The organism is Amycolatopsis sp. La24, assembly GCF_029087445.1.
Taxonomy (GTDB): Bacteria; Actinomycetota; Actinomycetes; order Mycobacteriales; family Pseudonocardiaceae; genus Amycolatopsis; species Amycolatopsis nivea.
Window position 1 is genome coordinate 1 of the sequence record NZ_JARACH010000065.1, and the last position, 55,404, is coordinate 55,404.

Below are 55,404 nucleotides of genomic sequence, written 5' to 3' on the forward strand. Positions count from 1 at the left end.
CCAGCCCCTCCCCCGCACCCCGATACGAAGCTCTCCTGCGGTCTGGGGTGGCTTGTCAAGGCATCTTTCCCGCCTTGACAAGCCACCCCAGACCGTCAGCACAATCAAGCTTCGGGGTGCCCCACGCAACCACGTGCGCAATGTCGCCGCCAGGCGACGAGCCGCCACGAACAGCCGACTACCCAAGATCAATACGAGGCCGAGTCCGCACAGTCCCGAACAACAACGCCTGCCCAGTAGCCGCCATATGATCTGAAATCACCTGCTGCGTCTTGACCGGATCCCCGGACTCAATAGCAGTGACGATCTCCAAATGCCGCCCAGCGCTCATATTCGACAGCGCCCGCTCAAGCCCCCGATACATGATGCACATCCGAATCGCCCCCTCGAGCAGCTTCCAGGACCGCACCAGCGCGTCATTGTCCGTAAGCTCCACAAGCAGCTCATGGAACGCCAGATCAGCCTCGATCTGCGCCTCCAGCGACACCCGCTCCGCACGAGCCATCGCATCGACCGCTTTCCGCAGCTTGGCGCAGTGCTCCTCCCGGTAGTAACTCGAGGCCAGCGTCTCCCCCGCGAGCGCCTCCAGCGCGGCGCGCACGGTGAAGGTGTTGATGATGTCCTTCTCGTTGATCGAGCGCACGGTGACGCGACCCCGCTCGCCGTACGAGACCAGGCCTTCCTGCTGCAGCTCGCGCAGTGCCTCGCGCAGGGTGCCCCGGCTGATCCCGAGCTGCTCGGACACCTGGACCTCGCCGAGGTGGCTGCCGGGCGGGAACTGGCCGGTGGTGATCGCCTCGCGCAGCGTGTCGACCGCCATCTGGCGCAGGTTGCGGCCGGGTTGGCTGGCCGAAGCCGGACGGCTCACCGCACGCCTCCTCTCTGACTCGGCGTCAGCACCGTTCGTAGTCGTCGAGCAACTGTACCTTCGCCGCGCTCGGCGACCGGTCGTCGAAGGCGTACCCGAGCCATTCGCGCACGAGCCGGCGGGCGAGTTCGAGACCGATCACGCGCTGGCCCAGGGCAAGCACCTGGCAGTTGTTGGACAGCACCGAGCGTTCCGCGGAGAACGAATCGTGCGCGGTGGCCGCGCGGATCCCGGGCACCTTGTTCGCCGAGAGCGCCATGCCGATCCCGGTCCCGCACACCAGCACCGCGCGGTCGACCGTGCCCGCCCGGATCGCCTCCCCCGCGGCGAGCCCGATCTCCGGGTACGGCCGGTGTTCGTCCTCGGCGCCGCGGTGCACGCCGAGGTCGAGCACCTCTGACACCCGCGGATCCGCGCGCAGGTCGCGGGCGAGTTGTTCCTTGTAGTCCAGGCCGGCGTCGTCGCAGCCGACCGCGATCCGGTAGGTCATCGGATTCCTTCCGCGAGAGTGCGCACGATCAGTGCGAGGGAAACGGCACCGGCGTCCGGGGTGCCGACACTGCGTTCGGCCAGCGGGCGCGCCCGGCCTTTCTTCGGGGTCAGCGCGGCGGTGTCCCGCGCCGCGGCTTCCGCGACCGCGGCCGCTTCCGCCCACGGCTTCCCCACCACCAGCGCGGTACGGAACGGTTCGAGCGCGTCGACCATCGTCTTGTCGCCCGGTTCGGCGCCGCCGAGTCGCACGACCCGGTCGGCGAACGCGTCGACCACGACCCGGACGTCGACGACCCCCGATTCCGCACCGATGGCCTCTCCTGCCGCGCGCAACCCGGCGCCCCACAGGACACCGGACGTGCCACCGGCCCGAGCGGCCCACTCGTCCCCGGCGGCCGCGAGGCAATCGCCCGCGCCCGCCCCGTCGTGCCAGGCGGACTCGGCGCCCGCGAGAGCAGCGTCGATGCCGCGGACCATGCCGCGTCCGTGGTCGCCGTCCCCTGCGACGGCATCGATGGCACCCAGCTCGGTTTCGGCTCCGTGCAAGGCTTTTCGGACCGCGCGCAGGCCGTCCAGCACCGCTTCGGCGAGCTTTCGCGACTCAGGCGAGGCAGCGGCGTAACGCGGCGCAGCGGGTTCGGCCACGACCTCGGCTGCCGGAGCGGCGGCCGGTTCGTGCCGGGTTTCGCCGCGACGGAAGGCGGGCGTGGCGGCGGGCGCGCGCCACCAGCGTTCCAGTTCCTCGTCCAGCCAGGTCACGGTGAGTGAAACGCCCGCCATGTCGAGGCTGGTGACCAGTTCGCCGACCTCCGGGAGCACCGGCGTGTGGCCGGATTCCCGCAGCAGCGCGGCGATCCGGGTCCACAGCACGAACAGTTCCTCGTGCTTGACCGAACCGAGGCCGTTGAGCACCACCGCGACGCGATCGCCCGCACCGCCGGGCTTTTCGGCGAGGATCCGGCCGACGAAGTCCTCGGCCAGGACGGCGGCGGACGGGAGCGGGAGGTCGCGCAGCCCGGGTTCGCCGTGAATGCCGAGGCCCAGCCCCATCTGCCCGTCCGGGACGGTGAACAGCGGGGTGTCCGAGCCGGGGAACGTGCAGCCGGAGAACGCGGTGCCGATCGTGCGGGTCGCCGCGTTGGCCTTGCGCCCGGCGCGCACGACCGCGTCGAGATCCAGGCCTTCTTCGGCGGCCGCGCCAAGGATTTTGAAGACCACGAAGTCGCCGGCGATGCCGCGCCGCTGCTCCGCTTGTTGCGGCGGGGCGCTGGCGATGTCGTCGGTGACCACGACGTGTTCCGCGCGGATCCCGCGTGCCCGCAGCGATTCCGCGGCGAGACCGAAGTTGAGCACGTCGCCCGCGTAGTTGCCGTAGCTGAACACCACTCCGGCGCCGGAATCCGCGGCTGCCGCCACCGAACAGGCGTCCTGCGCGGACGGCGAGGTGAAGAGGTTGCCGCTCACCGCGCCGTCGGCGAAACCCGGCCCGATCACGCCGTAGAACGCCGGGTAGTGCCCGGATCCGCCGCCCGGCAGCACCGCGACTTTCGGCCGGGCGGGCCGGTCCGCGCGCACCGCGCCGCCGGGCACCCGCCGCACCGCGCCTGCGTGCAGATCGCAGAACCCGGCGAGCGCGTCCTCGGCGAACGCCGCCGGATCGTCGTAGAGGTAGGTCATCGCGTGTGCTCCGTCCTCAAGGGAGGGTCAGTGGAGGAACGAGCCGCCGTTGACGTCGATCGTGGTGCCCTGCAGGTAGCCCGCGTCGTCGGTGGCGAGCCAGGCGATCACCCCGGCGACGTCGTCCGCGGTGGCCTGCCGGCCGAGCGGGACGCTGCGGGTGATCGCGGCTTCCAGTTCGGCGGTGGTCGATTCGGCGCGGATGTCGGTCTCGACCGCGCCGGGCGCGACCGCGTTCACCGTCACCCCGGCGTCGCCCAGTTCCCGCGCCAGCGCCTTGGTGAAGCCGAGGATCGCGGCTTTCGCCGTGCTGTACGGGGTCCGGCCGAACACGCCGCCGCCCTGCTGCGCCGACACCGAGGACATGTTCACGATCCGTCCCCAGCCCGCCTCGATCAGGTCGGGCAGGAACGCTTTCGTGACCAGGTAGGTGCCGGTCGCGTTGACCGCCAGCACCTTGTTCCACAGGTCGAGCGTCGTCTCCAGGAACGGCACCGGCGAGGTGATGCCCGCGATGTTGACGACCGCGCCGACGCCGGGCAGGCGGCCCGCGTCGACGTCGGCCCGCACGGCCGCGTACGCGGCGAGCACGGACGCTTCGTCGGCGACGTCGACGCCGTGCGAGAAAGCGGTCGCACCGGTCGCGGCGAGTTCGCCGGCCACTTCCTTGGCGGCGGGCTCGTCGAGGTCGAGCACGACGACCGCCCAGCCGTCCCTGGCGAAGCGGGCGGCGGTGGCGCGGCCGATCCCGCGGGGCGCGCCGGCTCCGGTGATCACGGCGGTGCGACGGGTTCCGGTCATGTCCGTTGTCTCCTTGGCGTCAGAAGGGAATCAGAGGGCGGCGAGATAGGCGGCGGCTTTGACCGCGGCGGCCGGACGTTCCTCGTCGGTGACGTCCCGCGTTTCGAGTTCGAGAGAGCTGTGGCCGCGGTAGCCCGTGGCGCGCAGCGCGGCGAAGGTCGCGGCGAAGTCCACGTCGCCGTTGCCGATGCTCAGGTTGATCTGGCCCGGCGTCGCGTCGCGGAGGTGGACGTGCGCGATCCGTCCGGCGAACCGGTGCGCGAACGCGGCCGGGTCGCCGCCGGACGCGACGATGTGGCTGGTGTCGAGGACCAGCCCGACCGCCGGGTCGAGCCGGTCGGCCAGCTGACCGGCGAGGTCGACCGTGTGGCAGAGCCGGTACAGATGCGGCGCTTCGCACCACAGCTCGAGGCCCCGGCTCGCGGCCAGCGCCGCCGCCCTGCCCAGCTGGTCGGCGACGAGGTCCAGATCCGCTTCCAGGCTCGTCACCGGCTCGTGCGACAACGCGCCGCACGGCAGCACGAGCGCCCGCGCCCCGCACGCGGCGGCCAGGTCGAGCAGCCGCCGCAGGTGGGCCGCCCGGTCCGCCGCCTCCGCCGGGGCGAGCGGGCGGTTCAGGTCGCCGACGTCGCCGTTGACCGAGCGCACCGCCAGCCCGGACGCACGCACCTGCCCGGCGACGATGCGCACCGCCGCGTCGGTGAGGTCGTACGGCACGTGGTCGCAGACCCCGGGCAGCGCGCCGAGGTCGATCTCGGCGAAGCCGCAGTCCGCGACAACCGCCAGCGCGGCGGGCAGAGGCAGGTGCCGGAAGCTGATCGTCGAGCAGCCCGGCGAGGGGAGGCGTTCCATGGTCGGCAATGTTAACAGAGAAGTGTCAACAGACAAGTCCACGTCGAATGATCAGCTCTCACAAGGGATTATCTCCGGTATTCACTGTTGACAGAGCAGCCAGCAGAGCGCACGATACGCTCCATTGTTGACAGCCAGGCAGCTCGATTACTGTCGAGACGGCCGCTGGAAGAGAGAGGCGATCGACATGCGCAGCGAAGCGCTCACCATGCGGGGCCCGGTGCACGGCACCGCGGACGCCCGCCGGGTGGCCTGGGGCTCCACCGCCGGGGCCGTGATCGAGAGCTACGACTTCATCGGGTTCGGCACCGCCGCGGCGCTCTACCTCGGCCACGCCTTCTTCCCCGGCGCGTCGCCGATCGCCGGCACGCTGTCGGCGTTCGCGACCCTCGGCGTCGGATTCATCGCACGGCCGCTCGGCGGGATCGTCGGCGGGCACCTCGGCGACCGGATCGGGCGCAAGCCGGTGCTGGTCGCGTCGCTCATCATCATGGGGCTGGCGACCTTCGCCATCGGCCTGCTGCCGACCTACGAGACGGCGGGCGTGCTCGCGCCGGTCCTGCTGGTGACCGTCCGGATCGTGCAGGGCCTCGCCTACGGCGCCGAGTGGAGCGGCGCGATCCTGATGACCTACGAGCACGCGCCGTGGCTGCGCAAGGGCAGGTTCACCGGGATCGTGCAGTCCGGGTTCCCGATCGGGCTGCTGCTGGCGAACCTGGTGTTCCTCGTGTCGGTGAACCTGCCCGGCGACTGGGCGTGGCGGGTACCGTTCCTGGCCAGCCTGGTGCTGGTGATCGTCGGGCTGGTGCTGCGGGCGAAGGTGCCGGAATCGCCGGTGTTCCAGGACGTGCGCGACAGCGGCGACCTGGTGAAGGCCCCGATCGCGGCGGTGCTGCGCGACGACTGGCGCAACGTGGTGCGCGGCATCGGCCTGCGGATCGCCGAGACGGCGGGCTACGCGGTGTCGATCACCTACCTGATCTCGTACCTGAAGTCGGAAAAGCTCGCCAGCAGCGGGGAAACGATCCTGGCGCTGTGCATCGCCTCGGCGATCGGCATCGCCGCGACCGTCGGCTGGGGCGCGCTCACCGACCGGGTCGGCCGCCGCTCGGTGTACGTCTGGGTGACGCTGTTCGCCGCGCTGTGGGCGATCCCGATGTTCCTGCTCGTCAACACCGGCACGCTGATCGCGATCGTGTGCACCGTCGTCGTCTCCTACGGCGTCTGCCAGAACGCGCTCGCCGGATCGCAGGGCGCGTGGTTCCCGGAGCTGTTCCAGGCGGGCACCCGCTCCTCGGGCGCCGCGCTGGCCTATCAGATCTCGGCGATGATCTCCGGTCTCACCCCGTTCGTCACGACGCTGCTGTTCCTCGGCATGGGCTGGCTCGGCCCGGCGCTGCTGTTCCTCGCGTTCTCGCTGCTCGGCCTCGTCTCGGCGCTGGTGACCCGGGAAACCTGGGGCCGCGCGGAGCGCGAGGCGGCCCGCGCGGCGGTCGCGAGCTCCGCGCCGGCCGCCCAGCCCGCCGCCTGAATCCCTGTCGCCGAAAGGAAAATCGCTGTGAGTCTCGACCTGATGACGCCGACTTCGTTCCGGCGACGGCTGGACGCCTGCGCGGAATCGGCGTACCGCATCCGGATGGGCGTCCTCGACGAGGGCGAAGCGCAGGGCGAGGGCTACGTCGGGCAGGCGCTCGGCGCGGCCGACCTTCTCGCCGTGCTCTACCGCGACGTCCTGCGCTTCGACCCGGCGGATCCGGAGTGGCCGGACCGCGACCGGTTCCTCCTGTCCGTCGGCCACTACGCCCTGCTGCTCTACTCCGCACTCGCCGAGGCCGGGGTGCTCCCCCGCGAAGAACTGGCGACCTACGCCGCGGACGGCTCGCGGCTGCCGATGTCGGCGATGGCCACCTACACGCCCGGCGCCGAGATCTCCGGCGGTTCGCTCGGCCACGGGCTGGGGCTCGCCGTCGGGATGTGCCTCGGGCTGCGCGCGCAAGGCCGGACCGGGCAACGGGTCTTCACGCTGTTCAGCGACGGCGAACTCAACGAAGGGTCGACGTGGGAGGCCGCGATGAGCGCGGCGAGCTGGCAGCTCGGCAACCTCGTCGCGTTCGTCGACATGAACGGGCTGCAAGCGGACGGACCGACCCGTGACGTCCTCGCCCTCGACCGCCAAGAAGACCGCTGGCGCGCCTTCGGCTGGCACGTGCAACGCGTCGACGGCAACGATCCCGAGGCGTTGCTGCGCGCGGTGGACGAGGCGACCGGCAACGCGTCGGCCGTCGGACAGCCGCACCTGGTCATCTGCGACACCGTGGTCGGCAAGGGCGTCCCGTTGCTCGAAGGCCGGGAAAAGCTCCACTTCATGAAGATCGCCGCCGAGGAATGGCCTGTGTGCAAAGAGCAGCTGACCGCCGGACACGAGAAGAGGACCCGCCGATGACCGTCGCCCAGCCGCAGCGCTCGGCCGCGATGATCGCCTCGATCGCCGACCCCGGGGTGCGCACGACGCGGGCCCCGTTCGGCGACGCGCTCGTCAAGGCGGCCGAGGCGGACCAGCGGATCGTCGGGCTCGCCGCGGATCTGGCGAAATACACCGACATGCACGTGTTCGCCCGCGCGTTCCCGGACCGGTTCTTCCAGATGGGCATGGCCGAGCAGGTGATGATGGCCGCCGCCGCGGGCATGGCCGAGGTCGGCCAGATCCCGTTCGCCGCCACCTATTCGGTGTTCGCCACCCGGCGCGCCTACGACTTCCTGTGCCTCGACATGGCCGAACCGGGGCTCAACGTCAACATCGTCGCGGCGTTGCCCGGCCTCACCACCGGCTACGGCCCGAGCCACCAGGCGACCGAGGACGTCGCGATCCTGCGCGGGATGCCCGGACTGACCATTGTGGACCCGTGCGACGCGGTGGACATCGAGCAGGCCGTGCCCCAGCTCGCCGCGGCACCCGGCCCGAGCTACACCCGGCTGCTGCGCGGCGCGGTCCCCCGGATCCTCGACGACTACGACTACTCCTTCGAACTCGGCAAAGCGAAACTGGTCCGGCCCGGCGACGACGCCGTTTTCGTCTCCTCCGGCCTGATGACCATGCGTGGCCTCCTCGCCGCCGAGCAGCTGGCGAAGCGGGGAATCGACGTGGCGGTCGTGCATTGCGCGACGCTCAAGCCGTTCGACGAGGAGACCGTGCTCGCCCAGATCGCGGGCGACCGTCCGGTGTTCACCCTCGAAAACCACAGCGTGATCGGCGGCCTGTTCGAAACCGTCGCCGCCGCCCTCGCCCGGCGCGGCATCGGCAAGAAGGTCGTGCCGATCGCCCTGCCGGACGAATTCCTGGCCGCCGGCGCGCTCCCGACGTTGCACGACCGCTACGGCATTTCGACGAACGCCGTGACCGACCGGGTCCGGGAGGAGCTGTCCGCGCGGGCCTGACCGAACTGGCGCGCGCCGGACGTCTTACGCCCGCCCGGATTCGTCCGGGCGGGCCAGCCGCTCGACCAGATCCAGCTCGAGCCGGACGTTGGCGAGAATCCCTTCCACCGTCGGGGATTCCGGTGCGCGGTCGTCGCTCCGGACGGTGCGCACGGCCATCTCCGCGAGCTGGTCGGCGGTTTCCTGGTCGTCGCCGCCTTCCTGGTGCCACCAGGCGATCCAGTTGAGCATGCCGATGACGCCGAGCGCCGCGGTGCGCGGGTTGACGTTGCGGAAGCTTCCGTCGGCGATGCCGCCGTCGATCACCTCGACGAGTTCCTTCAGCACGCGCCTTCGGCTCGCCCGGTAGGACTTCGCGAGGTGCTCGGGCAGATCGGATTCCGACCGGATCATCAGCCGGAACCGGTCCGGGTCCGCCATCTGGTGCAGCGCCAGCGTCTGTGCCATGCGCCGCAGCTTCGCCGACGGGCTCAGGTCCGCCAGCGCGTTGATCTCGCGGAGCAGCTGGGCGGGCTGGTCGGCGATCTCGCTGACCAGCTGGGCGAACAGGTCGTCCTTGCTCGCCACGTAGTGGTAGACCGCCTGGCGGGTCAGGCCGGTCGCGTCGGCGATGTCCTGCAGCGTCGTCCCGGCGACCCCGCGCTCGGCGAACAGCCGGGCGGCGTTCTCCTTGATCTCCCGTTCGACCAGTTCGCGCCGCACGCTGGGGCGGCCCCGGCGTTTGGGCGGCGGGTCGGCGGCAGGGGAAGTCATAGCGGCCAAGGCTAGTCCATCACCCGGTGAAGGCCACGAGATCGACACGCTCGCTGGCGAGCGCGCCCGCGGCGACGGCCCGGAACCCGGCGGGCACGTCCGCGACCAGGAGCGCGCCGGTCGCGCGGCGGATGCGCTCGCCGAGGTCCAGCCGGTCGAGGGTCGCCTCCCGGTCGCCGGGGCCGGTCAGCCAGTACGCGCTCGCGGGTGGCAGGCCCGCGATCAGTTCGGCCGCCTCGGGGCTCCACGGCCGGACCGAGATCTCGACCGGCAGCGTCCCGGCCGCGGTCCGCAGCGCCTCCGGAGCGGTGCGGCCGGGGAACCTCCGCCCGCCCGCGGTCAGTGGCCGGTCGAGGATCCACTCCGTGACCGAGGCCGGGCACGGGACCTCGTCGGTCCCGACCCCGCCGAACGCGGCGAGACCGGGGACGGCGACCTGCGGCGCGGACTCCGCGAACCGGTCGACGGGCACCTTCCCGGCCCGCGTCATGTACGCGACCATCAGCTGCTCCACCGGCATCGACAGGCGCTCCGGGAACGAGTCCCACCACGCCATCGAGCGTTCGGCGATGGACTGCAGGTGTTCGACGGCGGGCCGCCGCTCCGCCTCGTATGCGGCGAGCGCGTCGTCGAGGCCGTCGGCGACGAGCACGGCCCGGTCGAGCGCGATCGCGTCCTCCATGGCGAGTTTCGTCCCGGAACCGATCGAGTAATGGGCGGTGTGCGCGGCGTCTCCGAGCAGGACCACGTTGCGCGTGTGCCAGCGGCGGCACCGGATCGTGCGGAACCGGAGCCATTTGGTGCGATTGCCGATCAGCCGGTTTCCTTGCAGGGTCTCGGAAAACGCCTCCTGGAGGTAGCCGAGCGAGCGCTGGTCGCTGTCTCCGTTGGGCGTCTCGCGGGTCGAAACGTCGAATCCCGCCCGCCGCCACGTCTGCTCGTCGGTTTCGATCAGGAAGGTGCTGCGGTCGGCGGCGTACGGATAGGCGTGCGCGACGAAGGTGCCGTGCTCGGTAGTGACCGGGGTGAAGATCGCCCGCGGCAGCGCGAAGTCGGTGCCGCACCACAGATACAGGCCCTCGCCCTCGGCGATCTCCGGACCGAACTCCTCGGCCAGGTCGGTCCGGGTCGCGCTCGAAATCCCGTCGGCGGCGACGATCAGGTCGGCATCGAGCTCCGACACCGCCCGGCGCTCGCCGAAGCGCAGCTCCACTCCGGCGGCTTCGGCGTGCTTTTGCAGTACGGACAACAAGGTCGCGCGTCCGATGGCGAGCAGTTCGCCGTGCGCGAGACGCACCTCCGAGTCGCCGACGCGCATCGACATCTCGTGCCCGTGCGAGGCGGCGACGATGCTGTCGAGCGATTCCTCGTCGGCGAGCCGCAAATTCCGCTGCGTCCGCGATGCCAGCCCGACGCCGAATCCGAAGGTCTTGTCCGGCACGCCTTGTTCGTAAACCGTCACCTCGGCGCCGGGATGACTGCGTTTGAGCAGCCGGGCGGCGTACAGGCCGCCCGGCCCGCCGCCGAGGACGGCGATGGTGTCGAGCTTCATGCTCCGGCTCCTCGCGGGGTCGGTCCGGCCGGGAGCGGTGCCGCCGCTTCGGCCCGGAGACGCTTCTTGTCGATCTTCCCGACGTTGGTCTTCGGCAGTTCCGGCACCCAGACCAGGCGTTCGGGCCACTTGAACTTGGCCACGCCGAGCCCGTCCAGATGCCGCTGCACCTCGGGCATCGTCAGGGTCTGCCCGGTCGCGGACACCAGGAACGCGCAGGCCTTCTCCCCCAGCCGCGCGTCGGGCATCGCGACCACCGACGCGATCGCGACGTCCGGGTGCTTCATCAGCAGCACCTCGACCTCCTCGGCGTTGACCTTCTCGCCGCCGCGGTTGATCAGGTCCTTGATCCGGCCCTCGATCGACACATGCCGGCGGCCGTCGACGACGTGGACCGCGGCGAGGTCGCCGGTGCGGTAGAAGCCGTCCGAGGTGAACGCGATCGCGTTGTGCTCGGGCGCGTCGAAGTAGCCCGGGATCGTGTACGGACCGCGGCAGCACAACTCGCCGACCGCGCCGTCCGGCACTTCGGTCTCGGTGCCCGGTTCGAGGATCCGGACCTCGTCCGACGGCGCGATCGGCGTGCCGACGGTCGTCGTGCGCAGGGCTTCCGGATCGCCGGACCGGCTCGCCAGGAACATCCCCTCGGACATCCCGAACATCTGCCCCGCCCACCGCGTTTCGCCGTCGTCCACGCGCCGGAACACGTCCGGCGGGACCTTCGCCCCGGACAGCACCGTGCGCCGGACCGTGGGGAGAACCGCGTCGAACTCGGCTGATCGGAGCGCCTGGTAGTGGCCGTGCCCGATGAGGACGTCGGTCACGCCGTGCTCCGCCATCAGCGCGAACGCGGCGACGTGGTCGGGATTGGCCAGGATCAGCGTCGCGCCGACCGAGTGGGCGGCGTGCAGCGCGCAGGAGATGCCGGCGTTGTGGATGACCGGGATGAGGTGCGCGAGCCGGGTGTCGGCGTCCCATCCCAGCGCCTGGGCGTACAGGAGCGCGTTGTTCCAGTACTCGGCGTGGATCCGCGGGATCACCTTCGGCACTCCCGTTGTCCCGCCGGACAATTGGAACACCGCGACGTCCTGCGGATCGGTTTCCGCCTCGACGCTTTCGACGAACGCCCGTGCTCGCGCCGGATCGATCCCGGCGCCGAGGTCCTCGATCCGGTGCGTTCCTTCTGCCGCGCCGACGGTGAGGACGGTGCGCAGCGTCGGATGTCCCTCGGCGACCTGGCGGGCGAACGCGACCAGGTCGAACCCGAGCCCGGCCTCGACCAGATGCGCCGCCGCGCCGACCTTGCGGCTGATGTGGCCGATCTCGTGCATCCGGTGCTGCGCCAGCGTCGCCACCGGCACCAGGCCCGCCTTGAGACAGCCGTACCAGGCGAGCACGATCGCCGTCCGGTTGGTCGACTGGAACAGCACCGGGTCGAGCCGGCGCAGGCCCAGGCTGCGCAGCCCGGCGGCGATCCGGTCGGTGCGCTCGTCGAGTCCGCGGTACGTGAGGGCACCTTCGGCGGTAATGAGCGCGGGGCGATCGCCTTGCCGCAGCGCGGATTCGTGCAGCCGCGCGCTGATCGGCAGGTCGCTCCATTCGCCGCTCTCCCGGTAGCGGCGGGCGCGATCGGCGGGGTACCGGACCACTCGTCCGTCCCAGTCGAATGCGGTCACTGAATGCTCCTCAGTCGATCGGCGCGGCGGTCAGCAGCGCGGTCAGTTCGCCGACGTGGTCGGGGTGGTCGGCCGGAACGACGCCGGAGTAGACCGCGGACCAGCAGCCCGGGCAGCACTGCTGGCGGAACACGACCTCGGCGTCCACGTACTCCGACGGAGCCGAAACCACCTGCGGTCCCGCCGCGCTCGACGGCCCCTCGTAGCGGGCCAGCGCCAGCTTCCCGGATTTGGTGTCGCCCAGCAGCCGGCCGCAGTGCGCACAGGCGATCACGCGGGCCTCGCCGATGGTGACCTCGGCCAGGTTGTCGTCGATCCGGCGCGCGTTGCGCAGATCCACTGTCGCCTCTTGGGAAAGCGGCGTCTCGGAACGGTCGCGCCGCTCGTCCAGCATGCTCACGCGCAACTCGGCGGTGGCGGACTCGTCGAGTTCGCCGTTCGCGATCACGACGCCGTAGTTGGTGCGGGCGCCTTCAGCGGTCACCTTGCCGTTGGCCACATCCCAGGCGACCGCGTCGGCATCGCGGCGCAGCGGATCGCCGTAGCCTCCGCCGCCCTGCCAGTGCATGTACAGCACCTCGCCGGGAGCCAGGTAGCTCTCCGCGTAGCAAGCGCCGATTTCCTTGGTGCCATTGAGTTCTTCGAGGTTGCCCGGCAGCTGGCCCGACGAAAGCAGTTCCTGGACCCCGGAATCGCGCGCCAGGATCTCGAGACCGGTGTTGCCGGGAAGACCGCCCGCGAGGCCGCCGTTCTGCGCGACCGCCTTGCCCGCGGACGCGAACACCAGCCCCATCGGCAAGCTGCTGCCGTACGGGGTCACGGCGAGCGACGCGCTCACCCCGCCGCGCATCCGCCCGGGTCCGCCCGAGTCGGGTTCTTCCCGGCGCCAGAGCGTCAGCAACGGGTAGAGGAATTCGGTCATTTCGGTGTCCGGGATCCGGCCCATCGGAATGCAGAACAGGCCGCCGGTGTCCATGCCGTCGGCCACCGGACGCGCGCCGTAGCCGCCCGCCATCGGCTCCATCAGGATGTTCAGGAACGGCGCCGGCTGCTCGCCGCGCTCGTCCAGCCCGGCCACGATCGCCGTGTCCCACGTCCCGCAGCACGACGCCTGGACGCTCTTGCCGAGGTCGACGTCGCGGTCGAGCATCTGCGCGAGGCATTCGGCGATCAGGTTCCCGGTGAGCCAGGCAGGTCCGATCGGACCCCGGCTGACCGCGGCGGGGAAGGTGGCGTTGTTGATGGTGCCCTCTTCGGAGATCAGTTCGAAGCAGCGCATCAGCCCGCCCGCGGCCCACGGGATGTCCCCGGCCAGCACCGGCAGCACGGCGAGCATCACTCCGCCGCGCATCCCGGCGTACGTGCAGTTGATGACGCCGGCCTGCGGGTCGGTGCCGGTGAAATCGAAGACCAGGCGGTCGTCCGATTTGGTCATCGCGACGGTGATCTTGTGCAGCCGGCGGTCGCCGGTCGACGCCTGGTCCTGGTAGCCGGTGGCCTTCCAGGTGCCGTCCGGCAGCCCGCGCAGCTTGGTGCGCAAACGCGCCTCGGAGTCGTTCATCATCCGCTTCATCACGGCCTTGACGGTGTCCGCGCCGTACTGCTCGATCACCGCGAGGAGCCGGTCGCGGCCGACGGTGTTGGCCCCGATCTTGGCGCGCAGGTCGAGGCCGACGAGCATCGGGACGCGCGAGCGGCGGGTCCAGGCGTCGGCGACGTCGCGCTGCAGGACGCGGTCGCGGACCACCTTGATCGGCGGCGTCGGCACCGATTCGGAGAAGACGTCCTTGGCCCCCGGGTCGAACGAGCCGAGGCCGGAACCGCCGAGATCGGGTTCGTGGCAGATCGCGCTGGTCCACGCGAACAGCTTGCCGTCGTGGAAAATCGGCTGGTACACGATGACGTCGCTCTGGTGCAGCCCGCCGCCGACCCAGGGGTCGTTGCACAGGAACATGTCGCCGTCGGCGATGCCGGGGTTGGCGGAGCGGTGCTCCAGCGTCCAGTAGATCGCGAGGTCGACGGCCCCGACCAGCATCGTGTTGTAAAGGCCCACCTGGACCTCTTGGCCCACCTCGTCGCTGACGGCGAAGTCGAAGTCGTTGGCGTCGGTGACGATCGGGGAACCGGACATGCGCTTGAGCGCCTCCCCCATCTCGTCGGTGACCGACCACAGCCGGTGCCGGATCACCTCGTAGGTGAGCGGGTCGACGGCGTCGATCTGGTCCTGGGTGACGGTGTGCAGCGGGACGGTCCCGCCGACGGCCCGGCTGAGCGCGTCGGGGTCGAGCGGGCGGCTGGAGAAGATTTCCGAGCCGGGGATCGGTGCGGTCATGCCAGTTCTCCTTGGGGCTCAGGCCTGGTCGAGAGCGATGTGCAGGTTGCCGAGCCGGTCGACGGTCCCGGTCGTGCCGTGCGGGACCACGACGGTGGTGGTGGGCACCTCGATCACCGCGGGACCGCGCAGCACGTGGCCCGCGCGGAGCTTGGTGTAGTCGTAGATGGCGGTGTCGGCGTAGCCCTGGCTCGCGCCGAGGCACACCTTCCGGGTGCCGGTGAGCGCCGGGGACGCGTCCGCGGAATCCGCCTTTTCGAGTTCGGGCAGGGTCGGCGAGAACGGCAGGACGCCGGTGCCGCGGACGCGGTAGGTGATGGCCTGGATGCCGGCCTCGCGGAATCCGCTGTCCTGCCCGAAAAGCGTGGCGTAGCGGGCTTCGAAGAGATCCGCCGCCTTCGCCACGTCCTCGGCGGCCAGGTCGCCGCTGGGGATCGGGGTCGCCACCTCGGCCAGCTGCATCGTGTAGCGCATGTCGATCTCGCGCTCGATTTCGACGGCCGAGAACTGCATGCCCTGGCGTTCGAGCATCTCGCGGACCTCGGACTCGAGCTCCTCGAAGTTGCGCTGCACGCGGACCGGGTCGAGCGGAAGCGCCGCCGGGTCGGAAAGTTCCTTGGCCAGCACGATGTCCGACGAGGCGAGCCCGTACGCGGAGAACGCGGAAGCGACTTGGCCGAGCGGCACCACGACGTCCGTGGCGCCGATCTCCTGCGCGTACCGGCCGCAGTGCGCGGGGCCGGAACCGCCGAAGGCGTAGACGATGAAGTCGCGCGGGTCGTGTCCGGCCTCGACCACCGTCTTCCGCAGCAGGTCGCCGGTCTGCGCGTTCTGCACCTCGTAGATCGCCGCGGCGGCTTCTTCGACGCTCAGCCCGAGCGGTTCGGCGATGCGGGTGCGGATCGCGTCGCGCGCCAGTCCGACGTCGAGCGCGCGCCGCCCGCCCAGCAGGCCGCGTTCGGGGATGATGCCCAGCACCAGGTTCGCGTCGGTGTTGGTGGGCTCGGTGCCGCCGTTGCCGTAGCAGGCCGGGCCGGGGACCGCTTGCGCGCTGTGCGGGCCGATCTGGAGATTGCCGCCCGCGTCGATCCACGCGATCGCGCCGCCGCCGGAGCCGATGGCGTGCACCTCGAGGGTGGGCACGTTGATCGGATGGTGGTTGATGATCGTGGTCGACGACCGCACCGGTTCGCCGTCGACGACGAGCCCGGCCAGGAAGGTGGTCCCGCCCGCATCGGTGGCGATGATGTTGCGGTGGCCCAGCTGCTCGCCGAGCGACACCGCGCCGACCACGCCGCCGGTGAGCACCGAGCCGACGGTGGAGATCGCGTTGCCCGGAGCCTCGGACGCGGCGACCGCCCCGCCGTTGCTCTGCATCACCAGCAGCGGTCCGGCGAGCTTTTCCTTGCGCAGCTTGCTTTCCAGCTCGCCGAGGTAGTCGCGCAGGCCCGGGCCGACCTGGGTGCTCATGATGGTGGTCGCGTTGCGCGCGAACTCGCGGATGCGCGGGGAGACCTCGCTGGAGATCGCGACGAACAGGCCGGGGTCGATCTCGTGCGCGATCTCCCGGATCCGCTGTTCGTGCGCGGGATTGCGGAACGACCACAGCAGGGACACCGCGATCGCGGAGATGCCGTCGGCGACGAGGGCGCGCACGGCGGCGCGGACCTCGTCCTCGTTCAGCGGGACGACGACCCGGCCGTCGCGGTCGACGCGCTCGGTGACCTCCAGCGCGTGGCGCTTGCGGACCAGCCCGTGCGATTTGCTCTGCCCGATCGGGTTCTGCAGCTCCTCCGGCGCGCGCCCGAGGTAGCGGCCCTCGACGTTCATGATGTAGATCGAGTCGCGGTGGCCCTTGGTCGTCAGGAAGCCGATGTCCGGGACCTGGTTCATCACCAGCGCGTTGAGCGACGAGGTGGTGCCGTGCGCGATGTGGTGGGTGCGGGACAGCATCTCCGCCACCGGAACGCCCAGCTGCTCCGCGAGCACGCCGAGCACGTCCATCACGCCGTCCGAGTAGTCCGGCGGGGTCGAGGCGGTCTTGCCCGCGAGCACCAGGCCCTCGCCGTCGTCGAGGACGGCGTCCGTGAACGTGCCGCCGACGTCCACTCCGATTACGTATGCCATGAGCTCCGCTCTCCCTTGAGCTGAACGATTCTAGGTGACCCAGATCACTGGTTCGACTACCATGACGATTATTCGACGCTTGCGCAGAAGAAGTCAAGGGGATGTGCGCATCGCCCCCTGCCTGCGCGGACGACTTGACTGTTTTACATGAGCGTCGAATACTCGTCGTAGACGCAAGGAAGTGAAGGGACCCGCATGAGCACCCACCGGATCGGGCTCGTCGTACCGAGCAGCAACGTCACCGTCGAAACCGAGATGCCGGCCCTCCTCGCGAGGCACCCCTCCGCGGAGTTCTCGTTCCACTCGACGCGGATGCGCATGCACTCCGTCTCGCCGGCGGGCCTCGCGGCGATGAACGCCCAGCGCGAGCGATGCGTCCTGGAGATCGCGGACGCTTCGCCGGAGGTGATCCTGTACGCGTGCCTGGTGGCCATCATGGTCGGCGGCCCGGGCGAGCACCGGCGGGTCGAGTCCGCCGTCGCCGAGCAGCTCGCCACCGGCGGATCCGAGGCCCTCGTCCGGTCCAGCGCAGGTGCGCTGACCGAAGGTCTGCGCGCACTCGGCGCCCGGCGGGTCGCCTTGGTGACGCCGTATCTGAAGCCGCTCGCCCAGCAGGTCGTGGACTATCTCGAGGCCGAGGGGTTCGAGATCGCCGGCTGGCGGGCGCTGGAAGTGTCCGACAACAACGAGGTCGGCTGCATCCCCGGCGAACGGGTGATGGCGGCCGCTCGGTCGCTTGATCTGTCCGATGTGGACGCTCTGGTGCTCAGCTGCTGCGTGCAGATGCCCTCGCTCAGCCTGATCGAACCCGCCGAGCAGGAGTTCGGGATTCCCGTGCTCTCCGCCGCGACCGCCGGCGCGTACAGCATTTTGCGCAGCCTCGGCCTCGACGTCTCGATCGACGGCGCGGGCAGTCTCCTGCGCGCCCGCGCCACTGTCTGATACCGCCGGAAAGGAGAACCAGCATGTCCGAAACACACCTGGTGAAGGGCGTCGACCACGTCGCCTTCCCCACGTTCGACCCGGCCGGGACGGTCCGCTTCTACCGGGACACCCTCGGTTTCCCCGTGGTGCACTCGATCTGCGCCGCGGGCTGGGGCCCGGAGCAGCACCCGGATTTCATCCACTTCTTCTTCGACATCGGCAACAACGACCGGCTCGCGTTCTTCTACTACTTCGGGCTGGACCAGTTCGACGGCGGCCCGCAGGGCGACGTGTACGCGAAGTTCGCCGAAGACGTGCCGCTCTTCTTCATCCGCTCGCGCCACCTCGCGATCCACGTGGACAGCGAAGAGCACCTCCTGGAGTACCGCCGCCGGCTCGACGCGAGCGAGTGGCCGGTCGAAATGCAGATCCAGCACGAGACCATCGAGTCGATCTACACCCACGATCCCAACGGCTACATGGTCGAGATCACCCGGGCGCTGCGTCCGGTGACGCCGCAGGAAGACCTCGACGCGAACCTCACCATCGACGCCCTCCTCGACGTCGTGTCCGGTCCGGCGCCGTCGATGGACGCCCTGCTGGTCCGCAAGGCGGAACTCATCGTCGAGCGGTCTTCGGCGGCGGAGGTGCCCGCGCGATGACTGCCGTGTTCTTGTTGGATGTTCCCGAAAACCAGCCGATCGTGGCGGTCGCGGCCCAAGCCGACACCGTCACTGTCGACCGGGTCGGCGCGTATTTCAAACTCAGCGCACCTGGTCCGATTGTGATCGATCGCCGCGCCACCGGCTGTCGGCATGCCGTGTGGTACAGCAGCATCGCGGGCCTGCTGGACGCGAAAATCACCCAGTGGGACAAGGACGCGCTGCGGCTGGAAGCACGATGACCGCGCGACTCGGCGCTGGACGGTACATTGAGACCGCCGAAATCCCTTCTGGCACCGTCACTTCCGCCCACGAAATGACCACATTAGACGGTGCGAAAGTCTCCGGCGTGCTGCGCGCACTGCCCGGTGCCGACACCGTCGTGTCGATCATGCATCCGCGGATGGACACGACCCACCACGTCCTCGTCCCGGAGCTGGTGGCACGGGGTTTCGCGGTGTGGACGCAAGGCACGCGCTCGCCGAACAACGACCTGAACCTGATCCACGAACAGGCCCTGCTGGACGTCGCCGCCGGTCAGATTTTCCTGCGGGATAAGGGCTTCTCCGCCCGGGTCACGCTAGGCCACTCCGGCGGCGGCACCCTGTTCGCGTTCTACCACCAGCAAGCAGGACTGCCGCCAGAACGACGACTCACCGCCGCCCCGTCCGGCCGACCGGTCGACCTGGGGTCCGCAGACCTGCCCACCCCGGACGGCGCCGTGTTCCTCGCCCCGCACCCCGGCCAAGGCGCGCTGCTGCAACGGCTGATCGACCCGTCAGTCGCCGACGAGTCGGATCCGCTGTCCGTGCTCCCAGAGCTAGATCCGTTCTCGGCCGCCAACGGTTTCGCCCCTCCCCCGTCGTCTTCGGCTTATTCCGCTGACTTCATCGAGCGCTACCGCACAGCTCAGGCCGCCCGGATCGCCCGGATCGACGCGGAAGCCCGCGCCCGCGTCGCCGTCGCCGCCGAAGCCCGCGCCCGGTTCAAGACCACCCAGGACCCCGCGGACCGCCGAGCGTCCCTGGCACCCCGGGTCCTGACTGTCTACCGCACCGATGCCGACCTGCGTTTCGTCGACCTGTCCCTGGACCCGAACGAGCGCCCGTACGGCTCGCTGTTCGGCCGCCGCCCCGACCTGACCGACTACGGCCTGGTCGGCTTCGCGCGGCTGGTGACCCCGGAAGCGTGGCTGTCGACTTGGTCGGCGAACACGAGCAATGCCTCGTTCCTGCGCTGCGCGGCGGGCGTGCGGACCCCGTCGCTGTTCGTGGAACTGACCGGAGACGCGGCTTGTTTCCCTGACGACGCGAAGGCGATGGTCGCTGCGTTGGGCGCTGAGGATGTCGAGCATCGTCAGGTACCGGGGACCCATTTCGGCGGCCCGCTTCGGCCTGGCGAACCTACTGGGGCCAGTCTGGCGGCGGCGGAGATCGGCGAGTGGCTTTCGGCTCGGTTTCCGGGGTGAAGGTGCGCTCACCGCGGTGTCGCAGGGACTCCGCCGACCTCAGCGCTTCACCACAGCCCGGCGGTAATCGCGAATCCCGACGACGGTCAATGCCACCACGATCACCCCGGCTGAGCAAACCTGCGCAAGCACTATCTCGTCGAACGGAATGATGCCGTTCTTCAGCACCAAGTTCTGGACCAGCGCCAGCGCGATGCACAGGGCCAGCGCGAACGTCCATGCCGGGCGTGGTTCGGAGCGGAGCCGGAGCAGCAGGTATCCGGCTCCGGCGATCGCGCACAGCCAGACGAGCGGGGACAACCCGATGAGCCGGTCGAGGCCGCCCGGGAGCCCGAACCTGAGCGCGAGGACGGGAGCGAGGAGCAGGCTTCCGCCGATGGCCCACCACCACGGTCGCGTCGGGGGCAGCGGGGCGTCGGCGTGGAAGGCTGGCAGCAACAGCACCAGCGGGAGCCACTGCGGAGCGAAGTACGCGGCCGCTTCCGGGCTGGGATGTTTGACCAGGAACCAGATCGCGCCGGCGGTCAGGATCGTCACGGCAGCGACCCGCGCCAGGCGGCGCCAGCCGTCGACCAGCAGGACGAGCGGGATCAGCGCGGCGGCCAGCGGGATGAGCCCGGTGATCAGGCCGGACGTCAGCGCGGCGCGGAAGGTGCTCGGGTAGGGGCCCGAGAGGGTGAGGAGCGTCCAGAGCGTGTTGCTGACGTTGCAGGCCGATTTGAGCACGTCCCAGAGCAGGCCGAGGAGCGCGACCTGCCGGACGAGATCACCGAGGGCGACTGTTCGGGCGGGTGCGGCCCGGGCTGCCAACCGGGTGCGGACGCCCAGCGCCAGCACCGCCCACAGTTCGCTCCACAGCGCCTTGCGATCCTGCTCGTCATGCAGGTCGAGCAGGGCTCCGACCATCTCCTCGCCTCGGTCGGCGCGGTACCAGGCCGGGAGGACGCGGACCAGGGCGCGGTACTTCGTCTCGGTGCCGGTCATGCTCGTGCTTCCGCTGTGTACGGGCTTGGCACCATGCTCCACATATATCCTAGGACGATATATAGCGGCGTACGTTGCTTCGTCGGCCGCGAAACTTCGCCGAAGCGGCGTTGCGGCTGCTCAGGGGCAAGGCGGAGCGGTTCTTTGCGGTCTCGATGTCGATCCTTTACCCAGCACCGGCCAGTCCTGCTCCTCGCTGGCGATTACCTGATCCGCTACGTCGCCACCTCCGGTGAATCGACCGACGGTCTGCAGGTCATCCTCTGCGCCGACATCTCGAACGCCGAAGACCCGCAGCGCTGCCCGGCGTCATTCGTCGATGCGGCCCGAAGTTTATGAGCCTGGGTTACGCCGTCTCCGCGGATCGCCGCAGCACGACTCAGCGACAGACTGGATACCCTCTTCAACGAAGAAGCCACAGCGTGGGAGCTAAGCTATATCCGCAACAACCCAGCTTCGCGGCCGAACGTGAGATGGAGTCGCCGTTGCCCACCCCGTCAATCCCTGACCGAGACAGTGGACCGAGCGGGGCGCTTCCCCTCACGTTCGACCGGGTTTTTCGCCCGTGGCGCTATGCCGTCAGCCATTCGGAACTTCGGTTGCGCACCGTCGACACCGAAGCCGGCGACCTGATCGAAGCCGCCTTCTTCGGGGTGGTCGGGATGAAACTCAAATCCCTCTAATCAGTCCCTGACCATAGACTACGCAGACCGTGCGCAGACCGCGGAAATACTGCAGTTCGCAGACATCAAAGAGAAGTCCGCCCATCACGTGCGATGTTTGACACTGCACTCGACCGGCGACAGCGGATTCATCGCATGCCTCAGTTTTGTCGTCAGATCCTATCTCCCTGGATCCGGCCCCGACCGCACCGGCAATTCTGCTTTGATCGCGAGGAGCAATCGATAAGGTCCCTGTCTGACACTTCGTTAAGCCGGATGCGAAAGCCTCCTCCAGCGTGCACCCCGACGGCCCTCACTCCACCGCGGGACCGATCGGCCCGAGCACCCCGGTCTCGGTCCGGACCCCTTCTTTGAGCTCGATGAACAGGGCGTGGCTGTCGGTGTCGCCGATGTTGTGCCCGGCGTGCTGCTGAGCGGCCAGCCAGCCGACCTTGCCCGCGGTCAGCTCCAGGTCGTGCGTGCTGTCGTCGGCGGCGTACATCCGGCGGCGGAACGAACTGAGCACCACCAGCACGCTGTCGGGATGGGCGTGGCGGGTGGTGCGGTCGCCGGGCTTGTCGGTGTATTCGAGCACGCGGACGCGCTCGTTCTCGAACACCACGTGGTAGTGCTCCGGGTTGGTGACAGCGGGATCCAGGGCGGTTGCCGCATCGATGGTCATGACTGCCTCACCGAGAAGGTTCGAGGTCCGCCCGGCGGGCGCCGGACGTGCGGCCCGGCCGCCGTCGCGGCGGGTACCGCAACGGAGGATTTTATTGCACGCATGCGTGCATGTAAATGGGTAGACTGGACGCATGCCTCGCCGTTATTCAATGCAGACCCGGCACCGCGCCAGCGAAGAAGCGCGGACCCGCATCTTCGACGCGACCCTGGACGCCCTGGTCGCCTCGGGCGGGCAGCAGGTCACCATGCAGGAGATCGCCGAACGGGCCGACGTGGCGCTGCGCACCCTCTACAACCACTTCTCCAGCCGCGACGAACTGCTGACCGCGGCGTTCGACCACCACACGGCGCAAACCCGTGCGGCCGTCGAGGATCTCGGCTTGCCCGACGCCGCGCCCGAGCATCAGCTGCAGCACATCATCAAGGCGTACTACTCCCGCTACGAGCAGATGGGCCCGCGCCTCACCGTCCTGCTCGCCCAGCAGGACGCACCGGAACTGGACGAGCAGATCCGCGCGATCCGCCGATGGCGGCGCACCCTCCTGAACAGCATCGTCGAACGCGCCCACCGGGACGGCAGACTCGCGGTCTCCGCGTCGGCCGCCCTCGCGCTGGCCTACACCCTCACCAGCCACGCCGGCTGGCAAACCCTGCTCGACACCTTCGACGGCGACACGGCATCAGCTGCGCGCGCCGCGACCGAGGCGTTAACCTCCGCGCTGTTCCACCAGCAGCCCAGCGTCGATCATTGACCTGACCGAGGAGCACCTCATGGCAACCGGAGCCGATCGGACCGCGTTCGGGCCGATGGTCATCGTCGCCGCCGACCAGCACGAGGCCCGGCCGCTCATCGACGACCCGTGGGCCCGCCGCCTCCTGCCCGCCAGCGGGAGGCTCGCCGCCGCGCTGACGAAATACCGGCCGATCCGGCGGGCGCTGATCGCCCCGACCGAGAAGAAGATCCCCGGCCTGTGGGCGAGCATGCTGTGCCGCAAACGGTATGTCGACGATGCCCTCCGCGCGGCTCTCGACGAGGGCGGGATCGAGGCGGTGGTCATCCTCGGCGCGGGCTTCGACACGCGCGCCTGCCGCCTGCCCGCGCTCGCGAAGATCCCGGTCTACGAGGTCGATCTGCCCGCCAACATCGACCGCAAACGCACCGCGCTCACCAAGGCGCTCGGCCGCGTCCCCGCCAACCTGACGCAGGTGCCGGTCGACTTCAACACCGAAAACCTCGCCGACGCCCTCGCCCGGCACGGCTACCTCCCCGGTCGGACTTTCTTCGTCTGGGAGGCAGTCACCCAATACCTCACCGAGGACGGCGTCCGCCGCACGTTCGACTTCCTGGCCACCGCGGCCGCGGGCAGCCGCCTGGTGTTCACCTTTGTCCGCAAGGACTTCCTCGACGGCACCCGCCTTTACGGCGCCGAAGCCGCCTACACCGAGTTCGTTCGCAAGCGGCCGCTCTGGCGCTTCGGCCTGGCCCCCGACCGCGTCGAAGCGTTCCTCGCCGAATACGGCTGGCACGAACGAGAACAAGCCGGACCGGAGGAATTCACCGCCCGGTATCTGCGGCCCGCCGGACGGGACCTGCCGGTGTCGGAGATAGAACGCTCGGTGCTGGCCGAGTTCACCGGCTGATCCCGCCTGTGGAATTCGCTCAGGTCAGATGGTCGAATTCCCCGCTGACCCAACGGATATGCGCGTCGGCGGAACGATGCACGACCGCCTTGGCGTCCGCGTCGATGGTGTCGCCGCCGAGCGTGTACAGCCGGTCGTAGGACCAGCCGTCCAGCCGGTCCACGATCCGCCGTACCACCGCGGCGGACAGCGGGATGTGCTTCGGGAAATTGCGCTGGAACGACACCCAATTCGGCACCAGACCGCCGCTGATCGAGTCGCCGGAGAGGATCGTGCCGTCGTGGGTGCGCAGCACGGCACTGCCCAGCATGTGCCCGCCGACCTGGATCAACTCGACCCCCGGCACCGGCTCGGCGTGCCCGGTCCAGAACTCGAGTACAGGATCGGTACGGCCCAGCCATTCGCGGCCCGCGGCGTTCACCAGCACCGGGACCCGCCCGAACGCGTGACTCCAGCTGACCTGGGCGGCGAACATGTGCGGATGACTGGTCGCGATGGCGGCGACCTCGCCGAGCGCCCGAACCGCGGCGAGCGTGTCCGGCTCGATGGAAGTCGGCGGATCCCACAACACGTTCCCCCGCGCGGTCCGCACGACGAACGACCACTGCCCGATCCCCACCACCGGTTCCCGCCGCAGACTGTGCACCCCGCGGCCGTGGTCCCGCTCCCGCACCACGTGCGGTTCGGCGGCAAGCTGTTCGTGAGTGCGCCAACTCCCCGAATGCGGGCCCAGGTCGCCGCGCTCCTCGATGCCGACCTCGCCGCGGTCCAGCACGCAGTGCGGGGGTTCCGGAGAGCCGGGTTGTTCGATGCCGCATCGGTCGCAGATCCACAATGTCATGATCGAGATTCTTGAACCTCGACCATGGTGGAGGTCAACCTCCGATCGACGAACCACGCCGGTTGCTCCCCCGACCTGGCTCGCGAGCTACCGACCGTCCGACGAATCCTCCAGCGCCGCAATCATTCCCGCCAGCGCGCCGAGGCTGACGGTCCGGACCTGGTCGCGGGTGAGGCGGTCGTGTTCGAGCCATTCCAGGCACAGGGTGTGCACGAACATCAGCCAGGACGTGAGCGCCGCGGACATGGTGGCGCGCTGTGCGCCGCTGAGGCCGGTGGCGGCGAGCATGACGTCGTGCATGGCCCGGTGGTCGCCCAGCACGATGGCTTGCACGACGGGGTCGCCGGCGAGATCGCGGTTGGCGGCCAGCACGGTGTGGCGGTTGGCCGCGAAGTAGTCCATGTGCGCGTCGAGGCCGGCGGCGATCTGGTCGGTCAGCGGCAGGTCGGGCTCGATCCGGATCTCGGCCTGCAACTGCTCGGCGGCGCGCTGGTAGATCGCCGCGAACAGGACGCTCTTCTTCGGGAAATGCCGGTACAGCAGGGCGCGGGAGACCCCGGCGCGTTCGGCGACGCGGTCCATCTGCACCTGCTCGTAGGGCAGTTCGGCGAACAGCTGCGCGCCGATGTCGAGGAGTTCGGCACGGCGCTGGTCCGGAGCGAGACGGCGGCGAGGCGGCATCGCCCCACCTTAGTTGACGCGCGTCCACTAGCGCGGTTACGCTTCGGCGGCTTAGTAGACGCGTGTGTACTAACGGCGCGCATCCGGGACCGGGAGGCGATCATGAAGGCCGTATTGCGGTGGTATCTCGTCGTTTTCGGGATCGCCTGCGCGCTGATCGCGCTGGCGCACATCCTGATCGGGCCGAGCACGATCATCGGCGCGAACACCCCGAACGCCACCCTCGACGGCGATCTGCGGTTCTCGATGCTGCTGTTCCTCGCCTACGGGATCGCCTGCGTGTGGGCCGCCCGGGACCTGGACCGGCACGCCGGCCTGATCCACCTCCTCATGCTGGTGTTCTTCGCCGGCGGGCTGGTGCGCTTGCTGACCGTGGCCTACTCCGGCTGGCCGCACTGGTTCTACGTCGCGATGCTGGTTGTCGAACTCGTCACGCCCCTGATTTATTCGCCCCTGCTGCAGAAAGCCACCGGACGCCCGGCGACCGCGGACCTCGCGGCATTGACGCGGTAGAGCTTCTCGTTGCGAACAAAGGAAAACATCATGCTGGCCGGTTTCATCGCTTACCACTATCCGCATCCGCATTACCGCGACGAGTTCTTCCGGCGCGTGGAAGGCGTTGCCCGGGTTTTCCGCAGTGCACCGGGGTTTCTGTCGGCGGATTGCTGGCTCACCGCAGACGGGGAAACCATCGTGTGCGTTGCCAAAGCCGAATCTCGCGAAGCGCTCGAAGCCGCCATAGCCCTGCGCCATTCGCCACAGACCCGGCTCGCGCTCGACGCGGAGTTCGGCGAAGCGCCACCCGGCGTCGTCGACGGCACGAACACCGAACTGTTCGCGCGCCCGCATCTGGTGCACCAACTCGTGTCGCGGTAAATCCGGCTCGTTTCCCGGTCAACGGTGAGGAAAATCGTGATGAATGCGCATGAACCCGCTCGCACCGAGGTTTTGGTAGTCGGAGCCGGTCCGGCCGGAATGGCGGCAGCGGCCTCCCTGTCCGATCAGGGCGTCGAAACGATGGTCGTGGACAAACAGGCCGAAATGATGAACACCTCACGGGCAGCGGTCGTACATGCCCGCACCCTCGAGGTGCTCGAGGAAATCGGCGTCACCGAGGAACTCGTGGCACGCGGCATCCGCGTCTCGAAATTCACTGTGCGCGAGCATGATCGCGTGCTGCTGCACATCGATTTCGACCAACTGCCCAGCGAGGTGACCGCGTTGGCGCAGGACCCCGCAGGCGTCACCGTCACCCTCGCCACCGGCGAGCAGATCCGGGCCGGATACGTCATCGGCGCCGACGGGATGCACAGTCTCGTCCGCGAGCAGGCCGGCATCACGTTCCACGGCGACAGCTACCCGCAGTCGTTCGTCCTCGCCGACGTCGTCCTGACCGGCGACGTGACCGACGCGGAAGTCCGGCTCTACTTCGCCCCCGAGGGAGTCACCGTGCTAGCGCCCCTGCCCGGCGGCCGGCACCGAATCGTGGCGACGGTCGACGACGCGCCGCCGCACCCCGACCGTTCCCAGGTACAGGCGTTGCTGGACACCCGCGGTCCGCGGACCGGTTCGATCGACGTGACCGATCTGGGCTGGAGTTCGCGGTTCCGCGTGCACCACCGCCTGGCTGACCGCTACCGCGCCGGACGCGTCTTCCTCGCCGGCGACGCCGCGCACGTCCACAGCCCGGCCGGCGGCCAGGGCATGAACACCGGCATCCAAGACGCACTGGACCTGGCCCGCCGACTGGGCGCGGTGCTACGCGACGGCGCCCCAGACAGCACCCTGGACGGCTACGAAGCCGAGCGACGTCCGGTCGCCGAGGAAATCGTGGCGTTCACCGACAAAATGACCCGCGCCGCCACCCTCGGCAGCCCCGCGCTGCGGGCCATCCGCAACACCGCGATGCGCACGCTGGACTGGCTGCCCGCGGTCCATCGCAAGATGGCGCTGACGCTGTCCGAACTCAAAACCGGCCACTGACCCCCGCGAGTTACTTGAGGCGCAACAGGTCCGGGTGGGGCTGAGAAGGCTGTGGCATCTGCTCCGCACGGAGCCGGTGGAGCTGGCCAATGGTCAGCGGAACCGAGAAATCAGCACCGTATTTCTCGCCGCGCGTCTGGTGAAACTCCAGGCCGTCCGGCGAAGTGCCCACGCCGACAGTCGCCAAGTAGACAACGTCCAATTCGTCGGCGAGCGCCAGCCAAGCGCCCGCGAAGTGCAGCACCGCCGCCTGCACGCGGACGCCGTCCACCGTCCACATCGAACGCGGCCAGCTGGACAGGTCAGCGACACGCTCGGCCAGATGCGCCTGAACAGCCTTGCGAAGAGCGGCGCGATCCGCACCGGGCGGGGTCGGTTCGATGACGTTCAGCAGCTGCCCGAGCGCCATGCCGGGCACACCCCATTCCAACGGCCCCGTACCCGCCGCGAACGCTCCGCGCGGCAAGGTGCCCACCAGCGCGGCCCGGTCTCCGGCATCGGTCCGGTGACCGAACCAGACCGGCGTCGCAGGCGAGTTTTCGATCGCCGCGACCCACTGCTTGTGCGGACCGGGAAAGTCCAGGTCGTACACCGGGTCGACAGCGGGCGCGGCCTGGTCGTCTGCGTTCATCCGCTCGGCTTTCACAGCACGAGATCCTCTCGACGGGGTGTGCACGCAGTAGAGCACGCAGGCACTGAACCGCCTCAGCCAGGAGCGAATGAGCATCGCAAGCGAGTGTGGAGTCACGATGAAGCTGTCATTCAGCGATGACTTCCGCTTCCGGGGCCGTTTCAGCGGGTCAATACGACCGCGGCAAGCCAAGTGTGTGGCTCGCGACGTAGTTCAGGATCATCTCCCGGCTCACCGGTGCGATCTTGAGCAGGCGCGCCATTCCCCACAGGTGCGCGAGACCGTATTCAGTCGCCATTCCGTTGCCGCCGTGGGTTTGGATGGCTGCGTCGAGGGCTTTCAGGGCGGCATCGGCGGCGCTGTATTTCGCCATGTTCGCTGCCTCGCCCGCGGGGCGGCCCGCGTCGTGCAGCCACGCGGCTTTCGCGGTCATCAAGCGTGCGAGTTCGACGTCTACCGCCGCCTCCGCGAGCGGATGGGCCACTCCCTGGTGCGCACCGATCGGCGTGCCCCAGACCGAGCGCTCGTTCGCGTAGCGCGCGGCTTTCGCCAGTGCGTACCGTGCGATGCCGGTTTCGATCGCGGCGCCGCCGATGCGTTCCGGGTTGAGGCCGCGGAAAACGATGCGCAGTCCGTCGCCGACCTCGCCGATCCGGCGGTCGTCGTCCACCCGGACGTCGTCGAAGCTGAGCGTGTACTGCTTCTCCGGCGCGCGCATTTCGACCGGGATTCGGCTGCGGTGCAGGCCGTCGGCGTCCGTGGGCACGACGAACAGCGTCATTTCGCCCTGTCCGGAGTCGCTGGCGCCGGTGCGGGCCACGACGAGCAGGTTCGCGGCTTCGTCCACTCCGGAGATGTAGTACTTCGTGCCCGACAGCACCCACCCGTCCCCGTCCCGGCGCGCGGTGGTGCGCAGCTGGTGGCTGTTCGACCCGGCGTCCGGTTCGGTGATCGCGAAGACCATTTTCTCCGCACCGGAAGCCATCGCGGGCAGCCACCGGCGCTGCTGCCTGGGCGTGCCGAATTCCTTCAGCACCTCCCCGGAAATCGCGGCAGACACGAGCAAAAGCAGCAACGGCATCCCGGCCGCGGCGGTCTCCTCGACCACGATCGCGAGTTCGGTGATGCCCGCGCCTCCCCCGCCGTGTTCCTCAGGCAGGTTCACGCCGACGAAGCCCGCTTCGCCGAGGGCGTGCCACAGCTCGTCGGTGCGCCCGTCTTCGTCCAGCACGCGCCGGAAATACCCGTCGCCGAACCCCGCGCAGATCTTGCCGACCGCGGCCCGCAGATCGGCGTGCTCGGGCGATTCGTCGAAATCCATCAGTGCCGTCCCGAGGCTTCCGTGGCCGACGCATACTGCCGGCGCAGCTTGTACTTCATGACTTTTCCGCCGACTGTTTCCGGCAGCGCGTCCACGAACCGCACTGTTTTCGGGGTTTCGAAGCCAGCCAGGCGTTCCCGCGCGAACGCGATCAGCTCTTCCTCGGTGACCGCCGCGTCCTCGGCCAGCACGACGAACGCCGCCACCCGCTCGCCCCAGCGCTCGTCCGGCACGCCGATCACCGCTGCCTTCGCGACGCCGGGATGCAGGTGCAGTGCCGACTCCACCCGAATCGTCGAGACGTTCTCGCCGCCGGATTTCACGATGTCCTTGTACCGGTCGACCATCACGCGCTGGCCGCTTTCGCCGTAGGAGCAACTGTCGCCGGAGTGGAACCAGCCGTCGCGGAACGCTTCGCGCGTGGCCGCTTCGTCGAGGTAGTAGCCCGCGGTGGTGACGGGCGAACGGTAGACGGCTTCGCCCGGCACGCCTTCCTGTCCCTCCAAGGAAACGCCCTCCGGATCCACGATCTGCGACGCCAGCAGCGGACTGGGCGCTCCGACGTAGTTGTCCTGCGGTTCGGTCCGCTCGTACAGGTCTCGATGCTGGTCGGGCCAGAACCGGTGGCAGGCAATGGATTCCGTCTGCCCGAAGATTTCCGTGACTGTCAACTGTGGACAGTGCGCGCGAAGACCGGCGAGCACCGCGGGCGGGAGCGCGGCCCAGCCGTAGACGGCGATCCGCAGGGACGACACGTCGCGCGGGTGCGCGTCGAGTTCCTGCCGCAGCGCGCCGAGCATCGCCGGGGAACCACCCCACAGCGCGGTGCTCCGCTCGCGCTCGATGCAGTCGGCGGTCGCGACCGGGTCCGGCCGCCGTCCGATGACGGCCGAGCCGCCTGCCGCGAACGCCGCGAGGAGGAATATCTGATGGCCGACGTGATACATCATCGGCAGGAAGCTGGCGACCTTCACCGCGCCCTCGAACGGGACCCCGCGGGTGAGGGTGAGCGCGAAGCCGTGTGCGGCGAGCGTGGACGCCGCGTGCGAGCACATCACGCCCTTCGGCATCGCCGTCGTGCCGGACGTGAAAAGGATTTCGTAGATGTCGTCGCCGTGGATCGTGGTGTCCGGCGCGGTTTCGGAGACGCCGGAGACGAAGTGCGAGAACGACTCGCTGCCTTCCGGCGCGGGTCCGCCGATTTCCACCGCCACGTCCGGCGAAACCCCGGCGCCGCGCCACTGCTCCGGCGCGGCGACCCAGATGTCGGCGTCCACCACGCACATTCGCGGCTGCACCCGGTCGATCAGGTAGCGCACCACGTCCGGCGCCATGGCCGGGTTGATCGGCGCCGCGACCATGCCCGCCTTCGCGACGCCGAGTTTGAAGGCGTAGCCCTCGACGGAGTTCTCGCACACCATCGCCACCCGGTCGCCCCGGTGCAGCCCCCGGGCGAGCAGGGCGTTCGCGATTTGGCTGGTGAGCGCGTCGAGCTCGGCGAAGGTCAGCCGGGCGAAGCGGGGATCGCCGAACGCGCCGGGCCAGCCCGCGATCGCGGTCGCGTCCGGGACGCTCCAGGTGAGGCGTTCGACCAGATCGGACACGCAGATGCGGTTCCAGCGGTCGTCCGCGCGGCGGTTGTAGAGGCTGGTGACATCGAAGGCCATGAAGCTCCCCCTTTGGAACTCCGCGGTGAGCACGCCGCGTGCTCGGATGCCCCTCACCTTAGAGAATCATCATTCACTAAGCAAGGGGCTCCGCGGCCGGGGTCACTGGTCCGCGGCTATCTCCAGCACGAGCTCGGCGGCGCGGGCGAGGCAGTCGAGCAGCCGGTCGGCTTCGAGGCCGACGTTGTGGAACAGGTTCGACTGGACGGCGCCGACCGCGGCGTGGACGAGCGTGCGCGCCACCGCGTCGTCGAGGTCCGGATGCGCCTCGCGGGTGAGGTGCACCCACTCCTCCAGGTACAGCCGCTGCTTGCGGCGCAGCCGGACCTGGTCCTCGGCGGGCAGGCTGCCGATCTCGTTGTGGTAGACCCGCGCCAGCGCGCGCTGGCGCACCACGAACTCGGCCTGCCCGCGCACAAGCCGCCGCAACGTCTCGCGCGGCCCGGCATGCTCGGCGAGCGCGACCTCCTGGTCGGCGATGAGGCGGTCGATGATGTCGTCGAAGAGCGCGACGAGGATCGCTGCCTTGCTGTCGAAGTGCCGGTAGATCCCGGAACCGACAATCCCCGCGTCGCGGCCGATCTCGGCCATCGACACCGCGTGGTAGCCGTTGCGGCTGATCAGATCGCCCGCCGCGACGAGAATCTTCGCTCTCCGGTCGGGATCCCGCGTCCGGGTGGCCGAACGTGCCACACCCACCACCTCCAGCCTGTCGCTCCCGCCACGATATCGGCCGCGCGGCGGGCACGCCGAAGCGGACCCAGTGGGGTGAACGGCGGGTCACTCAGGGTTGGCGGGATTGCGGCGGGAGGACGGGCGGGGCAGGCGCGGGTGGAAGGACGGGCGCAACGCTGGGAAGACCCACGCGGGCGGGGAAGCCCGAAGCGTCCGCAGTCGCAGCGAAGGGTTGGCCACAAAGCGCTGCGCGGGCACTGGCGCGGCGAACCCGCAGCGAAGCTCGGCCGCAAACCCACGAGCGGACGCCTGGCTTAAACCCCCGTCCGGGCCCGGCTCAGCCGCGGCACTGCCCAGACCATTGACGCTCCCCGGCGAGGGCTCGGCCGCAAACCCGCAGCGGCTACTCGGCCACATCCCGGCCCGGACCCACCTCAGCCAGGGATCTGCCCCGGCCACCGACCCACCCCAGGCGAACCGGCGAGCACTCGACCCGAACCCACCTCAGCCACGGAACTGCCCCGACCTCCGGCCCTTCCCGGCGAACCGGCGAACACCCGGCCCAGCCCCAAGCCTGCCCCGCCACCGACCCTCCCCGGCCAACCGACGAACACTCGACCACAACCCCGCCCGAACCCACCTCAACCAAGGAACTGCCCCGGCCTCCAACCCTCCCCGGCGAACCGGCGAACACCCAGCCACAACCCAGCCCGGCCCAGCTCAGCGGCGAAACTGCCCCGCCCGCCGCCCAACCCCAGGCGGGCCAGCGAACGCCTGGGCCACCCGCATCCACTCCCCCGCGATATCACCGCGCGTGCGCAACGCCGTGTCCGCCACGTGCCGCCGCTGGGTCACCACCAGGCAGAAGTCCTCGGCCGGTCCAGTCACCGCGTTCGGGGAAGCCGGGTCGCCCCAGGTCCAATGGTCGCCGTCCGGGGCGGTCAAGTCCACGTGCACCTCGGCGTCGGGCACTGGCCGACCCCGCGCGCGGTAGCTGTTCGGGAAGGCCAGCACCCCGATCCGCGCCACGTGTCGCAGCCGTGCGGTCGCCTCGCGGCGCACGCCGAAAGCGTCGGCGACATCCTGCCCGTGCGCCCAGGTCTCCATGATCCGCGCCGTCAGCTTCGACGCCAGGCTCATCGACGGCCCGAACCACGGCACCCGGACCGCGGGATCCGCCGCCTCGGCCGCGGCGCGCAAACGGCGGTGTTCGTCGTTCCACCAGGCCAGCATCTGCGCACCGGGCCGATCCGCGTGCGCCGCTCCAATCCCGTCTACATAGGACTGCAGATCTTCGAGGGAATCCCGCAGTGCGACGAATTTCTCCGGCTCGCCGACGCACAGCGCGGTGACTCCGTCGAAATGCGCCAGGTGCGCGATCTGGTCGCGAACAGTCCACCCCGGCGCGGGCGTCGGCGCGGACCAGTCGTGGTCCGGCCGTCCGGCCAGCAACGCGGCGAGCGCGTCGTGCTCCGCCGCCAAGTCTGTCAGCAATCCGTCGATCATCGCGCCCGCCACTGCGGCGCCCGCTTCTCGGCGAATGCGCGCGGACCCTCCTGCGCGTCCTCGCTCAGATAAACCGGTTCCCAGATCCGCTCGGCCACCTCGAAGGCATCCGAGCGGCCGTGCTCGGCGACCGCGTACACCATTTCCTTCGCCGCCCGGACCGAAAGCGGTGCGTTGGCGGCGATGCGGGCGACCAGTTCACGTGTCGCGTCAAGCAGTTCCGCGCCCGGCACCACGCGGTTCACCAGCCCGATCTCGTAAGCGCGCCGGGCGCTGATCGGATCGCCGGTCACCAGGATCTCCATCGCGACGCGCGGCGGGACCAGCCACGGCAGCGGCGCGGCCCACGGCGAGCCGCGGCCGACTTTCGCTTCCGACACCGCGAACTTCGCCTCCTCCGCCGCGATGACCAGGTCCGCCGACTGTGCGAGCAGGAAGCCGCCGCCGTACGCGCCGCCGTTCACCGCGGCGACGACCGGTTTGGCGAGCTTCAGCGTGCGGCCGGGTTGGGGCACGAAGTCCGGCGGCGGCACAGTGAGCTTGGTACTTGCCATCTCCTTCAGATCGCCGCCCGCGCAGAACGCCCGGTCCCCGGCCCCGGTCAGCACGATCACCGAGACCGCCGGATCAGCGTCCGCCTCCTCGAAGCGCGCTTTCAGGCCGCGCCGGACCGCCGCGTTGAGCGCGTTGCGCGCCTCCGGCCGGTTGATGGTGATCCACGCGGCGCCGTCTTCCACCGCGTATCGGACCTCGTCAGCCATTTTCGCCTCCCGCACCGGTTTCCTCGAGCACGATCAGTACTGTTCCGGTGTCCACAGTGGACCCTTCAGCGACCGGGACGCTGCCCACGACGGCGTCGGCGGGCGCGGTGACGGCGTGCTCCATCTTCATCGCCTCCAGCACGATCAGCTGCTGCCCGGCCCGCACCTGCTCGCCGGGCGCGACCGCCACCCGGGTCACTGTGCCCGGCATCGGCGCGACCAGCGAACCCTCCAGCAGGTGGTCGGCGGCGTCCGGGAACCGCGGCAGCACCGCCAGTTCGACCGTCCCGCCCGGCCAGCCCGCGTAGACGGTCGCGCCGGCCCGGTCGATCGAGAACGCCCGGCGCACGCCGTCCACGACGAGATCCGCGTGCTGCGGCGTGCAGGCGTGGATGACGACCTCGTGCGGCTCGCCGTCCACTTCGAACCGGACGTCGCGGCCGAGCCGGTAGCCGACGGCCAGTTCGCGGTCCAGATGCCGGTACGACCGCGTCTGCAGTTGCGCGGGCGAGGACCGGAAGCCCGACGTCACGTGCGGCAGCACCCGTGCCGACGCCCGTTCGTGCGCTTGCTCGGCCAGCGCGGTCGCGAGCGCCGCGGCGCGGACCACCTCGGCGTCGTCGACCTCGATCAGCGTCGACGGCCGCCGCCGGTCGAGGAAATGCGTGTCGATCCGCGCGGCGGCGAACTCCGGGTGTTCGAGGATGCCGACCAGCAGCGCCCGGTTGGTGGTGACGCCGTGCACGCGGGCCCGCCGGAGCGCCCGGACGAGCCGCGCGGTCGCTTCTTCCCGCGTCCGCCCGTAGCCGACGACCTTCGCCAGCATCGGGTCGTAGTTGGTGGACACCACCGAACCCGACTCGACGCCGCCGTCGACCCGCAGCCCCTCGGTTTCCGGGATCTCGAAGCGCTCCAGCAGACCGGCCGCGGGCAGGAAATCGCGCGCCGGGTCCTCGGCGTAGAGCCGGGCTTCGATCGCGTGCCCGCGGATCCGCGGCTCGTGCGCCTCCGGCGGCAGCGGCGCCCCGGCGGCGACCTCCAGCTGGAGCCGCACCAGGTCGAGGCCGGTGACCAGCTCGGTGACCGGGTGCTCCACCTGCAGCCGCGTGTTGACCTCCAGGAAGAAGAACCCGCCGTCCGGCGCGACGATGAACTCCACCGTGCCCGCCCCGACGTAGCCGAGCGCGCGCCCGGCGTCCACCGCGGCCGCGCCCATCCGGGCCCGCAGCTGCTCGTCCACCACCGGCGACGGGGCTTCCTCGACGATCTTCTGGTGCCGCCGCTGGATCGAGCACTCCCGTTCGTTCAGGTGCACCACGGTGCCGTGCCGGTCGCCGAAGATCTGGATCTCGATGTGCCGCGGATTGTCCACGTAGTGCTCGAGGAACACCGTGTCGTCGCCGAACGCCGCTCCGGCCTCGCGGCGGGCCGACGCGATCGCCTCGAGCAGCTCGCCCGGTTCGCGCACCACCCGCATGCCGCGCCCGCCGCCGCCGAACGACGCCTTGACCAGCACCGGCCAGCCGATGTCGGCGGCGATGCCGAGCACCTTGTCGTCGGCGACGCCGGTCAGGTCCCGCCCGGGCAGCACCGGCACGCCGGCGCGTTCCATCATCTCCCGCGCGGTCAACTTGCTGCCCATCGCGGCGATCGCTTCGGCGGGCGGACCGACGAACGTGACGCCCGCGGCCTCGCACGCCCGTGCGAATCCCGCGTTCTCCGAAAGGAAACCGTAGCCGGGGTGGATCGCGTCCGCGCCGACGCGTTCCGCCGCGGCCAGCACCCGGTCGGCCCGCAGGTACGACTCGGCCGGCGTCGCCCCGCCGAGCGGGACCGCTTCGTCGGCGTCGTGCACGAACGGCGCGTCGGCGTCCGGATCGGCATAGACCGCGACCGTGGCGATGCCGAGTTCGCGGCACGTCCGGAAGACCCGGCGGGCGATCTCGCCGCGGTTGGCGACCAGCACCTTGGTGATCATGTGTCCCTCGCCTACATCCGGAAGACCCCGAACCCGCGGGTCCCCTCGATCTCGTTGTTGTGGCACATCGACAGGGCGATCCCGAGCGTGTCCCGCGTGTCGCGGGGGTCGATCACGCCGTCGTCGTAGCACTGGCCGCTCATGTACAGCGCGAGCGATTCGGCCTCGATCCGCTCCGCCAGTTCGGCGCGGCGGCGCGCGTCGGCCTCCTCGTCGAACGGCCGCCCGGCCGCCGCGGCGGCTTGCCGGGCGACGATCGACATCACCCCGGCCAGCTGCTCCGGGCCCATGATCGCGGTCTTCGAGTTCGGCCAGGTGAACAGCAGCCGCGGATCGTAGGAGCGGCCGGACATGCCGTAGTTGCCCGCGCCGTAGGAGGCGGCCAGGTTGACCGTCAGGTGCGGCACCCGGCTGTTGGTGACGGCGTTGATCATCTTCGAGCCGTCCTTGATCATGCCGTTCTGCTCGTACTGCGTGCCGACCATGAACCCGGTGGTGTTCTGCAGGAAGACCAGCGGGGTGTCGGTCTGGTTGCACAGCAGGATGAACTCGCTGCCCTTCTTGGCCTCCTCGTTGAACAGCACGCCGCGCGCGTTCGCGAGGACGCCGACCGGGAAGCCGTGGATCGAGGCCCAGCCGGTGACCAGAGCCGTGCCGTAGAGCGGTTTGTACTCCTCGAACCGGGAGCCGTCCACGATCCGCGCGACCACCTCGCGCGGGTCGAACGGGACCTTCAGGTCGACCGACGCGATCGACAGCAGGTCTTCGGCCGGGTACAGCGGTTCGTCGGCCGGTTCGGTCGGGCCGGGGCCGAGCTTGCGCCAGTTCAGGTGCTCCACGATCTCCCGGCCGAGCGACAGGCATTCGTGCTCGTCGCGGGCGAGGTAGTCGGCCAGCCCGGACGTGCGGGCGTGCATGTCCGCGCCGCCGAGGCTTTCGTCGTCGGCGTCCTCGCCGGTGGCCATCTTCACCAGCGGCGGACCGCCGAGGAACACCTTCGCCTGGTTCTGCACCATCACCGCGTAGTCGCACATGCCCGGCACGTACGCGCCGCCCGCGGTCGAGTTGCCGAAGACCAGCGCGATGGTCGGGATCCCGGCCGCCGACAGCGCGGTCAGCTCGTGGAACAGCCGCCCGGCCGGGACGAACAGCTCGGCCTGGCGTTCCAGGTCGCCGCCGCCGGACTCGACCAGGTTGATCACCGGGAGCCGGTTCTCGCGGGCGATCTGCATGGCCCGCAGCACTTTCTTCCAGGTGTAGGGGTTCGACGCGCCGCCGCGCACGGTCGGATCGTGCCCGACGATCATGCATTCGACCCCGCTGACCACACCGATGCCCGTGACGACGCTCGCGCCGACCGGGTATTCCGTGCCCCAGGCCGCGACGCCGCCCAGCTCCAGGAACGGCGCGTCCCGGTCGAGCAGCAGCTCGATCCGTTCCCGCACCAGGAGCCGGCCGCGTTTCCGATGCCGTGCCACGTATTTCTCGCCGCCGCCGTCCACCGCGCGGCCGAGCTGGCGGCGCAGTTCGGCCAGCCGTTCGAGGTTGCCCTCGCGGTTGGCGGCCGCGGTCGCCGAGGAGAAGTCGAACGTACTCGTGAGTGTCTTCATCCGGCCTGGATTCCTTTCCCACACCGGGTCCGCGCCGCCGCTCCGGCGAGCAGCGCGGCGGTTTCGGCGATGTCGCCGGCACTGCAGCCGCGCGACAGGTCCGCCCACGGCCGGCGCAGGCCGAGGACGAACGACCCGAGCGCCCGGGCGCCACCGACCCGTTCGGCGACCTTGTACGCGATGTTGCCCGCCTCCAGCGACGGGAACACCAGCACGTTGGCCCCGCCCGCCAGCACCGAGCCGGGCGCCTTGCGCGCCGCGACGCCCGCGTCCACCGCGACGTCGAACTGGATTTCCCCGTCGGCGACCAGGTCCGGCCGCGTCGCGCGCAGCAGCCGGGTCGCCTCCCGGACCTTGTCCGCGCGCGGGTGGACCGCGCTGCCGCTGGTGGAGAACGACAGCAGCGCCACCCGCGGCTCGGTCCCGAACAATGCCTGGTGGTGATCGGCCGCCGCGGCGGCGATCCGCGCCAGCTGCGCCGCGTCCGGGTCGGGCACGACCACGCAATCGGCGTAGGTGGCCCACGTGCCGTGGTGGCGGATCGCGAAGCAGCCGCACACGAGGTCCGCCGTCCGCAGCTGCCGGATGCCCGCCCGCAGCACCGCCGCACTGGTGGTGAGGCTGCCGCTGACGCCCGCGGCGAGCCCGGCCGGTTCCAGCACCCGGGCCAGGTAGTCCACTGTGGACTCGCCAGGCGGCGGGGTCAGCTCCTCGACGCCCGCGGGCGCGGTGCCGGGCGCGGCGCCGATCAGCACCGGCGTGATGCCGCCCTGCTCCACCAGCCGGGCCGCCGCTTCGATCACCCGCTCGTCGCTCGCGTCGGCGAGTCCGATTCGGACAGTCATCGCGCGAGGTCCGCGGGAGCGTCGAATTCCATTTGCAGCAGGCCGAGCGAAAGGGTTTTGCCTTGCGCGTCCGTGCGCAGCGAAGCCGCTCCGCCGCCGTCGAGCGCGTCGTGGAGGATGAAGTTCAGTGCCCGCAGGTTCGGCAGTTCGTAGCGCACGACCTCGCCGCGGCACAGCGCGCGGAAATGCGCGGCGACGCGTTCGGCGGTCAGGTGCTCCCGGAGGAACTCATACGCCGCGTCGGTTTCGGTCCAGACGCCGATGTTCGCGTCCGCGCCTTTGTCACCGGAGCGCGCCGAGGCGAACTCGCGCAACTGCGTCGTCCCGGTCATGCCGCCACCTCGCTGACTCGCACTGCCGGGCGCACCGCGGATTTCTCGAGCAACGCGGGCCAGAACCCGACGATCGCGCTGGCTTTGGGCCGCCCGCCGGCGAAACCGGTCAGCCCTGGCGGGCCGGACGTCAGCAACGAGGCCAGTTCCGCGCCGAGCCGGTCGACCGCCGCCTTGTCCTGCGACCGGACCGACACCCGCAGCACGACTTCCGACGGCGGCGCGGCCGGCTCCGGCAACATTCCCTCGTACAGCACGTTGGTGCCGACGACCTCCACCCGGCAGTCTTCTTCGGGAAACCGGACGCCGTCCTCGGCGAGCCGCGCCAGCAGAAGATCAGCGGTGCAGCGCGCTTTCGCCGCCGCGTCCGGACCGCCGACGGTCAGCTGCGCGGTGGTGCGCCAGCCGTCGAGCGTGCTGACGGAAACCTTGTAGGTGTCGGTGGGCGCGCTGCCGCGCACGCCGTGCACGCGGACGCGGTCCGGGCCGTCCTGGGCCAGCTGGATCGAGGTGAAGTCCGCGACGACGTCCGGCGTGAGGTACCGGGCGGGGTCGCCGAGTTCGTACAGCAGCTGCGCGGTGACGGTGCCGGCGTCGACCAGTCCCCCGGTGCCCGGTTTCTTGGTCAGGACGAACTCGCCGGACTCGCTGACCTCCGCGATCGGGTAGCCAATGCCGGCCAGGTCGGGCACGGATTCCCAGCGGTCGTAGTTGCCGCCGGTGCTCTGCGTGCCGCATTCGAGCAGGTGCCCGGCGACGGTGCCGGCCGCGAGCCGGTCGTAGTCGCTCGCGGTCCAGCCGAACTCGTGGATGAGCGGGGCGAGCACGAGCGACGGGTCGGTCACGCGCCCGGTGACGACGATGTCCGCGCCGTCGGCCAGCGCCTCGGCGATCGGGAACGCGCCCAGGTAGACGTTCGCGCTCTGCACGCGCGCCAGCTCGCCGGCCAGCGGAGTGCCGGTCGTGAGGTTCGCCAGCGCGTGCCCGTCCTCGATCAGCGCGGGCAGCCTGGCGAGGATGTCGTCACCGCCGACCGTGGCGACCCGGACCGGGACGCCGAGCCGCCGCGCGACCTCCTCGACCGCGGTCGCGCACGCCGCCGGGTTCACCCCGCCCGCGTTCGCGACGATCTTGATGCCGTGCTCCGCGCAGTCCGGAAGGATCCGCTCGAGCTGCGCGACGAAGTCCGTCGCGTACCCGGCTTCGGGGTTCCGCGCCCGCAGCTTCTGCATGATGCTCATCGTGACCTCGGCCAGGAAGTCCATCGTCAGATAGCCGATGCCGCCGCCGCGCACCAGCTGCAGCGGCCCGCGCACCGAATCGCCCCAGAAGCCCTGGCCGTTGCCGATCGCGACGGTTCTGCCGGTCATGACCCCTCCTCGCTAGTGAATTACTATTCACTATGGGCATTCCACTCGCGCCTGTCAAGACAAGCCCCGCGCCGTGATCGCCGCGCGCTGGCATCCGGCCCGGGCACGCGTTACAGTGCCGCATTAGTGAATGGGAACTCACCTGAAGATCCCGGAGGACCGCCCCGGTCGGGATTCCCGCGATCCGTGGAGGAGCAATGGAGCTCGCCGCCAACCTGATCCAGCGCGTCAACGTCGCGGATTCCCTCCGCCGGAGCGCCGCCGCCCGCCCGGACCGCCCGGCGCTCGTCGACGGCCCGCGCGCCTGGACCTACGCCGAACTGGACGACTGGGTCGACCGCCTCGCCAGCGGCTTGTCGGCGAAGGGCTACGAGCGCGGCGACGTTCTCGCCCTCGCGTCCGGCAACAGCGCGGAATTCCTCGCGGCCTACTACGCCTGCGCCCGGCTGGGCGTCGTCTGCGTGCCGATCAACCTGGGCTGGCGGCCGAAGGAAGTCGGCTACGTGCTGACCCACTCCCGGGCCCGCGGCCTGGTCGTGGAAACCCAGCTGGTCGCGACGATGGCCGAGTCGCTCGCCGAATGCGCCCAGGTGTCCGACGTCTTCGTCGCCCCCGGCACCGGTGCGGAGTGGTCCCCGGCGCCGACGGACCGCTCCTGGACCACGCTGGACGAGGTCGCCGCCGGACCGGCCGCCCCGGGAGAAGCCCTGGTGGCCGACCGCGATCCGCTGAGCTACCTCTACACGTCCGGCACCACGTCGTTCCCCAAGGGCGTCGTCGGCACGCATCTGGGCATCTACCTGGAGTCCATGTCAGCCGCCCTGGACAACGGCTGGAGCGCGGCCGACCGGTTCCTGGCGATGATGCCGATGTTCCACACCGCGCAGCTCAACGCGTTCTGCACGCCCGCGATCCTCGTCGGCGCGACGGTGCACATCCATCGCGGTTTCGAGCCCGAACGCTTCCTCGAAACGATCGAAGGCGAAGGGATCACCCAGGTGTTCGGCCTGCCGATGATGTACCGGGCGGCGCTGGATCACCCGTCGTTCGGCGCGCGGGACCTGTCTTCGCTGCGCCGCGCCACCTACGCGATGGCTCCGATGCCCGAAGCCCAGATCAAGGCCTGCCTCGACGGCTACGGCTGCGAATTCGCGCTGCTGTTCGGGCAGACCGAGATGTCGCCGGTCACCACCCTGTTCCGGCCCGAGCACCAGCTCACCCACGTCGGCGCCGTAGGCACCCCGCTCACCGGCGTCCACGTCGCGATCATGGACGAGCAGGGCGAGCTGCTGCCCCGAGGGGAAACCGGCGAGATCGTCTACCGCGGACCGTCCACAATGGAGGGATACCTGCGCGACCCGGACGCGACGGAAACCGCGTTCCGGCACGGCTGGTTCCACTCCGGCGACGTCGGCCGGTTCGGCCCCGACGGCGTGCTGTGGTTCACCGACCGGGCCAAGGACGTCATCAAGACCGGCGGCGAGAACGTCGCGTCGCTGGAGGTGGAGCGCGCGGTCTACGACGCCGAACCGAACGTCGCGGAGGTCGTCGTCGTAGGGCTGCCGCACGAACGCTGGACGGAGGCGATCACCGCGGTCGTCGTCCCGAAACCCGGCTGCCGGATCGACGCGGAAACCCTGCGCACCGCGCTCAAGGACCGGCTGGACGGGTACAAGGTGCCGAAAGCGGTGATCGTCGCCAACGAACTGCCGCGCACTTCGACGGGGAAGATCCAGAAGAACGTGGTCCGGGAACAGCACGCGAACCACTACGGGGAGCGGTGAAGGAGCCCCTGTCCGGAACGCCACTACTCAGCGAGCAGCCCGAGCACGACCTGGTCAGCGAACTCCCCGCCGACCCACGCGGCGCGCCGCAAGGTGCCCTCCGGCACGAAGCCGGACGCGGGTAGCGGCACAGGACCTCGACCGCATCACCGCCCAGACCCCTGGCCCCGATAAGCCGGGCGGAGAGCGACGCCTACGTGCGCGATTCCGGTTCTGGAGATCGATGCCCCAGTGCGACGCTTCTCCCGCCGGCGTGTTGCCCGCGAGCCGCACCGCCGAGAAGCACGAGGCGTCGCCGACGGGATCGGACCCGGCATGAGGAGACTCCGCGGACCCCGGCGGAATCGGCCGCCACCGGCGGACCGATTTTCCGTTGCGCATTCCCGGTTCTTGCCCGATGGCGCGGCGAACCCCAACCGGTTTCCGGCTTCGGGCACGCACCCGGGTCACGGCGACAACTGCTCGAGCACCTGGCCCTTGGTCTCGATCGCGTGCCGGATCGTCACGACCCCGCCGACGAGCGCCACGACGGCGAACGCGGCACCCCAGGAGAAGAACTGCGTTTCAGCGGGCTTGCTCGGGAGACCACTGCAGCAGGAACCGCAGCGCCTCCTCGCTCGGCGAACCCGGTTCCGCGGTATAGGCGACCAGCAGCTGCTCCGGATGAGTGTCCACTGTGAACTGTTGCACGTCGAGTTCGAGCTTCCCGGCGACCGGATGGCGATAGACCTTCGACAGCGCACGCGGCCCGCGCACCTGGTGATCCGCCCACCACCGCCGGAAATCCGGGTCCCGCACGCTCAGTTCGCCGACCAGCGCGCTCAACGCGGGGTCGTGCGGCGTGCGTCCGGCTTCCATCCGCAGCACCGAAACGCACTCGCGCGCGGCCCGCGGCCAATCGGCGTACAGTGACCGGAACGATTCGTCCACAAAGGTCAGCCGGATCAGATTCCGCTCAGCCACCGGCAATTTCTCGAAATCGGTGAGCAAGGCGGCGCTTCCGCGGTTCCAGGCCAGCACGTCCATCCTGCGGTGCAGCACCATGGCCGGAACGTCGCGCATCGTGTCCAGCAACTGCCGCAGCCGGGGCGCGACCTCTGGACGGACCGGCTGCCGCGGGGAGACCGGCGCGACGTCGGCGACCGTGAAGAGGTACGCGCGTTCGTCCGGCGCGAGTTGCAGGGCATCGGCCAGCGCGTCGAGCACCGACCGGGAAACGCGGTTCGTGCGGCCCTGTTCGAGCCGCACGACGTAGTCGATGCTGAGATGTGCGAGCTGAGCCAGCTCCTCGCGGCGCAACCCGGGGACGCGCCGCCGCCGTCCGTCGTCCGGATACCCTGCCTGCCGCGGATCGAGCGCCGCCCGGCGGGCGCGCAGGAAGTCGCCCAGTTCGCTTGCCATGCCACCAGTGTGCCGTGCGGGCCGGGCCGCTTGCCTGGTACTGGGATGCATAGGCAGCACTGTCCCTGGTTCGGGCCCTGGACCGCGTCGAAGCTGGAGACATGCGAAACGACATCTCCTTCCTCAGCAACAACCTCCGCATCGCCGCCCACCTCTATCTCCCGGACGCCCCCGGCCCGCATCCCGCGCTGGTCGTCGGGCACCCGGGCACCGGTGTCAAGGAGCAGACCGCAGGCTCGTACGCCGAGCTGATGGCCGCGCAGGGCTACGCCGCTCTCGCCTTCGACGCCGCTTACCAGGGCGAAAGCGAGGGCCTGCCGTGCGGACTCGAAGACCCCGCTCAGCGAGTCGAGGACTTCAAAGCCGCGGTCAGCTACCTGACCGGCCGCGAGGACATCGACCCCGCCCGGATCGGTTTGCTCGGCATCTGCGCGTCCGGCGGCTACTCGCTGACCGCCGCCTCCACTGACCGCCGCGTGCGAGCCGTCGCCACGGTCAGCGCCGCCGACGTCTCCCGCCAGCTGCGCCTCGGCGCCGACGGAACCCAGGACCCGGCGGTGTTCGACGCGATGCTGACCGCTTCCCGCACCGCGCCCGGCGGTCTGCCAGTCTTCCCCGCGAACGAACAGGAAGCCCACGCCGCCGGCCAGCACGCCTACGAGGGCTGGGAGTACTACTGCACCCCGCGCGGCGCGCACCCCCGCTCCGCCAAGACGCTGGCCTGGGACAGCATCGACCGGCTCGCGTTCTTCGACGCCTTCGCGCCGCTCTCGCTGCTCGGGCCGCGGCCGCTGCTGATGATCGTCGGCGACCGCGCCGAGACCATGTGGATGAGCATCGAGGCGTTCCAGCGGGCCACCGGTCCGAAGGAGATGTTCCGCGTCCCCGGAGCGTCCCATGTGGACCTTTACGACCGCCCGGCGGCGGTCGGCCCGGCCGCGGAGAAGCTGGCCGAGTTCTTCGGCAAGCACCTGTGACCGTTGAGCAGCACGGTCTCTACTGTCCGGCGCTCCCGGAAGCAGTGTCGAGCGGGCGCTCGAAGAAGGTCTCGAGGACGACGATCGCCTGAGTGCTCGTGACTCCGTCAATCGCGTAGAGGCGGCGAAGCGATGCCTGCAGCTCCTCCGTCGTTGACGTGCGGATCTTCACCAGCAGAGCCGCCGGGCCCGCGATGACGTGCGCCTCGACGACCTCGGGGAGCGCCGCGATCGCTTCGCTCGTCGGCGAGTCGCCCATCCAGGCGTTGGCCTCCACCAGCACGAACGCCGCCACTCCCCGGCCGACCGCCGCCGGATCGACGTCGACGGTGGTCCGCCGGATGACGCCCTGTTCGCGCAGCTTCCGCACCCGCTCGTGCGCGGCGCCCGCGGACAATCCCACGGCCTGCCCCAGCGCGGCGTAGGCCTGGGTGGCGTCGCGCTGCAGCTCAGCGAGGAGTCTGCGATCCAAGTCATCCACGCCTTGACGGTATCAGGTTCGGAAGGACAAGCTTTAGGCGAGATGACATTCAGAACCTGGGGGTAATCAGTGGACCTGGTCAAGACTGAGTTCGCAGTGCTGGACGAGCGGTTCGCGCGCTGCAACGGCGACGAGTGGATGCAGCGCCTGCACACCGGATGCCGCTGGACCGAGGGACCGGTCTATTTCCCGGCCGGCCGGTACCTCGTGTTCAGCGACATCCCGAACGACCGGACCTTGCGCTGGGACGAGACCACCGGCCAGGTCGGCGTGTTCCGGCAGCCCTCGGGCTACGCCAACGGCCACACGAGAGACCGCGCGGGGCGGCTGGTCAGCTGCGAGCAGGGCCACCGCCGCGTCACGCGCACCGAACCGGACGGCAGCGTGACCGTGCTCGCGGAGCGGTATCGCGGCCGACGGCTCAACAGCCCCAACGACGTCGTCGAACGGTCCGACGGATCCATCTGGTTCACCGACCCGAGCTACGGCATCGACAGCGATTACGAGGGCTACCAAGCGGAAAGTGAGATCGACGCCTGCCACGTCTACCGAGTCGACCCGGCAGACGGAGAGGTCCGGATCGTCGCAGACGACTTCGAACGCCCCAACGGACTGGCCTTCTCCGCCGACGAGAGCAAGCTGTACATCGCGGACACACGGCAAAATCCCAGCCACATCAGGGTTTTCGACGTCACCGACGACGGCAGGCTCACCGGCGGCGAGGTATTCGGCACCTGCGACAACGGCGCCTTCGACGGGCTCAGGGTGGACACCGCAGGACGAGTCTGGGCAGCCGCCCACGACGGGCTGCACTGTTTCGCTCCCGATGGCACCCGGATCGGCAAACTGCTGGTGCCGGAAATCTGCTCGAACCTGACCTTCGGCGGAGCGCGCCGCAACGAACTGTTCATCACCGCGTCCAGTTCGGTCTACACCTTGCGCGTCAACTTCAACGGGGTTCGCTGATTGGAATCGCCCACCCGACAACTTGATCGCGAACGGCTTCGGCCTGAGGCGGGGACGGGAACGGTCGAGTTCGGTCAACGCACTCTCGCTTGTTCCCCGTGCGACGAGACGCTCACCGCTATGCTCGGGAGCCACAGGAGGGGACGGGATGGCGGTCAGACTCCGGGTTTCGCCCGGCAAGCGCGGAGCTCACCGGAGCATCGAGTCGGCACTGCGCAGTGCCGCCGGGCGGCGGGGGTCGTGCGTTGTCGAGGTGGATCCGGGGCGTTATCCGGAAAGCCTGTTCGTGCAGGGGGACGTGCGCATCGCCGCGCGGCAGCCCGGGACGGTGGAGATCTGCCCGCCGACCGGTGCGGGCGTCGTAGCCTCGGGCACCGTCCGGCTGGAGGGCCTCGTGCTCCGGGCGCGGGACAACGACGTGGTCCGCTGTGCTGCCGGCACCCTCGCGATCAGCGCGTGCACCCTCGTCGCACACGGGGACACCGCCGCGTTGCACGGGCCGCCCGGCGGTTCGGTCACGGTGACGGACACCGAGCTGCAGTACGGCCGCGCGCTCTTCACCGGTTCGCACGCTCTGCTCGAACGCTGCGTGTTCACCGACTCCGCCAACACCGGGCTGTGGGCCACCGCCGGCGCCGACGTCACCGTGCGCGACAGCCGATTCGACCGGTGCCGGGTCCACGGCCTGCTCTCCCGCGGTGCCCGCGTCGCCGTGACCGGCTGCCGGTTCACCGGCACCGGCGACGCCGCGGTCGCCGCGGACCAGAACGGGAGCCTCGACGTCGCCGACTGCCGTATCGAAGCCGCGCAGACCACCGGCATTCGCTACGCCCAGGGGGCGCGCGGCACGATCACCGGCACGCACGTCGGCCCGACCGACACCGGGCTGGTGGTCGCCGACGGCGCCGACCCGCTCGTGCGCGGATGCACCTTCGAAAACCCTCGGGTGGCCGGAATCGACGTGAACACCCGCGGAGCCGGGCGGTTCGAGAACGTCATGGTCCGGCAGGCGCGGAAGTTCGGCATGTTCGTAGCCACCCAGGGCACGCCGGTCCTGAGCGGCTGCCGCTTCGACGGCGGCAACATCGGGATCTACGTCGAGAACGCGCGCCTGGTCGCCGCCGACACTGTCATCGAGGGGTTGGACAACACCGCCGTGCGGTTCGCGGGCCAGGGGAATTCCGAACTGACCCGGCTGCACGTCGCACGCTGCCCCGTCGCGGTCGAGGCCAACGGAACCGCCGACGTTCAAGTCACCGAAGCGCGAGTGCGCGACTTCGAGCTCGTCGGAATGCTCGGGCACGAAAGCTCGTCGGTGCGCGCCGCGAATTGCAGTGTGTCCGGCGGCCAGATCGCGTTCAGCGCGAGCAGCGGCGCCCATCTGGACCTGCACGACTGCGAGGCCAGCGACACCGAACTCAGTGGCGGGGCCGTGTTGGGCAAGGCGACGCTGACCGCACGGCGACTCACTGTTTCCGGGTCGCCGTCCATGGGCATCTTCGTCGCGGAAAAGGCCAACCTGGTTCTCGACGACAGCGTCTTCACCGGCACGACGACCGCCGGCCTGAATTTGCACGGCGCGACGGCTCTCGTCCGCAACGTCGACGTCAACGGGTCCGCGGGCTGCGCCGTGCACCACAACGGCAGCGCCGTGCTGAAAGAGTTCCGCTCGCCGCTGCGGGTGATCGAGGTCGAGCCGAAGCCCGAGCCACCGCAGATCGTGCACAATTACCACGGCCCGGTCATCCACGGGGACGTCGTCCAGTCCGTGCTCACCTGGGGCAACACCGTCGTCCAGCAAGCGACACCCGACCACCGCACCTGACCGGGAGGAAACCCGTGCCCACCGAAGAACACCATCACCACGGCCCGGTCATCCACGGCGGCGTGCACAATTCGCAGCTGGCGTGGAACAACCGGAACGTCACGCAGAACCTCGCGCACACCGAGCAAGTCGCACCCGGGTTCGAAGCCGTCGCCGAGGTCGTCGCCGAGGTCAAGCGGCAACTCGGCAGCCTCGGGCTGCCCGAAGCGGACGCCCGCGACGCCCGCGAAACCGCCGACGCCGTCCTCGCCGAGGTGGTCAAGCCGGAGCCGGACCGAGGCATCGTCCGCAAAGGCCTCACCGCGTTGAAGGGCCTGCTGGCCCAGCTCGCGATGGGCCTGCTCACCGGAGCACGCGAGGGCGCGGTCGAAACCGGCAAGGAGCTGGTGCACGCGCTCAGCCAGCTTCCTCTCTGAGGTTCGCCTTCCCCGCCTTTCACGGTCTACAGTGGACGGTCGGAAGGAGGTGGCAGGCACAGTCCGCACCACGTTCCCCGGCCGGGCGCCGGACGCCGAAGTCGATCAGCACCGGAATGATCTCCCGGTCCTGGAGTTCGACGGCCCTTTCCCTTGTCCTTCTGGGCCTAGCGGTGTGCTGACCAGCGACAACGCAAGTCATCGGAGAGCATGGGGACCAAAATCCCTTGGGTTTGGAGAGATCCCCCGAATCGGAGGTCGCCGCCAGCGTCCACCGTACCCCTCGGAGCGGCCGCGCCACCGGGTGTGGAGTGCGCTGCGACATGTCGCGAGCTGCTGGGACGGGCCGGACGAAGACGCCTGGGACCGGTCGTCTCGGAGCACCCGACGAGTTCCCGCTGAAGAATCCCCATCGCGGACTCCTGGCGCGGCAGTTTCTCCAGTCACGTTCACAGAACTTGTGGTCAGCCTGTTCCTTTGACGGGTGTCGTAGGTGTGGACCTAGTCGGTCACCTGTCCCGCTCGGGGTCGCGTGTCCAGCGTCGAGTCCGGCAGCGCCGGCGAACTGCTCGCCCGCGCTGCTGGAACGAGTCTGAAGATCCCCCACGCTGCGGCAGCATGGCACTTCCCGCGTGCGGCCGAACTCGCCGCTTGCGTCGTCGCCGAACTGGCAGGCTGGACGACCTCGTTTCCAGACGTCACGATCGCCTGCCGGCTCGCCTGCGCGCCGCGCGGGCGAACCCCGGCCGCCCGCATTCGCTGCCCGGGCTCCGTCGCGCGACCCGAACGTCGAAGTCCCTTCGCACGGCGACCCCAGATCAGGAGCGGAACTCCTGCACGTCGATCCCGTACTGCGCCAGCTTCCGGTAAACCGCGGCGCGGCCCATGCCGAGTTGCTCGCCGGCCTGCTTCCCGTTCATCCGGCCCCGCCGCCCGCTCGTCCCGGTCCCTCCGCCGCCCGTTCGATCGAGCGGGCTCCGGCCGCGCGGCGGCTGGTAAGAACACCGGTACGTCCGCATGCGAGCGGGCATGCCGACCGCGCGAAGGGGTGCACATGGCTTTCCCAGGTTTGCAGCACATCGCGATCACCGTGTCCGATCTTCAGCGCAGCACCGAGTGGTACACGAGGCTGTTCGGCGCCGGGCCCGTCCTGGACGAGGACGAGGAAGGCGGCGAATTCCACCACACGGTCTTCGCTCTCGGCGGCGGCATGCTCTTCGGGCTGCACACCCACCACGGCAAGGAAACCCGGGACCGGGCGGACGAGCGCCGCACGGGGCTGGACCACATCGGGTTCGCGGTCGAATCGCACGCCGCGCTGGCTGAATGGGCCCGGAAGCTGGACGAGCTCGGCATTTCGCACGGCGGGGTGAAGAAAGCGCACTACGGCAGCGGCGTTTCGTTCCGCGATCCGGACAACATCGCGCTCGAGTTCTTCGCCGGTCCGGAATGACCAGGCCACCGGGAAAGCGATGTGCGCTCAGCGAGTAGCCGACGTCATGGCACGCCAGGTCGTCTCGGCCGGACGCGACACCTCGTTCCGGGACCTCGTCACGGCTCTGCTCGAACACGGCGTGCCCGCGCTGCCGGTCGTCGATCCGGCCGGCCGGCCGATCGGGCTCGTCACCGCGGCCGACGTGGCGGCGAAGAGCGAGTTCCACGGCGGCGCGAACCGGCTGCCCGCGCTCGGCGGGCCGCGCCGCCGGAGCCGGTGGCGAAAAGCGCTTGCGCGCACTGCCGGCGAGCTGATGACGGCCCCCGCGCCCACGATCGCCGCCGACGCGCCCCTGCACGTGGCGCTCCGACGGCTCGCGGACGCCAAGCCCGCCCAGTTGTGCGTGGTGGATCAGGCCGCCCGGCTGGTCGGACTGATCTCCCACCGCGACGTCCTGTCCGCGTTGCTGCGGTCGGACGCCGACATCCGCGCCGAGGCCGAAGCCGGTGCGCCGGAAGGCGTCACAGTGCGGGTCGCCGATGGCGTCGTGACGCTCACCGGCACGGTCGGGCTGAGAAGCGTTGCCGAGCAAGCTGTTCGGAGCGCACAGTGCGTGCGCGGGGTAGTCGCCGTCAGCGATGAACTCGACTTCGGCTTCGACGACCGCACCGCGCACGCACTGTGAACCCGGCCGCTCAGCAAAAGCCCATGGGCACTTTCTCCCGGCCCGCCGCGGTGCCGAATTCCGCGGGCTGGCAGGTGGTTTCCAGCACCGACAGCCACAGGTCGCCATCGGGGTCGACTTGGTTGCGGCGGCTGGTCATCAACGACAGCGGGACGTGCACGAAGCGCCGCCGCCAGCGCGCGACGGCCGCCGCGGTACGGCCCGCCATGGCGGCGTGCACCGCCGCGTGCGCCAGCCGCAGGCAATACACGCTGTCGTAGGGGTTGGCCGCGATGCTCCGGATCGCATAGCTCGGGTCGATGTAACGCATCGTGGGAGGAAGTCCTGCCGCGGTCAGGTGCGCGGCGATGCGGTCTTTGAGCAGTTCCCCCACGTTGCCGAGCTTGACGTTGCCCGACGCGTCCGTGGCGCGCCCGTTCCGGTGCGCCGCGCCGGGCCGGTCGAGCAGTTCCTGACCGGCCCCTTCGGCCAGCACTATCACGACGTAGCCCTTCGCCCGCACGCGTTGCTCGACGTGGGCGAGCAGTCCGTCCCGTCCTTCCAGCGCGAACGGGATCTCCGGGATCAGCACGATGTCCGCGCCGTTGGCGGCCAGCGCGGCGTAACTGGCGATGAACCCGGAATGCCTGCCCATCAGCTTCACGATCCCGACCCCGTTCGGGCTGGACGCGGCTTCGACGGAAACCGCCGAGATGAAGTCCGTCGCCCGGGCGAACGCGCTCTGGAAACCGAAGGACTGGTCCGTGAAGGGCAGGTCGTTGTCGATGGTCTTCGGCACCCCGATGACCGCGATGTCGAGGCCGCGCGCCCGGATCGCGTCGCTGAGGTACGTCGCGGCGCGCATCCCGCCGTCGCCGCCGATGACGAACATGACGTCGACGCCCCGCAGAACGAGGCTGTCGACCATCTCGTCGGCGTCCTGGCCGCCGCGCGAGCTGCCCAGGATGGTGCCGCCGTCCTTGTGGATGTCGCGGACGTGCGCCGGCGTCAGTTCGACGGTGTCGTGCCGATGGTCGGCGGTCAGCCCCTGCAGGCCGTTCCGGAAGCCCAGGATCCGCTTCACCTTGTAGTGCACCGCGAGTTCCTGGACGAGGCCGCGGATGACGTTGTTCAGCCCCGGGCACAGCCCTCCGCAGGTGACGATCCCGGCGGTGACGCGTGCCGGGTCGAAGTAGATCTTCCGGCGCGGGCCCGCCCCTTCGAAGCTCGGAAGGCGCGCCGGCGGGAGGCGGTGCCCGGCCAGCATCGACACGGTGTCCTCGAGCAGGACCCGGTCGCCCTCGGCGACATAGTGCGGAGAGGTCTGTTTCGTCGACACCATCTCGGCGAGCGGCGAATCGTAACGACACTCGCCGAGATGACGAACGCGGAGGTCGTCCAAATGCAGCGTCACCGGATCTCCCTGGTCGTGCGGACAGCGTGGGTCACTCGAAGGTGGTGTGGGTGAGGTAGCGGATCTCGCCCCGGGAAATCAGCAGCGATTCGCAGGTGGTCTTGCCCTCGCATTTCCGGGGGCGGTCGAGGAGCGTGCCCCCGGTGACCCCGGTCGCGACGAAGAAAGCGTCGCCTGCCGCGAGTTCGTCGCATTCGTAGACGCGGTCGAGGGACATGCCCGCCGCGCGGATCGCGTCCGCCTCTTCGTCCCGTTGCGGGGCGAGGCGGCCCAGCATCCCGCCGCCCAGCGCGCGAACCGCGGCCGCGGTCATCACGCCTTCGGGCGTGCCGCCGACGCCGAGCAGCAGGTCCACGTCGAGCGTCGGCAGGAGCACGGCCAGGCTTCCGCCGACATCGCCGCCCGCCGGGGTCTGCACCGCCGCGCCCGCCCGCAGCACGCGGGCGATCAGGTCCTGGTGCCGCGGCTTGTCCATGATCATCACCCGGAGCTCGCTGACCTTCTTGCCGAGCGCGGCGGCGACGTTGGCCAGCGTGCGTTCAGGCGGATCGTCGAGATCGACGACGTTTTTCGCCTGCGGGGGCACGACGATCTTGTCCATGTAGAACCCCGGCCCCGGCGACCAGAGCGTGCCCGGCTCGCCGAAGGCGATCGTCGCCAGGGAGCCGGGAAGGTCCTTGGCGCAGAAGGACGTTCCTTCCAGCGGATCGACCGCGATGTCGAAATCCGGGCCGTTGCCGGTGCCGACGATCTCGCCGTTGAACAGCATCGGGGCGTCGTCCTTTTCGCCCTCCCCGATGACCACCGTTCCCCTGCCGGGAGCCTTCGCCAGCGCTTCGCGCATCGCCTTGGTGGCAGCGGCGTCGGCGGCCTTCTGGTCGTACCGGCCGACCCAGCCGTAGCTGGCGACGGCGGCGCTGCGGGTCGCGGCCAGCGCCACCGCTTCCAGTGCGTGGACATCGACGCACGTGCGCGACGCGGCCTCAGTCTGACAGTGCATTTCGGGCTCCCATTCCGGTCGGTCGCATCAGGACGGCGAGGCCGCTATTCGAGATTCGCGTGGAGCCGCCACAGTTCGCGGGCTTGAGTGCCGCTGGTCTGCCACAGCGCGTGGAAGAGCGAATCCGTGATCAGCAGGACGGACTGTTCGAACAGGCTGCCCGCGTACTGGACGGAGGAGTTGCCGTCGAAGTCCTGCTTGTCCGCGGCCGGGATGACCAGCACCTCGGTCGCGGCCTTGGCCAGCGCCGACTCGGGAGCCGTGGTCAGCGCGATCACGTCGGCGCCCTGGGCCCGAGCGGTCTCCGCGGCCCGCACCACCCGAGCGGTCGACCCGGAGCCCGATGCCGCGACCAGGACGTCCCGTTCGCCGATCGCCGGAGCCGTCACCTCGCCGACGACGTGCGTCGGAAGCCCGAGGTGCATGAACCGCATCGCGGCCATCTGCAGCGCGAGGCCGCTCCGCCCGGTGCCGATGGTGAACACCGCCGGCGCCTTGAGCAGCAGCGCGCCGGCTCGGAGCCACGACGCGGACTGCACCGCCGCGCTCACCCGGTCCACCTCTCCGACGACCGCGCGGGTCGCTCCGGTGAAGAGCGCGGCGTCCAGTTTCTTGGGAATCGTGTTCGTCAACGAGATCTTCCTCCACTCGCGGGCGGGCGACCTTGGGGCGTCGCCTGCGCGGCCATCGCGCGGACCAATCTGCTTAGACCACAAGGATTCTCTACTGCCGGTCCGGCCAGCAAGCCTTGCGGCATCAGGAAAAGCTATCCCCTGATTGGGATGACGAATAATGACGGCGAAAAGGAAGCGGCCCCGGCGGAAACACCGCCGGGGCCGCTTCGTGCGGGCGTACCGTTCAGGAGGCTCCCATCAGCCCATGTGGACGCGTTCCGGGCGGATGTTCCCGGATCCTCCTGCCGCCCGCGGCAACGACATCACCGCCGAACGGAACGCACGCTTCGGCGTGCGGCTTCCGCCACGGCGTCGACGGTGATGCCGAACTGGCTGTACAGCGTCGTGAAATCCGCCGAAGCGCCGAAGTGCTCCAGCGACACGATTTCGCCGGCATCGCCGACAAACCGGTGCCACGGCTGGGCGATCGCCGCTTCGACCGCCACCCGGGCCCGCACCGAAGGAGGCAGCACCTTTTCCCGGTAGGCCGGATCCTGCCGGTCGAACCACTCCACGCACGGCATCGACACGACCCTCGTGGGAATCCCTTCGTCCTCGAGGATCTTCCTGGCCGCTACCGCCAGCTGCACTTCGGAACCGGTGCCGATCAGCACCAGCTCGGGCGTGCCGGTCGACGCTTCGGCGAGCACGTAGCCGCCGCGCGCAACGCCGTCGGCGGAGGTGCCCTCCAGCGTCGGCACGTTCTGCCGGGTGAGCGCGAGCCCGGTCGGGCCTCCGGTGTTCTCCAGCGCGGCTTTCCAGGCGTACGCGGTCTCGTTCGCGTCCGCGGGGCGAGCCACCGACATTCCCGGGATCGCCCGCAACGAGGCCAGGTGCTCGACCGGTTGATGCGTCGGGCCGTCCTCGCCGAGGCCGATCGAGTCGTGCGTCCACACATAGATGACCGGCAGTTCCATCAGCGCGGCCAACCGCACCGCCGGGCGCATGTAATCGCTGAAGATCAGGAAAGTGCCGCCGTACGGACGGGTTCCGCCGTGCAACGCGATGCCGTTGAGAATGGACCCCATCGCGTGTTCACGGATGCCGAAGTGCAGCGTGCGGCCGTAGGGCTGGGCGGTCCAGGCGTCGGTGGAGATTTCGGCCGGGCCAAAGGAATCCGCACCCTTGATCGTGGTGTTGTTGCTCTCGGCCAGATCCGCCGAGCCGCCCCACAGCTCGGGCAGCACCCCGCCGAGCGCAGCCAGGACCGCGGCCGATGCCTTGCGGGTGGCGACCCCCGGTTCGCCCGGCTCCCAGACGGGCAGATCGGCCGCCCAGCCAGCCGGGAACTCGCGCTTGGCCAGGCGGTCCAGCAGGGCCTTGCCCTGCGGGTTGCTTCGTGCCCAGGCGTCGAATTCGAGCTGCCACTTCTCGTGGTCCGCCCGGCCCCGCGAGGCTGCTTCGCGGGTGTGGCGCAAGACCTCGTCGTCGACCTGGAAACTCAGCTCCGGATCGAAGCCGAGAGCGCGCTTGACCGCGCCGAGTTCTTCCGCGCCCAGTGCGGCGCCGTGCACCCCGCCGGTGTTCATCTTCGTCGGGGCGGGGTAGCCGATGACGGTGCGCAGCACGATCAGCGTCGGACGGGAGGTCTCCGCCTTGGCTTGCTCGATCGCGCCGAGGAACCCGGCTACGTCCTCGCCGCCGTCCACAGTGAGCACGTGCCAGCCATAGGCCTCGTAGCGCTTCGCGGTGTCCTCGGACAGCGCGATGCGCGTGTCGTCCTCGATGGAGATCTCGTTGCTGTCGTAGATCACCGTGAGGTTGCCGAGCTGCTGGGTTCCGGCGAGCGACGACGCCTCGGATGTGACGCCTTCTTCGATGTCGCCGTCGGAGGCGATCACGTAGACCTGGTGGTCGAACACGCTCGTGCCCGGCTCGGCGTCCGGATCGAACAGGCCGCGCTCGCGGCGGGCCGCCATTGCCATGCCGACCGCGCTGGCCAAGCCTTGACCGAGCGGGCCGGTGGTGATTTCGACGCCCTTCGTGTGCCCGTATTCGGGGTGGCCCGGGGTCAGCGAACCCCACGTGCGCAGCGCCTTCAGATCGTCCAGTTCCAGGCCGTAGCCCGAGAGGTACAGCTGGATGTACAAGGTGAGGCTGGAATGTCCGGCGGACAGCACGAACCGGTCGCGCCCGATCCACTCCGGGTCGCCGGGGTCGTGCCGCAGAACCCGTTGGAACAGCGCGTAAGCGACCGGCGCGAGGCTCATGGCGGTGCCCGGGTGCCCGCTCCCGCACCGCTCGACCGCGTCCGCCGCCAGCAAGCGGACGGTGTCCACCGCACGCTCGTCCAGACCGCTCCAGTCTTCCGGGAGCCGCTTGGCGGTCAAGCGGGCAATCTCGTCAGGGGATTGGTTTGCTGCCATGGAAGCGCACTCCCGATGATGTCGATTCTCGGTGGGTTTCGGAAAAGCAGATCCGCTCCGCTGCGCGCCGGCGCTTGTCCGGCGCGCAGCGGGCGGGTGTGGTCAGGCGGTGAGGCGGCGGAGTTCGCGGGCCGCGGCGGCGGGATCGGGCGCGTTGTAGATCCCGCCCCCGACCACCGCCACCGCCGCGCCCGCCTCCTTCACCGACCC

At 70.0% G+C, this 55,404-nt stretch carries 51 protein-coding genes; 20 read left to right on the top strand and 31 right to left on the bottom strand.

Going from position 1 to position 55,404, the window contains the following annotated elements; genetic code table 11:
- Positions 1-178: 178 nt before the first annotated feature.
- The 5 genes from PUT80_RS38115 to PUT80_RS38135 are packed head-to-tail and all read right to left on the bottom strand — an operon-like array spanning position 179 to position 4,690.
- Positions 179-868 carry a GntR family transcriptional regulator gene (locus PUT80_RS38115; RefSeq protein ID WP_199817629.1) on the bottom strand — a complete coding sequence of 230 codons (690 nt, stop codon included), beginning with the start codon at positions 866-868 and terminating at the stop codon, positions 179-181.
- A gap of 25 nt (positions 869-893) precedes the next feature.
- Positions 894-1,358: a ribose-5-phosphate isomerase gene (locus PUT80_RS38120; RefSeq protein WP_037812664.1), complete on the bottom strand. Its 465-nt coding sequence runs from the start codon at positions 1,356-1,358 to the stop codon at positions 894-896.
- Positions 1,355-3,037: a dihydroxyacetone kinase family protein gene (locus PUT80_RS38125; RefSeq protein WP_037812667.1), complete on the bottom strand. Its 1,683-nt coding sequence runs from the start codon at positions 3,035-3,037 to the stop codon at positions 1,355-1,357. Before PUT80_RS38125 ends, PUT80_RS38120 begins: the two co-directional genes overlap by 4 nt.
- Before the next feature lie 27 nt (positions 3,038-3,064).
- Entirely contained in the window at positions 3,065-3,838 is a 774-nt protein-coding gene (locus PUT80_RS38130) for an SDR family NAD(P)-dependent oxidoreductase (protein WP_037812669.1), read from the bottom strand.
- Between the two features lie 30 nt (positions 3,839-3,868).
- Positions 3,869-4,690 (bottom strand): sugar phosphate isomerase/epimerase, encoded by an 822-nt coding sequence (locus PUT80_RS38135; RefSeq protein ID WP_275295028.1) that lies wholly within the window; start codon positions 4,688-4,690, stop codon positions 3,869-3,871.
- Between the two features lie 187 nt (positions 4,691-4,877).
- On the opposite strand from PUT80_RS38135, the gene PUT80_RS38140 reads away from it, so the two are divergent.
- From PUT80_RS38140 to PUT80_RS38150, 3 genes are read left to right on the top strand one after another with little or no spacing between them, the layout of a single operon-like run.
- Entirely contained in the window at positions 4,878-6,221 is a 1,344-nt protein-coding gene (locus tag PUT80_RS38140) for an MFS transporter (RefSeq protein ID WP_037812672.1), read from the top strand.
- Positions 6,222-6,248: 27 nt separating this feature from the next.
- Positions 6,249-7,133: a transketolase gene (locus PUT80_RS38145; protein ID WP_308196535.1), complete on the top strand. Its 885-nt coding sequence runs from the start codon at positions 6,249-6,251 to the stop codon at positions 7,131-7,133.
- Entirely contained in the window at positions 7,130-8,125 is a 996-nt protein-coding gene (locus PUT80_RS38150) for a transketolase C-terminal domain-containing protein (RefSeq protein ID WP_134730655.1), read from the top strand. The genes PUT80_RS38145 and PUT80_RS38150 overlap by 4 nt, the downstream gene beginning before the upstream one ends.
- Before the next feature lie 24 nt (positions 8,126-8,149).
- Here PUT80_RS38150 and PUT80_RS38155 read toward each other — a convergent pair whose 3' ends face one another.
- The 5 genes from PUT80_RS38155 to PUT80_RS38175 are packed head-to-tail and all read right to left on the bottom strand — an operon-like array spanning position 8,150 to position 16,565.
- Positions 8,150-8,878, bottom strand: coding sequence for a TetR family transcriptional regulator (locus PUT80_RS38155; RefSeq protein ID WP_043834150.1), 729 nt, complete (start codon positions 8,876-8,878; stop codon positions 8,150-8,152).
- Between the two features lie 19 nt (positions 8,879-8,897).
- Positions 8,898-10,430 (bottom strand): FAD-dependent monooxygenase, encoded by a 1,533-nt coding sequence (locus PUT80_RS38160; RefSeq protein ID WP_134666775.1) that lies wholly within the window; start codon positions 10,428-10,430, stop codon positions 8,898-8,900.
- On the bottom strand, positions 10,427-12,106 hold the full coding sequence (locus tag PUT80_RS38165; RefSeq protein ID WP_275295029.1) for an AMP-binding protein: 1,680 nt from the start codon (positions 12,104-12,106) through the stop codon (positions 10,427-10,429). Before PUT80_RS38165 ends, PUT80_RS38160 begins: the two co-directional genes overlap by 4 nt.
- Before the next feature lie 10 nt (positions 12,107-12,116).
- Positions 12,117-14,438 carry a hydantoinase B/oxoprolinase family protein gene (locus PUT80_RS38170; RefSeq protein ID WP_275295030.1) on the bottom strand — a complete coding sequence of 774 codons (2,322 nt, stop codon included), beginning with the start codon at positions 14,436-14,438 and terminating at the stop codon, positions 12,117-12,119.
- An 18-nt stretch (positions 14,439-14,456) separates the two neighbouring features.
- Positions 14,457-16,565 carry a hydantoinase/oxoprolinase family protein gene (locus tag PUT80_RS38175; RefSeq protein ID WP_037812688.1) on the bottom strand — a complete coding sequence of 703 codons (2,109 nt, stop codon included), beginning with the start codon at positions 16,563-16,565 and terminating at the stop codon, positions 14,457-14,459.
- A gap of 195 nt (positions 16,566-16,760) precedes the next feature.
- Between PUT80_RS38175 and PUT80_RS38180 the strand changes: the two genes are divergently transcribed.
- The 4 genes from PUT80_RS38180 to PUT80_RS38195 all read left to right on the top strand — a co-directional run bounded on the left by PUT80_RS38180 (position 16,761) and on the right by PUT80_RS38195 (position 19,619).
- On the top strand, positions 16,761-17,507 hold the full coding sequence (locus tag PUT80_RS38180; RefSeq protein WP_275295031.1) for a maleate cis-trans isomerase: 747 nt from the start codon (positions 16,761-16,763) through the stop codon (positions 17,505-17,507).
- A gap of 23 nt (positions 17,508-17,530) precedes the next feature.
- Entirely contained in the window at positions 17,531-18,151 is a 621-nt protein-coding gene (locus PUT80_RS38185) for a VOC family protein (RefSeq protein WP_037812693.1), read from the top strand.
- The gene (locus PUT80_RS38190; protein WP_134666785.1) at positions 18,148-18,393 is read left to right on the top strand and encodes a hypothetical protein; all 246 of its coding nucleotides are present in this window, start codon (positions 18,148-18,150) and stop codon (positions 18,391-18,393) included. Before PUT80_RS38185 ends, PUT80_RS38190 begins: the two co-directional genes overlap by 4 nt.
- Before the next feature lie 74 nt (positions 18,394-18,467).
- Positions 18,468-19,619 carry an alpha/beta hydrolase gene (locus PUT80_RS38195; RefSeq protein ID WP_343076913.1) on the top strand — a complete coding sequence of 384 codons (1,152 nt, stop codon included), beginning with the start codon at positions 18,468-18,470 and terminating at the stop codon, positions 19,617-19,619.
- Between the two features lie 39 nt (positions 19,620-19,658).
- On the opposite strand, the gene PUT80_RS38200 is transcribed toward PUT80_RS38195, so the two are convergent.
- Positions 19,659-20,603, bottom strand: a complete 945-nt coding sequence (locus PUT80_RS38200; protein WP_275295033.1) for a hypothetical protein — start codon at positions 20,601-20,603, stop codon at positions 19,659-19,661.
- A 473-nt stretch (positions 20,604-21,076) separates the two neighbouring features.
- Between PUT80_RS38200 and PUT80_RS38205 the strand changes: the two genes are divergently transcribed.
- A complete protein-coding gene (locus PUT80_RS38205; RefSeq protein ID WP_275295034.1) occupies positions 21,077-21,286 on the top strand; it encodes a hypothetical protein in 210 nt (69 codons plus the stop codon).
- Positions 21,287-21,578: 292 nt separating this feature from the next.
- On the opposite strand, the gene PUT80_RS38210 is transcribed toward PUT80_RS38205, so the two are convergent.
- Positions 21,579-21,947 (bottom strand): cytoplasmic protein, encoded by a 369-nt coding sequence (locus tag PUT80_RS38210; protein ID WP_275295035.1) that lies wholly within the window; start codon positions 21,945-21,947, stop codon positions 21,579-21,581.
- A gap of 133 nt (positions 21,948-22,080) precedes the next feature.
- Here PUT80_RS38210 and PUT80_RS38215 point away from each other — a divergent pair, with 133 nt between their 5' ends.
- Together PUT80_RS38215 and PUT80_RS38220 are read left to right on the top strand one after the other, a co-directional pair.
- Positions 22,081-22,701 (top strand): TetR/AcrR family transcriptional regulator, encoded by a 621-nt coding sequence (locus PUT80_RS38215; RefSeq protein WP_275295036.1) that lies wholly within the window; start codon positions 22,081-22,083, stop codon positions 22,699-22,701.
- 19 nt (positions 22,702-22,720) lie between these two features.
- Positions 22,721-23,590 (top strand): SAM-dependent methyltransferase, encoded by an 870-nt coding sequence (locus PUT80_RS38220; protein WP_275295037.1) that lies wholly within the window; start codon positions 22,721-22,723, stop codon positions 23,588-23,590.
- A 19-nt stretch (positions 23,591-23,609) separates the two neighbouring features.
- On the opposite strand, the gene PUT80_RS38225 is transcribed toward PUT80_RS38220, so the two are convergent.
- Together PUT80_RS38225 and PUT80_RS38230 are read right to left on the bottom strand one after the other, a co-directional pair.
- Entirely contained in the window at positions 23,610-24,431 is an 822-nt protein-coding gene (locus PUT80_RS38225) for a hydrolase (RefSeq protein ID WP_275295038.1), read from the bottom strand.
- A gap of 87 nt (positions 24,432-24,518) precedes the next feature.
- The gene (locus PUT80_RS38230; protein ID WP_275295039.1) at positions 24,519-25,112 is read right to left on the bottom strand and encodes a TetR/AcrR family transcriptional regulator; all 594 of its coding nucleotides are present in this window, start codon (positions 25,110-25,112) and stop codon (positions 24,519-24,521) included.
- Positions 25,113-25,214: 102 nt separating this feature from the next.
- On the opposite strand from PUT80_RS38230, the gene PUT80_RS38235 reads away from it, so the two are divergent.
- The 3 genes from PUT80_RS38235 to PUT80_RS38245 are packed head-to-tail and all read left to right on the top strand — an operon-like array spanning position 25,215 to position 27,095.
- The gene (locus PUT80_RS38235) at positions 25,215-25,625 is read left to right on the top strand and encodes a DUF4345 domain-containing protein (protein WP_037812712.1); all 411 of its coding nucleotides are present in this window, start codon (positions 25,215-25,217) and stop codon (positions 25,623-25,625) included.
- A gap of 30 nt (positions 25,626-25,655) precedes the next feature.
- A complete protein-coding gene (locus PUT80_RS38240; RefSeq protein ID WP_275295040.1) occupies positions 25,656-25,988 on the top strand; it encodes an antibiotic biosynthesis monooxygenase in 333 nt (110 codons plus the stop codon).
- 39 nt (positions 25,989-26,027) lie between these two features.
- Complete coding sequence (locus tag PUT80_RS38245) at positions 26,028-27,095, top strand: FAD-dependent monooxygenase (protein WP_275295041.1); 1,068 nt, start codon at positions 26,028-26,030, stop codon at positions 27,093-27,095.
- Between the two features lie 10 nt (positions 27,096-27,105).
- Here PUT80_RS38245 and PUT80_RS38250 read toward each other — a convergent pair whose 3' ends face one another.
- From PUT80_RS38250 to PUT80_RS38300, 11 genes are all read right to left on the bottom strand, one after another.
- Positions 27,106-27,726: a hypothetical protein gene (locus PUT80_RS38250; RefSeq protein WP_275295042.1), complete on the bottom strand. Its 621-nt coding sequence runs from the start codon at positions 27,724-27,726 to the stop codon at positions 27,106-27,108.
- A 169-nt stretch (positions 27,727-27,895) separates the two neighbouring features.
- Positions 27,896-29,047, bottom strand: coding sequence for an acyl-CoA dehydrogenase family protein (locus tag PUT80_RS38255; protein ID WP_134666863.1), 1,152 nt, complete (start codon positions 29,045-29,047; stop codon positions 27,896-27,898).
- Entirely contained in the window at positions 29,047-30,714 is a 1,668-nt protein-coding gene (locus PUT80_RS38260) for an AMP-binding protein (RefSeq protein WP_275295043.1), read from the bottom strand. Before PUT80_RS38260 ends, PUT80_RS38255 begins: the two co-directional genes overlap by 1 nt.
- A gap of 102 nt (positions 30,715-30,816) precedes the next feature.
- Positions 30,817-31,407 carry a TetR/AcrR family transcriptional regulator gene (locus PUT80_RS38265; RefSeq protein WP_199818128.1) on the bottom strand — a complete coding sequence of 197 codons (591 nt, stop codon included), beginning with the start codon at positions 31,405-31,407 and terminating at the stop codon, positions 30,817-30,819.
- Between the two features lie 702 nt (positions 31,408-32,109).
- Entirely contained in the window at positions 32,110-32,883 is a 774-nt protein-coding gene (locus PUT80_RS38270) for a TIGR03084 family metal-binding protein (RefSeq protein ID WP_275295044.1), read from the bottom strand.
- An 8-nt stretch (positions 32,884-32,891) separates the two neighbouring features.
- Entirely contained in the window at positions 32,892-33,656 is a 765-nt protein-coding gene (locus PUT80_RS38275; RefSeq protein ID WP_275295045.1) for an enoyl-CoA hydratase-related protein, read from the bottom strand.
- Positions 33,649-35,634 (bottom strand): biotin carboxylase N-terminal domain-containing protein, encoded by a 1,986-nt coding sequence (locus PUT80_RS38280; protein WP_275295046.1) that lies wholly within the window; start codon positions 35,632-35,634, stop codon positions 33,649-33,651. Before PUT80_RS38280 ends, PUT80_RS38275 begins: the two co-directional genes overlap by 8 nt.
- Positions 35,635-35,645: 11 nt before the next feature.
- On the bottom strand, positions 35,646-37,244 hold the full coding sequence (locus tag PUT80_RS38285; protein ID WP_134666873.1) for a carboxyl transferase domain-containing protein: 1,599 nt from the start codon (positions 37,242-37,244) through the stop codon (positions 35,646-35,648).
- Positions 37,241-38,089 carry a phosphate acyltransferase gene (locus tag PUT80_RS38290; protein ID WP_275295047.1) on the bottom strand — a complete coding sequence of 283 codons (849 nt, stop codon included), beginning with the start codon at positions 38,087-38,089 and terminating at the stop codon, positions 37,241-37,243. Before PUT80_RS38290 ends, PUT80_RS38285 begins: the two co-directional genes overlap by 4 nt.
- Positions 38,086-38,421 carry a hypothetical protein gene (locus PUT80_RS38295; RefSeq protein WP_275295048.1) on the bottom strand — a complete coding sequence of 112 codons (336 nt, stop codon included), beginning with the start codon at positions 38,419-38,421 and terminating at the stop codon, positions 38,086-38,088. Before PUT80_RS38295 ends, PUT80_RS38290 begins: the two co-directional genes overlap by 4 nt.
- Complete coding sequence (locus PUT80_RS38300) at positions 38,418-39,791, bottom strand: acyclic terpene utilization AtuA family protein (RefSeq protein ID WP_275295049.1); 1,374 nt, start codon at positions 39,789-39,791, stop codon at positions 38,418-38,420. Before PUT80_RS38300 ends, PUT80_RS38295 begins: the two co-directional genes overlap by 4 nt.
- A gap of 197 nt (positions 39,792-39,988) precedes the next feature.
- Between PUT80_RS38300 and PUT80_RS38305 the strand changes: the two genes are divergently transcribed.
- Positions 39,989-41,575, top strand: a complete 1,587-nt coding sequence (locus PUT80_RS38305; RefSeq protein WP_275295050.1) for an AMP-binding protein — start codon at positions 39,989-39,991, stop codon at positions 41,573-41,575.
- A gap of 564 nt (positions 41,576-42,139) precedes the next feature.
- On the opposite strand, the gene PUT80_RS38310 is transcribed toward PUT80_RS38305, so the two are convergent.
- Positions 42,140-42,976 (bottom strand): helix-turn-helix transcriptional regulator, encoded by an 837-nt coding sequence (locus PUT80_RS38310; RefSeq protein WP_275295051.1) that lies wholly within the window; start codon positions 42,974-42,976, stop codon positions 42,140-42,142.
- 101 nt (positions 42,977-43,077) lie between these two features.
- On the opposite strand from PUT80_RS38310, the gene PUT80_RS38315 reads away from it, so the two are divergent.
- Entirely contained in the window at positions 43,078-43,953 is an 876-nt protein-coding gene (locus PUT80_RS38315; RefSeq protein ID WP_275295052.1) for an alpha/beta hydrolase, read from the top strand.
- Between the two features lie 19 nt (positions 43,954-43,972).
- On the opposite strand, the gene PUT80_RS38320 is transcribed toward PUT80_RS38315, so the two are convergent.
- Positions 43,973-44,434, bottom strand: a complete 462-nt coding sequence (locus tag PUT80_RS38320) for an Lrp/AsnC family transcriptional regulator (RefSeq protein WP_275295053.1) — start codon at positions 44,432-44,434, stop codon at positions 43,973-43,975.
- A gap of 69 nt (positions 44,435-44,503) precedes the next feature.
- Here PUT80_RS38320 and PUT80_RS38325 point away from each other — a divergent pair, with 69 nt between their 5' ends.
- The 5 genes from PUT80_RS38325 (at position 44,504) to PUT80_RS38345 (ending at position 49,761) form a co-directional block, all read left to right on the top strand.
- Positions 44,504-45,400, top strand: coding sequence for an SMP-30/gluconolactonase/LRE family protein (locus tag PUT80_RS38325; protein ID WP_275295054.1), 897 nt, complete (start codon positions 44,504-44,506; stop codon positions 45,398-45,400).
- A 148-nt stretch (positions 45,401-45,548) separates the two neighbouring features.
- Positions 45,549-47,225, top strand: a complete 1,677-nt coding sequence (locus tag PUT80_RS38330) for a right-handed parallel beta-helix repeat-containing protein (RefSeq protein ID WP_275295055.1) — start codon at positions 45,549-45,551, stop codon at positions 47,223-47,225.
- Positions 47,226-47,239: 14 nt separating this feature from the next.
- Positions 47,240-47,641 carry a hypothetical protein gene (locus tag PUT80_RS38335; protein WP_275295056.1) on the top strand — a complete coding sequence of 134 codons (402 nt, stop codon included), beginning with the start codon at positions 47,240-47,242 and terminating at the stop codon, positions 47,639-47,641.
- A gap of 1,054 nt (positions 47,642-48,695) precedes the next feature.
- Positions 48,696-49,094: a VOC family protein gene (locus PUT80_RS38340; protein WP_275295057.1), complete on the top strand. Its 399-nt coding sequence runs from the start codon at positions 48,696-48,698 to the stop codon at positions 49,092-49,094.
- Between the two features lie 46 nt (positions 49,095-49,140).
- Complete coding sequence (locus tag PUT80_RS38345; RefSeq protein WP_275295058.1) at positions 49,141-49,761, top strand: CBS domain-containing protein; 621 nt, start codon at positions 49,141-49,143, stop codon at positions 49,759-49,761.
- 10 nt (positions 49,762-49,771) lie between these two features.
- Here the strand turns inward: PUT80_RS38345 and PUT80_RS38350 are convergent, their stop codons facing one another.
- From PUT80_RS38350 to tkt, 4 genes are all read right to left on the bottom strand, one after another.
- Entirely contained in the window at positions 49,772-51,154 is a 1,383-nt protein-coding gene (locus PUT80_RS38350) for an ATP-dependent 6-phosphofructokinase (protein WP_275295059.1), read from the bottom strand.
- A 31-nt stretch (positions 51,155-51,185) separates the two neighbouring features.
- On the bottom strand, positions 51,186-52,154 hold the full coding sequence (gene glpX / locus PUT80_RS38355; protein WP_275295060.1) for a class II fructose-bisphosphatase: 969 nt from the start codon (positions 52,152-52,154) through the stop codon (positions 51,186-51,188).
- A gap of 44 nt (positions 52,155-52,198) precedes the next feature.
- Positions 52,199-52,786, bottom strand: coding sequence for a 6-phospho-3-hexuloisomerase (gene hxlB, locus PUT80_RS38360; protein ID WP_134730770.1), 588 nt, complete (start codon positions 52,784-52,786; stop codon positions 52,199-52,201).
- Between the two features lie 305 nt (positions 52,787-53,091).
- Positions 53,092-55,194: a transketolase gene (tkt, locus tag PUT80_RS38365; RefSeq protein ID WP_205673255.1), complete on the bottom strand. Its 2,103-nt coding sequence runs from the start codon at positions 55,192-55,194 to the stop codon at positions 53,092-53,094.
- Positions 55,195-55,404: the final 210 nt, after the last annotated feature.

What these genes read in the sequence shown, in the direction of transcription:
- PUT80_RS38330 (WP_275295055.1), top strand. Translation starts at nt 45,549, where the DNA reads ATGGCGGTCAGACTCCGGGTTTCGCCCGGCAAGCGCGGAGCTCACCGG.
- PUT80_RS38195 (WP_343076913.1), top strand. Translation starts at nt 18,468, where the DNA reads ATGACCACATTAGACGGTGCGAAAGTCTCCGGCGTGCTGCGCGCACTG.
- PUT80_RS38245 (WP_275295041.1), top strand. Translation starts at nt 26,028, where the DNA reads ATGAATGCGCATGAACCCGCTCGCACCGAGGTTTTGGTAGTCGGAGCC.
- PUT80_RS38310 (WP_275295051.1), bottom strand. Translation starts at nt 42,976, where the DNA reads ATGGCAAGCGAACTGGGCGACTTCCTGCGCGCCCGCCGGGCGGCGCTC.
- PUT80_RS38285 (WP_134666873.1), bottom strand. Translation starts at nt 37,244, where the DNA reads ATGAAGACACTCACGAGTACGTTCGACTTCTCCTCGGCGACCGCGGCC.
- PUT80_RS38200 (WP_275295033.1), bottom strand. Translation starts at nt 20,603, where the DNA reads ATGACCGGCACCGAGACGAAGTACCGCGCCCTGGTCCGCGTCCTCCCG.
- PUT80_RS38135 (WP_275295028.1), bottom strand. Translation starts at nt 4,690, where the DNA reads ATGGAACGCCTCCCCTCGCCGGGCTGCTCGACGATCAGCTTCCGGCAC.
- glpX (WP_275295060.1), bottom strand. Translation starts at nt 52,154, where the DNA reads ATGCACTGTCAGACTGAGGCCGCGTCGCGCACGTGCGTCGATGTCCAC.
- PUT80_RS38120 (WP_037812664.1), bottom strand. Translation starts at nt 1,358, where the DNA reads ATGACCTACCGGATCGCGGTCGGCTGCGACGACGCCGGCCTGGACTAC.
- PUT80_RS38155 (WP_043834150.1), bottom strand. Translation starts at nt 8,878, where the DNA reads ATGACTTCCCCTGCCGCCGACCCGCCGCCCAAACGCCGGGGCCGCCCC.
- PUT80_RS38250 (WP_275295042.1), bottom strand. Translation starts at nt 27,726, where the DNA reads ATGAACGCAGACGACCAGGCCGCGCCCGCTGTCGACCCGGTGTACGAC.
- PUT80_RS38150 (WP_134730655.1), top strand. Translation starts at nt 7,130, where the DNA reads ATGACCGTCGCCCAGCCGCAGCGCTCGGCCGCGATGATCGCCTCGATC.
- PUT80_RS38275 (WP_275295045.1), bottom strand. Translation starts at nt 33,656, where the DNA reads ATGGCTGACGAGGTCCGATACGCGGTGGAAGACGGCGCCGCGTGGATC.
- PUT80_RS38160 (WP_134666775.1), bottom strand. Translation starts at nt 10,430, where the DNA reads ATGAAGCTCGACACCATCGCCGTCCTCGGCGGCGGGCCGGGCGGCCTG.
- PUT80_RS38185 (WP_037812693.1), top strand. Translation starts at nt 17,531, where the DNA reads ATGTCCGAAACACACCTGGTGAAGGGCGTCGACCACGTCGCCTTCCCC.
- PUT80_RS38345 (WP_275295058.1), top strand. Translation starts at nt 49,141, where the DNA reads ATGGCACGCCAGGTCGTCTCGGCCGGACGCGACACCTCGTTCCGGGAC.
- PUT80_RS38290 (WP_275295047.1), bottom strand. Translation starts at nt 38,089, where the DNA reads ATGACTGTCCGAATCGGACTCGCCGACGCGAGCGACGAGCGGGTGATC.
- PUT80_RS38255 (WP_134666863.1), bottom strand. Translation starts at nt 29,047, where the DNA reads ATGGATTTCGACGAATCGCCCGAGCACGCCGATCTGCGGGCCGCGGTC.
- PUT80_RS38210 (WP_275295035.1), bottom strand. Translation starts at nt 21,947, where the DNA reads ATGACCATCGATGCGGCAACCGCCCTGGATCCCGCTGTCACCAACCCG.
- PUT80_RS38240 (WP_275295040.1), top strand. Translation starts at nt 25,656, where the DNA reads ATGCTGGCCGGTTTCATCGCTTACCACTATCCGCATCCGCATTACCGC.
- PUT80_RS38130 (WP_037812669.1), bottom strand. Translation starts at nt 3,838, where the DNA reads ATGACCGGAACCCGTCGCACCGCCGTGATCACCGGAGCCGGCGCGCCC.
- PUT80_RS38315 (WP_275295052.1), top strand. Translation starts at nt 43,078, where the DNA reads ATGCGAAACGACATCTCCTTCCTCAGCAACAACCTCCGCATCGCCGCC.
- PUT80_RS38305 (WP_275295050.1), top strand. Translation starts at nt 39,989, where the DNA reads ATGGAGCTCGCCGCCAACCTGATCCAGCGCGTCAACGTCGCGGATTCC.
- PUT80_RS38300 (WP_275295049.1), bottom strand. Translation starts at nt 39,791, where the DNA reads ATGACCGGCAGAACCGTCGCGATCGGCAACGGCCAGGGCTTCTGGGGC.
- PUT80_RS38340 (WP_275295057.1), top strand. Translation starts at nt 48,696, where the DNA reads ATGGCTTTCCCAGGTTTGCAGCACATCGCGATCACCGTGTCCGATCTT.
- PUT80_RS38190 (WP_134666785.1), top strand. Translation starts at nt 18,148, where the DNA reads ATGACTGCCGTGTTCTTGTTGGATGTTCCCGAAAACCAGCCGATCGTG.
- PUT80_RS38220 (WP_275295037.1), top strand. Translation starts at nt 22,721, where the DNA reads ATGGCAACCGGAGCCGATCGGACCGCGTTCGGGCCGATGGTCATCGTC.
- PUT80_RS38230 (WP_275295039.1), bottom strand. Translation starts at nt 25,112, where the DNA reads ATGCCGCCTCGCCGCCGTCTCGCTCCGGACCAGCGCCGTGCCGAACTC.
- PUT80_RS38140 (WP_037812672.1), top strand. Translation starts at nt 4,878, where the DNA reads ATGCGCAGCGAAGCGCTCACCATGCGGGGCCCGGTGCACGGCACCGCG.
- PUT80_RS38280 (WP_275295046.1), bottom strand. Translation starts at nt 35,634, where the DNA reads ATGATCACCAAGGTGCTGGTCGCCAACCGCGGCGAGATCGCCCGCCGG.
- PUT80_RS38295 (WP_275295048.1), bottom strand. Translation starts at nt 38,421, where the DNA reads ATGACCGGGACGACGCAGTTGCGCGAGTTCGCCTCGGCGCGCTCCGGT.
- PUT80_RS38180 (WP_275295031.1), top strand. Translation starts at nt 16,761, where the DNA reads ATGAGCACCCACCGGATCGGGCTCGTCGTACCGAGCAGCAACGTCACC.
- PUT80_RS38125 (WP_037812667.1), bottom strand. Translation starts at nt 3,037, where the DNA reads ATGACCTACCTCTACGACGATCCGGCGGCGTTCGCCGAGGACGCGCTC.
- PUT80_RS38215 (WP_275295036.1), top strand. Translation starts at nt 22,081, where the DNA reads ATGCCTCGCCGTTATTCAATGCAGACCCGGCACCGCGCCAGCGAAGAA.
- PUT80_RS38170 (WP_275295030.1), bottom strand. Translation starts at nt 14,438, where the DNA reads ATGACCGCACCGATCCCCGGCTCGGAAATCTTCTCCAGCCGCCCGCTC.
- PUT80_RS38260 (WP_275295043.1), bottom strand. Translation starts at nt 30,714, where the DNA reads ATGGCCTTCGATGTCACCAGCCTCTACAACCGCCGCGCGGACGACCGC.
- PUT80_RS38175 (WP_037812688.1), bottom strand. Translation starts at nt 16,565, where the DNA reads ATGGCATACGTAATCGGAGTGGACGTCGGCGGCACGTTCACGGACGCC.
- PUT80_RS38205 (WP_275295034.1), top strand. Translation starts at nt 21,077, where the DNA reads ATGGAGTCGCCGTTGCCCACCCCGTCAATCCCTGACCGAGACAGTGGA.
- PUT80_RS38225 (WP_275295038.1), bottom strand. Translation starts at nt 24,431, where the DNA reads ATGACATTGTGGATCTGCGACCGATGCGGCATCGAACAACCCGGCTCT.
- PUT80_RS38235 (WP_037812712.1), top strand. Translation starts at nt 25,215, where the DNA reads ATGAAGGCCGTATTGCGGTGGTATCTCGTCGTTTTCGGGATCGCCTGC.
- tkt (WP_205673255.1), bottom strand. Translation starts at nt 55,194, where the DNA reads ATGGCAGCAAACCAATCCCCTGACGAGATTGCCCGCTTGACCGCCAAG.